Consider the following 55,570-nt stretch of genomic DNA (forward strand, 5'->3'; position numbering starts at 1 on the left):
ACACCGCGCGCGACGAGGTCTGTCCGGACCTCACGTTCGCCCTGCCGACCCCGCGCGCGAGCGCGCCCGCGGACCCGCCGGGCCCGGTCTGCGTCGGCGTGATGGACTTCCACGGCGGCAACGACGAGCGCGCCCGGGCCGAGGAGATCCACCGACGCTACCTCGACGGGACGACCCAGTTCGTCCGCGCGCTGGTCGAGGACGGCAGGCCGGTCCGGCTGCTCATCGGCGACGAGCTCGATGCGCCGGTGGCCGCCGCGATCCTCGACGCGGTGGGCTCGCCGCTCGTCACCGCCGCCGAGGCGACCTCGCTCGCCGACCTCATGAAGGAGGCGGCGGCTGCCGACGCCGTGGTGGCGACCCGCTACCACAACCTGGTCTGCGCGGTGAAGGTCGGCACGCCGACGCTCGCGCTCAGCTATTCGGCGAAGAGCGACGTGCTGATGGCGGAGATGGGCCTCGGCGCGTACTGCCACCCGGCCCGCGAGGTCGACGTCGACCAGCTGCTCGAGCAGTTCCGGGCGCTGGAGAAGCGATCGGCGGAGCTGCGGCGGGTCCTCGCCGAGCGGAACCTGGCCGCTGTCCGGCGCGTGGAACACCAGCTCACCGCCTTGACCGCGTCCCTGTTCCCGGCGACGGAGGCCTCATGAAGGCGACCGAAGTCCCTCAGATCGCCGGGGCGTATCTCTTCGAGCCGACCCCGTACGCCGACGAACGCGGCTTCTTCTGCCGCACCTTCGACGCCGACGTGGTCCGCTCGGTGGGCCTCGACCCGTGCGCCTTCGTCCAGGACAGCGTGTCCCGCTCGGTCCGGGGCGTACTGCGCGGGCTGCACCTGCGCTCCGGCACGGGCGAGGCCAAGCTGGTGCGGTGCTCGTACGGAAAGATCTTCGACGTGGTGGTGGATCTGAGGCCGGCCTCACCGACGTACCGGAACTGGACCTCCTTCGAACTGTCCGGCGAGACACAGGCGACGGTGTACATCCCGGCGGGATGCGCGCACGGCTTCCAGGCGCTGACCGAGACCGCCGACACCTCGTACCGGATCGACCGCCCGCACGACCCGGCCGAGGACGTGACGATCGCCTTCGACGATCCGGAGTTGGCGATCCCCTGGCCGCTGCCGGTCACCTCGATGTCCCAGCGGGACCGGGAGGCGCCGCGCCTCGCCGAGGTCCTGAAACACCAGGAAGGATGAAGTCGGCGTGGAAGAGCTCCTCCTCCCCAAGTCACAAGCGGCGAACGAGCAACTGCACACCCTGATCCCCGGAGGCGCTCACACCTACGCCAAGGGCGACGACCAGTACCCCGAGAACCTGGCCCCGGTCATCAGCCACGGCCGCGGTGCCCATGTGTGGGACATCGACGGCAACCGCTACATCGAGTACGGCTCCGGCCTGCGCTCGGTCAGCCTCGGCCACGCCCACCCGCGCGTGACCGAGGCGGTACGGCGCGAACTCGACCGCGGCAGCAACTTCGTGAGGCCGTCCATCCTGGAGGTCGAGGCCGCGGAACGCTTCCTGGCCACGGTGCCGACCGCCGAGATGGTGAAGTTCGCGAAGAACGGCTCCGACGTCACCACCGCCGCGGTCCGCCTCGCCCGCGCGGTCACCGGGCGCCCGCGGGTCGCCATCTGCGCCGACCACCCGTTCTTCTCCGTCGACGACTGGTTCATCGGCACCACGCCGATGTCCGCCGGCATCCCGGCGGCGACCACGGACCTCACCGTGGCGTTTCCGTACGGGGACCTGACCGCCACGGAGGAGCTGCTCACCCGGCACCGGGACGAGATCGCCTGCCTGATCCTCGAACCCGCCGGCCACACCGAGCCGCCGCCCGGCTACCTGGCCGGCCTGCGCGAACTGGCCGACCGGCACGGCTGCGTACTGATCTTCGACGAGATGATCACCGGCCTGCGCTGGTCCGAGGCGGGCGCTCAGGGCCTGTACGGCGTCGTCCCCGACCTCTCCACGTTCGGCAAGGCACTGGGCAACGGCTTCGCCGTCTCCGCGCTGGCCGGGCGCCGCGAGCTGATGGAGCGGGGCGGGCTGCGCCACTCCCACGACCGGGTGTTCCTGCTGTCCACCACGCACGGTGCGGAGACACACTCCCTGGCAGCCGCGATGGCCGTGCTCACCACGTACGTCGAGGAGGGCACGACCGCCCGACTGCACGCACTCGGCGAGCGGTTGGCCGACGGTGTCCGCGAGGCCGCGGCCGGCATGGGCGTCGGCGACTATGTCGTCGTCCGGGGCCGGGCCAGCAACCTGGTCTTCGCCACCCTCGACGAGAACGGCCGGCCGTCGCAGCCGTACCGCACCCTGTTCCTGCGCCGGCTCCTCGCGGGCGGGGTACTGGCCCCGTCGTTCGTGGTGAGCAGCGCGCTCAGCGAGGCCGACATCGACCGCACCGTCGAGGTGGTGGCCCAGGCATGCGCGGTGTACCGGAAGGCACTGGACGCCGCCGATCCCACGCCCTGGCTGGCGGGACGACCGGTGAAGCCGGTGTTCCGCCGCTTGGCATGACACTTGGCATGACATGACGTGCCGTGCCGTGCCGTGCCGTGCGTCAGGGACGCTCCCACCGACCGGCGTCGGCCAACCGGTCCACCACCCACGCGGTCGCCGGTACCACCGCCAGCGCGGTGCACCAGCCGCCGATGACGTCGGTCGGGTAGTGCGCCCCGAGGGCGACCTGCGCCCAGCCCATGGCGGCGCCGGCAACCAGCGCAGCGGCGAGCACGAGTGCGGCGCCGCCCGTCCTGCCGAGGCCGAACCGTCCCGCCGCGAGCAGCGCCACCACGAAGGCGAGCGCGGTGAGGAAGGCGGTGTGCCCGCTCGGATAGGACAGGTTGCCCTCGCCATGGATGGTGCGTCCCACCAGGGGCTTGAGCAGCGTCGTCGTCCCCACGGTCAGGCCGGCACCGGCGACCACGAGCACCGCCGCACGAGGACGCCGAAGCAGCAGACAGCCCGTCACGGCGGCCACGACCAGCATCGCCGCTCCGACGGGCTCCCCCAGGAAGTCCGTGGCCAGAGCGACGTCCCGCCACGGCGACCCCACACCGCCCACCGCCGCCTGGATCCACCCGTCCACCCTGCCGGGCTCGCCGCGCCCCGCGTACCGCACCCCGAGCCCGACGACAACCAGCGTGGCGAGGCCCGCGACCACCCCGAGCCACGCGCGCGGCGACGGGGGCAGTAGCCCTGAAATCGTCTTCCGCCGCCCCCAACTCCCCACCCACGAGCCCCCCGTCGTGTCCTGATGATCCGCGTGCCAACACTACGTGGAAGAGGGGCTGTGCCAGGGCTACGCCTGCTTCGAGCTGGCCGCCGTGGGTGTGACCGGAGAGCTGGAGGTCGACGCCGTGGCGGGGCCCTGGCTCTTTGTGCGGCTGACGGACGCCTATGACAGCGGGTCTTGGGCTTTCTGCCGTAGGCGTTCGTAGGGGGTCTGGCTGGCCAGGGCGCCGTGGGGGTGATGGTAGTTGTAGTAGTCCTCCCACTCCTCCGAGTCGATGCGGTGCGATCGTTCGACCTTGCCGTTCAGCCGCGGGGTCGAGGCTTGATGCGAACGTGCGCTATGCCCTTGTCGAGCAGGTGCCAGTGGAAGGCCTCAGGCGGGTGCAGTCGTCGATGGCGGTGTACTGGTAGAAGCGCTTCTTGCGGCCGCTCTGGCCGAGCGGCCTCGACCCGTGACGAGAGGACAACCAGTGCCCTGGGCGACGGTAGGACAGCCAGTACCAGGCACGACGACGGCCCGGCGGACACAATGACGGTGTGGACGAGACCCTGGGCACGGCACTGCACCGCCGGCGCGACCGCCTCTCCCCCGCCGACGTCGGACTGACCTCACGGCCCGGACGACGCGCGGTGGGGCTGCGCCGCGAGGAACTGGCCGAACTCGCCGGACTGTCGGTCGACTACGTGGTCCGCCTGGAACAGGGCCGCGCCAAAAGCCCTTCGGCACAGGTCGTCGCGAGCCTGACCAGGGCACTGCAACTGCAGCCCATGGAGCGCGATCACGCCTACCGGCTAGCCGGCCTCCTGCCTCCCCAGGAGGGAACGGTCTCCACCCATGTCCCGGCCGGGGTCCAACGGATGCTGGCCCGCCTCGGGGAGTTCCCCGCGGGCGTGTTCAGCGCCGACTGGACCCTGCTGTCCTGGACCCCCGCATGGTCGGTACTGATGGGCGACCCCGGCGCACGGACACACGCCGAGCGCAACCTGGCACGGGCGGTCTTCGCCACAGGGCCCAGCCGGCTCGCGGCCTGGCCCGTCCTGCCCGACGACGACGCCCTGAAACCCGCCCTCGTCGCCGACCTGCGCACAGCCCTCATCGACTACCCCCGCGACCGCGGCCTGACCGACCTCGTCGAGGAACTGCGCTCCACCAGCGCGCAGTTCGCCCGACTGTGGGACGAGGGCACGGTCGGCCCGCACGTCTCGGCCCGCAAGACCGTCGTACACCCCCAGGTCGGCGAGGTGAGGTGCGACTGCGACGTGCTCACCGTCCCGGGCTGCGACATCCGACTCGTCGTCTACACGGTGGCAGCAGGATCCACCGACGCGGAAAAGCTGGAGTTCCTACGGGTCACGGGCGGCACCCGCGCCGACAACTCCTCACCTCCAGGGCCCGGCCTGTTCTCCACACCGTGACCATCGGGACGGCCGGGTGTGCGGATGGGTGCGGTCGCCCCGGGGTACGGCAGGCGTTCGGTGATTGCGAACGCGCTCTCGCCGCTCGTGCCCAGGTCGTAGACCCAGCCGTTGACCGGATCACAGAGGCCGAAGGCCGCGAAGCCGTCGCGGTGGTTGTACGGCGTCGTGTTGGCCGCTTCGGCTGCGATCGAGGCGGAGAAGCCGGTCCTGCCGGCCTCGGGGGTGAACACCGGTCGACGGCGATCCGCTGTCAGCCGAGGCTGAGGCCGAGCCCGCCCCTTCGCGCCCGGGACGCGGGGCGCGTCGTAGGCGACGGCCTCCTCCTCGGTCAGGCCGTCGCCGGTCACGCTGAGAGCGCCGGCGACCGCCCGCGAACCACGCACAGCAGGCACTGCAACTATGCGCCGACCCACTCGGGCGAGAAACGCGTAGTTTCAGTCCCCCTCCAGGCGAACGACCACTTCCTCTGCTGGGCCCGGTGCGAGGCCGCGCCCGCTCTCCGCCGCATCACCGGCCCCGGCAAGTTCTGCAACCGAAACTCCGGCACCGCCGTGAATGGGAAAACTTGTCGGCTGGCCATGCGAGTGCCCAGCGGTCGACGCCCCCGAGGCTCGACTACTTGAGGCATGCGCCGGCAGGTCACGCCGCCTCAGGCAAGCACACCACCCGCTCGGCCTGTTGGATGGCGGGAAACAGGTCGAGCGACATGCCCGGACTGCAGATCCCCAGGTCAACGCCTGTTACTTCACCGGCTCCAAAATCGCCACACACTCCACATGATGCGTCATCGGAAAGGTGTCGACCTGGACAGCACATGGCAAAACCGCTGGTCAATCCGGGTTGTATGGCCCGATCAGCGGTCTCACAGGGGCCATGAGCGTCAAACGAGCGTCACGGCCGACGAAGACGACGCCCCCAGACACACGCCGTCGGCTTCAGCGGGGCAGGTCATCGGCGAGGCGCCACGCACCCGCCTTCGTGGAAGTGCGGCCAGTGATCTCCGCCTCGTGCCACACCCGCGTCGCGGCTCGCCCATCGTCACCCGCGCCGCTTCCCCGGACCGCCATAATGGACGTATGCCCTCCAGCCCGCAGCACGCCGCACCCGAGTCCGGCGACCTCTCGGTCCCGGTCGCCGAGGACCTCGCGTTGTACCGGGAAAAGTTCCGGCTGCGCCTGCCGGAGTCCCTGGACGACCTGCACGGCCCCGCCCAAGGAATCGTCGAGCTGCCGCTGCACATCGCCTGGTCCGGGATGACCTCGTACGACATGAGCAACCCGCGCCAGCGCATGGGCCTGTACCGCACCATCCTGCACGAGGGCCTGCGCGAGGACCTGCCCCGCTACCTCAACCACGACCTGCTCCTCCAACTGTGGCCGGTACTGCGCACACTCGTCGGCCGCACGGTACGCACCGTGTGGGAGGACGCCTTTCCCCAGCTCGCCTCCCGCGCCCGAGCCGCCGCATGACGGACATGCCGGAGCTGCACACTCGGCTCCTGGCGGACGTGATCTCGCTGGGTTCTCCGTATCCACTCGTCCTGACCGGCGGATACGCCGTCCGGGCGCACCACCTGGTGAGCCGGCCGAGCCAGGACCTCGATGTCGCCACTGAGAACCCGGCGCCTATGGCCGAGATCGCGGCCACGCTCCGCAGCGGTCTGGAATCCAGGGGCTGGCAGGTACAGGCACTTGAGACTGCCCCACTGTCCGCCCGCTTCACGGTGACCGATCCGGCGACCGGCCAGGAGTGCGAGGTCGACATCCTCAAAGAGATCTTCTGGCGGCCGGTCACCCAGAGCCCCTACGGACCCGTCCTCGCAGAAGAGGATGTGATCGGCACCAAAGTCCGCGCCCTGGCCGACCGCGGAGCGCCCCGCGACCTGATCGACGTGTTCGCGGCCTCCCGTCGATGGAGCAATGCCGAACTCGAGGAGTTCGGTCGCCGTCACGCCCGCGGCCGTTTCGAGCGAGAGGACCTGCAGGCCAACCTCACGGGCGCCGAGTGGACTGACGACGAAGCCTTCACCGCCTACGGGCTCGACTCCGCCACGATCACCGCTCTCCGCTCCTGGGCGGTGGAGTAGGCCGACGACCTCGCGGCTCGTCTCCTCGAAGAGGCCGATGATCCGGACCACGGCTGAACCACCTCGCCGGGGCCCTGCTAAACCGGCTGCCGTTGACCGGGAAAGCCTTCAGGCCAAGCGAGGGTTTCCTCGCCTCGCCGTCGACCTCGCGGGCGCCACGGACGTCATGGCAGACGGGTCAACACTGCTCTACTGCACCTGCGCCTCGCCCCGCATGGCCCACTACCGTTGCCCGATGGATTCATTCGGCCTCGGGCACCAGCACGCCGTAGAGAGCGACGCGCCTACGCCTTCCCGTTGGAGCCCCTCCGCCGACCAGCTTCCGTCGAGCCTGACCGTACTGACCGGACCCACCCACGGTCCCGTGGATCTGCCGTTGCACCTCGCCTGGTCCGGACTGCGCACCTTCGATCTGGACGACGACAAGCTGCTCCTGGGCATGTACCGCATCGTCCTGACCACGGGCCTGCGCGACGACTACATCCAATTCCTGGATGGCAACCTCCTGACCTCCCACTGGCCCCGGCTCCGGAAGATGGTCGGCCGCGACGTCCGCAAAGCCTGGGAGGGGACTTTCCCTCAGTTGCGCCTGTACACCGGCTGGGCTGCCGCGTGACTCATCGGGAGTGACCGGATCTACCCGAGTACCACCGCCGGCTCCTCATCGACACGCTCGACCTGGGTCGCCCCTACGGGCTCGCTCTCATGGGCGGCTACGCGATCTGGAGAGGCCGATGATCTGGACCTCGGCTGAACACTCCACCGAAGCTGCTGTCCATTACACCGGCTGCCGTTGGCGGTGGCCGAGATCGGCATGAGGCACTCGTACGAGCGACCCAGGACCTTCAGCCGCGGGCCCGCTCACTCTACGGTGGCCACCCGCCACACCGTCCAGTGGAGTCAACACCATGAAGTACGCCGTGTCCGCGCCTCAGGCCGACTTGCTCCGCGAGATCGCGGCGGCTTCCGAGGCTATGCGGATCCCGCCGGCTCGTTCGCAGACGGCTTGGGCGCTGGAGCAGCGCGGGCTGGTCAAGCGGACGTGGCGTGGCAGCGGACAGGTCGCGGTGGTGACGGCGGACGGCCGCTACTTCCTCAAGCACGGCAGGCATCCCCGGCAGGTGCGCGCAGAGAAGGAGCGGCTGCAGGGCGATGGCGCTCAAGCCGCGCTCGCCCCAGCCGGCGGGGCCGAACTGGTCTCCCGTCTGAAGTCGGCCTCAGGGAGAAAGATCACGGTCCCTGATCCCGCGCCGAAAACTCGGGGGCGATGGCGGGCCGCCTACTACGACGCACTCCACCACGGACACGTGCCGGACGGCCACAAGGTGCGGTGGAACGGCCGCCAGCGCGGTGACTGCGTCTTCACACTGGTCGACGAGGAGGCCGAGAAGGCCGCCCAGCCGCCACCGGTACCGACCGTCGACGTACCGGAGGTGCTGGATCGCCCTCACCCTCTTGTCCGTGCGACGCGGAAAGCCTTGGGCCGTTCGCAGGGTCCGGTCGACACTCGAGGCCGGGCAGAGATCATCCCGTTGCACGTGTCGCGGCCACTCGCCGACCGTGCCCTACGAGTCGCGCACGCACTCCTGACGGAAGCCGAGAGCCGCGGTCACGCAGTCGAGACGCAAACCGACCTGCAGGACGGTGAGGCTTTGCACACGCTGGCGATCACCATCCGGGGCCACGCCTTCCCCCTCGTCCTCACGGAGCGGACGACCAAAGTCCCGCACGAGCCGACCCCACAGGAACTCCGCCAGCAAGAACGCAACCCGTGGACCCGAGTGCCCAAGTATGACGAGGAGTTCAACGGCCGTCTCGCCATCGGCGCCCCCGCAAAGAGCTGGTACCAGCACTCGTACTCCTACAGCGACGGAGCACGCTGGACCTTGGAGTCCCGCCTGGGTCTTCTGCTGCAGGACCTAGAGCGCCTCGCTGCGGAGGCAGAACGACGGGAACAGGAGCAGGAACGTGCCGAAGCCGAGCGGCGGCGGCGTTGGTACGCGGCCCTCGCCCAGGCTCGAGAGCAGCAGATCGAGCAGCACCGCTCGAAGACCCTCATCGAGCAGGTCGAGAGCTGGCGGCAGGCCGCCGAGATCCGCGCATTCTGCCGGGCCGCCCGTGCCCGCGCCGACGGCACACCGGTTCCGGCCGAGGAGGCCGAGTGGCTGGAGTGGGCTGAAGCGTATGCGACTCAACTCGACCCGCTGCAGCACCAGCTGAAGACGCCGCCGGATCCCCCGGCCAAGCGGGAGGTTCTGCGGGAGCTGTCGAAGGTCGACACCTACGCCTACCCGTGGCCGTTCGACGCCGACGGCCGCTGGACGCTCCCTGAGGTTGAGTCGGCCGACGAGCTCCCCTGAACTGCGGTCGCCCCTCACACAAACGCCTTCGCCCTGTCCACGAAGGACAGGGCGAAGGAACGTTTATGCAGCGATGCTGAGCGGAGCCTCCATACGCTCCCAGGCGCCGAGCACAGCCTTGTGCGCGTCGGGCTGAAGGTGGGCGTAGCGCTGGGTGGTCTGGAAGCTCTCGTGGCCGAGGAGGTGCTGGACCTCGTAAAGCGAGACGCCCTTCTGGACCAGCCACGAGGCGCAGGTGTGGCGCATGGAGTGCGGCGGGTAGTGCGGGACGAGCTGCTGCTCGCCGTCATCGTCGAAGTAGTAGGAGCTGTCGACAGTCGGCCACCAGGTCTGCCGTCGCCAGTTGCCGTCGTTGAGGAGGCGGCCGGCCCGGCCCTTGGTGAGGGTGGTGAACACCACGGCGTCCCGGTCGAGCCGGTGGATATGGCGTTCGACCGCCTCTAGGACGTGAGGCGGGAGCGGCACCTCTCGGCGGCTCTTGGAGCTCTTCGGGTACTCCTTGATGCCGCTCTTGGTATTGACCTCCACGACGAACAGACGTGAGCGGCGCTGGTCGATGCGATGCCTGTGAAGGCCAGACAGCTCGCCCCACCGCAGCCCGGTGTAGAAGCCGAGCAGGCACATCGTCCGCCACACGGTGGGGAGTTCGTCCAGGATGCTCTGCGCCTGGTCGAGCGTGAACCACTGCGGTGGTTTGACAGCGATCTGGGGCAGGTCGATGCTGCGGCAGGGGCTCACCGCGATCACGTCGTCGTCGACGGCCGCGCGCATGATGGAGGACGTCAGGTTGTAGGACCGCTTGATGGCCGCGGCCCCCACCCCCTTCTCGATTAGGGAGCGGATCCAACTCTGCACATCCATGCGGGTGATGGCCCGCATCTCCCAGTCGGCCCAGTAGGGCATGACGTGGTTCTTGATGCTCGACGCGTCGCCCTGAAGGGTGTGGGGCTCGACGACGCGGGCGTTCCACCACCGGTCGTGCCAGTCGCGGAAGGACGTTTCGCCGACCCGCGGGTCGCGCAGGCCCCCGCGGGCGAACTGGGTCTCCATCTCGAGTCCCCAGGCGCGTGCCTGCGTCTTGAGGGGAAACGATTCGCTGAACCGGTCACCGAGCCGGTTGCGAACCGTCGCCTGCCAGTTGCCAGTCTTCAACTTGCGTAGGTACAGCCCAACTCCTCATGTCAGTACGGAAGGTCCTTCGCCGGGCCGGGGTCAGCGGCGCAGTCTCGGTGCGGCGACAGCGCGGCTGGAGATGAAGGCGTCGAGTCCGGCGGCGGGAACGCGGATACGCGAGCGGCTCGTGCCGGTGCGGAGATCGACGACTGGCAGGTCGCCTGCGGCGATGAAGCGGTAGACGGTGCGGCGGTCGACGTCCAGGGCAGCGGCGACGGCGGGAACGGACAACAGGCGCGCGGGCAAGGGTGACTCCTTGGCAGGGAGGGGGAAAGGGGCGCGGCGAGCAGGCAGCCGCGAGGCCGGTTCGCGGGGAAGGCCGACATGCCCTCTGTCAGGGACGGGGCGCGGCACGTCAGGAAGCGGCGGGACTCCTGTGAACAGGAGCCGGGTATGAGCACAGTCGATGGCAGACCGGAGAGCGTGCGGGAAGGCAATCGCGGGTGGCGGCGCTCCGCTGATCGGTCGGTGCGCCGGGGCTGGTTCACCGCGTAGTCGGCTCCGGAAGGAGAGTTACCTGGGAGGGGCGCCGCGTGTCGGTCTCGTCTGCTTCGAGGCGGAAGCAGTACGGGTAGCGGAGCACCAACCAGGCGGGGTCCACGCCGGCGAGCTCGGCCACGGTGGCGACGTCGAGGCCCAGCCGCAGCCAGCGCACCAGAGTGGAGTCCCGGAGGATGTCGACGGGCTCCCCCAACCGCCAGCTCAGCAGCTCGTCGTGCGGCAGTACGGCCTCCTGCGCCTGTTCCCACAGCCGCTCGTACGCGGCTATCGAGAGTCGCGCACCGCGCGTGCCGGGGAACAGCAGATCGCCCTTCTGGAGACCGGCCACGTCGATCCACTCGCGCAGGAAAGCGGCGAACTGCGGTCGCAGCGGCACCACTCGAGCCCGTCCTCGATGGCGAACTGTCAGCTCACCAGAACCACCTGAACGAAGGACAACATCGCGAACACGCAGAGCCCGGGCTTCACTCGGACGAAGTGCCCCCTCGGCCACGGCGGCGAGGAAGGGGTGCACCGAGCGACTTCCGCCCGTCTGCTGACGTATCCAATCCAGCAGCGAGAGGACTTGCCTCTCGGAAAGTATCCATTCCTCGTCCAATGCATCGATCAGCACAGTAGTGAACTCCTCAGGAAAATAGGGGATTCGTCGCACGAGGACCGCTTGACAAGGACAATGGTCCACACGATCCCCGGTTTCGGTAACCGGGGATCCCGTGCTACAAAGGCAGGGGCCCGCCCATCGGCCCGTGCGGGATTTTCTGTCGCATCATGACGATTTCACACCCGCGGCTAGCCCGCCTACACCTAGGTTCACTTGAAGCAGCCGAACTAATCCAGTCCGTTGCCGACCGAATACGTCTGCCGTCGGCGAACTGCTTCTGGGAGCAGAGTTCACTGCCAAAAATCGCTAAAATGGGGCAAATTCACCCCCAGAACGGACGGCCAGGGCAGGTGCCTTCTAAGCGCCTGCCCTGTCGGCGAACCCAAGCGCGTTGAGCACCTGGCCGAAGCGGTGGCCGAAGAAGCGAGAAGCGATGGGCAAACCAGCCCCCTTAGCCGCATGGAACATTTCTGGCGAGGGCGAGGAATTTCACTGCGAATGTCGCCCCCACTCCTCACGCCGTGCCTGGATGACGATTTTCGTACCGTCGGGAACTCGTCTGCGGGGCCTGGCTATTCGCGGGTGGAGGTCAGAACATTCAGTGCACACTTCCAGGATTCCGCTCCGGATCGGAACGGATCAACCGTTGCCAGAAGGACGACACACGCCACTCGCAGTGCCACTGAAGAATTCACACACACTGCCTGATCTCGAAATCCCAGTGCAAGATCTTGGCGACGCATACCTGGTGAAACTCCCTGCCCTTCTCGACAGGAAGGGTGGGTTCGATGCCCACTGGCGCGCTGTCAGTGGCTCTTCGTAGCCTGATGAGTATGGCGAACGGCGTATGGCACACCGGCTATCGCATAAAGATCGAACTGACGCATGCGGATCTCGGACACCCTGACCGCCCTGGCCTGTTGGACGAGATCACCATGCCGATCGAGAAGCGCGATCGTGAGCTGCTGCAGTGCTTGCAGCATCACGACACCGGCATCTGCCGGGCCGAGGAAAGAGACCGATCACCGTGGATGACCATCCGTCGACGCACCATCGACGGAACCACCACCCTTGTCGCCGCGCACTTGCCAGTGCGCACCAAGCCAACCGCCGTGGAGAGCGACAAGCACAAAGCTCTCAAGGCGCGTATCGTCCGCGCCGCACAACGCCACGGTCTGACGGCCGAAATCGAGGCGCGTAGCACGGACGGCAAAGTACGCAGCGACGTTCTGGTCACCGGTGGCGCTGAGCGCATCGGCTGGGAGGCGCAGTACTCGCCGATCACGGCATCGACCGTGCGGCGGCGCTCGGCCGCGTCTGTAGACCGAGGGATCATGCCGCTGTGGGTGACCAACGACGACCGGGCCGCACTGATCGACCGTGCGCCATGGGTGCGGGTGGATGACTGGACCTGGCGCGAGATTGCCTCCGAGCGCGCCATGCTCGTGCGGGGCGGGATCCGGCATCTTCAGGACTGGGCCTGCATTCCGGCAGCCCAGCGGCCCTGCCCCCTCAACGGCGGCTCATGCGGAGGCTTGCACGTGCAGTGGGATCTGCCTGCTCTGTGCTTGCCTCCCAAACCGCACACCCGCGTCGACGACCTCGTCACGGCCAGCGCCGAAGGCCAGTACGTTCCCATGAAGATCCCCGGCCAGCTCAACCCGCGGGTCTCGACTCGCCTGTGGGCTCCCGCGGCGGACCGGGACCGGTGGCGCGACATCATCGGCGAAGACGAAGCACTGCCCGAACCGGAAGTCCCTGCGGAAGCAAGTCTGACGTTCACTGAAGAGACGCTCGATTCCACCTGCCGCTACGGCGAGGACACCCGCGTCTTCGACGACCGACGTCCACGCCGCGACCACGCTGACGCATCCGGCCTGCACAGCTTCACAGAAGTACCCCGGCGGATCTTCCGGGTCCCTCACCAGCCCCAACGTCTCACCAGCAGCCCAGAGCAGCGGATCGCTGCCGCGCAACGCCACGGCTGCGCCGTCTGGCATATCGGCCCGTGCGCAGGTTGCGGCACCCCGATCCAGCGCTACGGCCCTGGCTCCGCACACGCCTGCGCCTCATGTCGCAGACGTGTGCGCTAGCTGAGCGGCGGACCTCATCGGACGCGTCTGGTCACACCAAGTTCTGTGCCACTTGGAATGACTTCACCGGCAAGGCACCACAGACCACTGGATGAGTCCAGCAACCACGCCGGGGTGCTGGTTCACCGACGGCACCACCGCACCGCTATCGGAACCGTACGCAGACCAAGGCGGCTGCGCGCCATGCGCCCAAGCAGCACAGGTCATGAGGCGCTGTAGCTCAGCGGACTTCAGTACGTCGGCAGACGGCGCATACGTCGTGCACCACGGGTGATCACCGGGGCTTCGCGGCGGCGGTGGCTGCGATGGCGGGCAGGATCGCCAGGGCGAGGATGCCGCCGGTGAGGGAGAGGAAGGCGTAGCCGGTGGCGGCGACGACCAGGCCGGAGGCGAGGCCGCCGGTGGCGCCCGCGATGGCGATGGAGACGTCGACCAGGCCCTGGGTCTTGGCGCGGGTGGCGAGCGGAACGGAGTCAGTGATGATCGCGGTGCCGGAGACCAGGCCGAGGTTCCAGCCGATGCCGAGCAGGGCGAGGGCCAGGGCGAGCAGGGCGACCGAGCCGGCGGGTGCGGTGGCGGCCAGGATGCCGGCGGCGAGGAGCGTGAGGCCGGAGGCGGCGGCGACCGGCAGGCGTCCGTAGCGGTCGACGAGGCGGCCGGTGAGCGGGGACGGCAGGTACATGGCGCCGACATGGATGCCGATGACGAGTCCTGAGGCCGCTGTGCCGTGACCGTGGGCGGCCATGTGGACCGGGGTCATCGTCATGATCGCGACCATCACCAGCTGGGTGAGGATCATGACGAGGGCGCCGAGGACCACGCCAGGTCTCCGTTTACCGGTCTCCTCCGGGGTGGTGGGGCTCGGGGCGGTGGCCGCCTGGGCGGCGTCGAGTTGGCGGGCGAGCAGCAGCGGGTCGGGGCGCAGTCGGAGTGCGAGGACGAGGGCGGCGAGCGCGTAGGCGGCGCCGGCCAGGAGGAAGGGTCCGGCCAGGGCGGGGATGCCGAGGGCGGTGGCCAGGTCTCCGGTCGGGGCGGCAAGGTTTGGGCCGAGGACGCCGCCGAGGGTGGTGGCGACCAGGACCGAGGAGACGGCTCGGGCCCGGCAGGCGGGGGCTGCGAGGTCGGCTCCGGCGTAGCGGGCCTGGAGGTTGGTCGCGGTGCCGGAACCGTAGACGAAGAGGGCCGCGAAGAGCAGGACCGGGCTGTCGACGACGGTGGCGGCGATGACCCCGGCCGCACCCACCGCGCCCGCCAGGTAACCGGCGGCAAGGCCGGGGCGGCGCCCGCGCGCCTGGGATATGCGCCCGACGAGCACGGCCGCCAGCGCGGAGCCCGCGGTGAACAGTGCGCTGGGCAGGCCCGCGAGACCGGTCGAGCCGAGCATCTGCTCGGCGAGCAGACCGCCGACGGTGATGCCGGCGGCGAGCCCGGCGCCGCTGAGGATCTGGGAGAGGAACAGGACGCGCAGGATGCGCCGTTGGGCCTCTGGCTGCGGGGATATGTGGCCAGGCGGGGCGGCGGCGGGTGTGTCGGACTCGGTGTGCGTCACAGGGTCTCTTTCAGTACGGGACGACGGCGGATGTGCGGCTTCGGGTGCACGCCCAGGTGGCGGGGGCGGGGGCAGGATGCCCTTGCGCGGATCGTGCGGCCGTCAGCCGAATTCAGGTGTCATGGCCGCGGCGGTCTTCAGATGGACGGCCGCCTCTTGCTCTCTGCCGAGGCGTTGGAGAGTTCGGCCCAGCATGAGCCGTGCGTACGAGTCGTCGGGTGTGTCCGCCACCAGCTGCCGCAGTACGTCGTGGGCTCGGGAGAGCTGAGCCGAGTGGAAGTAGGCGCGGGCGGCGAGTCCACGGACGTTCGGATCGTCGCCGTGCCGGTCGAGCAGAGGGCGGAGGAAGGTGAGGGCGCCCAGCGGGTCGCGTTGCCGCAGCAGGGATTCCGCCCAGCGCAGCCGCAGGACCTCTTCCGGCGTCTCCCGGGTGTGTACGTCCGCGGCGGCGGTGAGGAAGTCGATGATCGCCTCGGGTGGCTGGGCGCCGGCGAGCGCCCGGTCGCCGACCACCAGGGTGGGCGAGGTTGCGATACCGCGGGCTTTCCCGATGAGCAGGAGTTCACGCACCGCGTGCTCGGCCGCGTCGAGTTCCAGCGGCGCGGGGTTGCTGGGAAGTCCGGCCGTGTCGGCGATGGCCTGGAGCAGCTGCTGGTCGCTGATGTCGGCGCCCTCAAGGAAGTGCGCCTTCATCACCCGCTCGACGACGTCGCACTGCAGGCTGCTTCCGCCGTGCTCGTAGGCAAGGGCGGCGAGGCGGTGCGCGTCGTGGCTGCTTGCCCGCCATGCGGCTCCCCACCCCGGGCCGAGCCCTTCTTCCTCGGCGGCGATCTGCACCGGGTGCCCCGGCGCCGCGGTGTCCTCCGCCGGAACGGCCTGTGCGGGAGCGGTCGGGTCGATCCGGTACGGCCGCCACACCACCTGGGTGTCGAGCCCGGCCAGCGCCGGATCGGCCAGGGCCCGCTCCAGGCGCCGCTTGCCGATGTAGGCCCAGGGGCAGACCGTGTCCGCCCACACTTCGATACGCATGCGGTCCTTCTTGTCGTGTGTGCGGGGGCGTTACCGCCGGGCGTGGTGTCGGGTCAGGCGAGCGGGTTGAGGACGAGGTATCCGTCGAGGCGGGTGACCTGGTCGGTGTCCGGGTCGGTGGGGAGGTCGTGGCCGAGGTCGTTCGCACGAACTTCGCCGATCCACTGGTCGTGCTGGTACTCGTGGTTAATCAGTGCGATCAGGAGATGGCGCGCCACGATGGTGAGTTGGTCCGGGGCGCCCACGTGGCCGCCTGCGATGGCGTTCATGCGGGTGTGGATGCGTTCGGCGACGGTGTCGCGGAACGTGGCGAGGCGTTCGACGGTGGGCAGGGCGCCGCGGAACTTCTCCGGGTTCGCGGAGTCCATGAGCCCGTCCAGTTCGGGGTCGGGGCTGGGCTCGGCGGCGGTGAGGTTACGGACCATGAAGTGGGCGACGTGGGCCTGGTGGCCGAGGTGCCAGCCGATCGCGCTGGAGTCCTCGTGCGGGCGCCAGGTGACCTCGTCGGGGGTGAGGTCCTTCCACAGGGCGTCGGTGTAGGCGCGGGCACGGTCGTACTCGCGCAGGAGGGCTGTCACCTCGTGCATCGGGTCACCTCTGAGATCGGTTCGCAGGACGTTTCAGACGGCGGTGGAGTTCGCCGCCGCGGGCTCCGGATTCGGGTCGGGCAGGGCGTGGAGGATGGCGTGGGCGGCGCGTTCGCCACCTTGCAGGGCGCCTTCGATGTGGCCGGCGTAGCCGCGGGCGGTCTCGGTGGAGGCCCAGTGGAGGCGGCCGTCCAGGGCCGGTCGCTGGTAGAGGCGGTGGCTGAAGAAGGAGTAGTCGGTCAGCTGTGCCACCTGCGCGGGGGAGGTCCACTGCTCGGCGCTCCAGTCCTGGACATGCAGGGCGAGGGGCCGGGCTGCCTGCGGGCCGAAGAGCTGCGTCAGCTGCCCCGTGACGGCCGTAGGGAAGTCGGGGCCGGCGCCTCGGGCGGTGCTCGCGTGGGCGAAGCCGAACAGCGCGGCGGGCCATCCGTCGGGGCCGGACATGTCGTGGATCTCCTGCAGCGGTCCGCTGCGGCTGAAGGCGGCACCGGCCAGGCCGTCGCGGCGCCAGAACGCGTCGGCGTACTCGGCCACGACCTTCACTACGGCGCCCATCCACACCGGGGTCTGCTCGGCGACGCGTACGAGATCGGCGGGCAGTTGGCCGTCGAAGTCGATACGGGCCAGGGCGAGCGCGGGCGGTACGGCGAGGACGACGTGCTCGGCCTCGATGACGGAGTCGGGGGTGTGCACGGTCAGGCCGGAGCCCTCCGTCTCACCGGCCCGGATCGCGGTGACCGGGGTGTTGAGCCGGAGCGTGCCGGAGGGCAGCGAGGCGGCCAGAGTGTCGGTCAGGGCCGCCGCGCCGGTGGCGAAACGATGGGAACGGGCGTCGATCGGGTTCCCCGCGAGCCGCTGCACGCCGCCCGCGTCCTGGTAGACGGCGTCGCCGGTGGTGTGCTGAACGAAGCTGCCGAGCCCCGCGTCAGCGAGGAGCGCGCGGACGTGCCGTTCGTCGTCCCAGAACCAGGTGGCTCCGAGATCAAGGGAGCCCTCGGCGGCCGGGGCGCTCAGCAGGCGGCCTCCGATCCGGTCCCGTGCCTCCAGGACCACGACGTCGTGCCCGGCCTGGGTGAGGATGCTCGCCGCGGTGAGGCCGGACGCGCCCGCGCCGATCACGACGACGGAGCGATGGGTGCTGTGCGACATGCGCGGACGCCTTTCTTGTCAGGGCCGGTGGGGTCGGCCCGGTACTGCTCGGGGTGGGGGGAGCGGGGTGGTCAGTCGCCCGTGGTGAGGACCATGCGGAAGCGGGCCTGTCCGGCCTGCTGGGTCTTGAGTGCCTCGGCGGCCTGCTCCAGCGGCGCGGTCTGCACCCGCGGGCGCACGCCGCTGGCCAGCGCGAAGCGCATGGCCTGCTCGGTGTCGACGGGACTGCCGGTGACATGTCCGGTGACATGCCGGGCGTGCATCACCAGCTTGTCCAGCGGGAGTTGGAGAGGTGTGCCGTCGAAGCCGACGACGGTGAGCCGGCCGTGCGGGGTGAGTCCGTCGATGAGCCCGGCCAGGGGCTTGCTGCTGGAGGCCGTGGACAGGATCAGCCGGGCCCCGCCCATGGCGCGCAGCGCCTCGCCGGCGTCCTCTGCCTGGCCGTCGATGTAGTGGTGGGCGCCGAGGTCGAGGGCGGTGTGCCGCTTGTCCTCGCCGCGTCCGATGGCGACCGTCTCGTATCCCATGGCGGCGGCGAACTGCACGGCGAGGTGCCCAAGGCCGCCGATGCCGAGGACGGCGACCCGGTCTCCGGGTTCGGCGCCGCCGTGCCGCAGCGCGTTGAAGGTGGTCACCCCCGCGCAGCCGAACGGCGCGGCCTCCTCGTACGAGAGCCCGTCGGGAATCCGGATGAGTGCGGTGGCGGGGACGGTGACGGTGGTGGCCCAGCCGCCCGCGTAACTGAGGCCGGGGATCTGCCTGTTGGCGCAGTGGACCACGTCGCCCGAGCGGCAGGCCGTGCAGTGCCCGCACGAGCCGCCGAACCAGCCGACCCCGGCTCGCTCCCCGACCTCCCAGCCCGCGACGCCCGCACCGACCTGGGTGACGACTCCGGCGACCTCGTGCCCGGGCACGATCGGAAACCCGTACGCGGGCTTCGGATTCGCGGCCATCCCGGCGTCGGCCCCGCAGATACCGGACGCCTTCACGTCCAGGCGCACCTCGCCCGGCCCCGGCTCGCGCGGCTGGACGGGGGCGACGTGCACCGGCCCGCCGGATTCGGTCACCTGGGCGGCCCGGTGCGCGGGGCGGTGGTCCTGGGACACGGTCATCACTCCTGACGGGAAAGAAGGGGCGGATTCCGTACGCGGAATTCCCCGGTACTGTGAAACAGTCGAGAAAGGACGCAGCCGGATTATTTCCTGCCGCTCCGCCCATCCGACGGAGCATGCTTGCCCACGGTAGAGCCAATGCCGGACATCCGGTAGACGATGATCATGAATACAGCTATAGCCTGAGGTTGTGGCTGAGAGGGGTTGAGGATGAACATCGAAGGGCTGCGGTACGCGCAGGCCGTGTCCCGGACCAAGTCGTTCAGCGCCGCGGCGCGCGACTACGGGGTGACGCAGCCCGCGTTGTCGAACGGGGTGGCCCGCCTGGAGGAGGAGCTCGGCGTCAAGCTGTTCGACCGCTCGCCGCGCGGCGTGAAGCCCACTGCCCACGGCGCCCGCGTGCTCCCGATGATCGACCGAGCCCTTGAGGCGCTGGACTCGGTCACGGCCGAGGCGCGGCGGCTCACCAGCCCCGCCGAGGGCGCGATCCGCATGGGCGTCTCACCCCTGATCGGGGCGGATCTGGTGGCCTGCGCCTTCAGCGCCGCCCGCACCCTGACCCGCCCGCGTGACCTGGTGCTGCGCGAGGCCGACCTGGACCTGCTGCGCACCGCCCTGCAGCACGGCGAGCTGGACGTCCTCCTGGTGCCCGAAGTGGAGGCCATGCCCGCCTTCCGGCACCGCACGATCTTCACCGAGCCGGTCGTCGTCATCGACCCGGACGTCGCCCCCGGCACCGACGGCCCGGTGGAGCTGACCGACGCCGCGGGCGCCGACTTCATCCTCGTCCCCGACACCTGCGGCCTGACCACCTTCACCACCCAGCTGTTCCGGGACAACGACCTTGCGCTGCGCACCTATCCGGGCGAGGCCGCCAGCTACCGGGTCCTGGACGAGTGGGCCCGCCTCGGTGTCGGTGCCGCACTGCTGCCGAGGTCCAAGGTGACGGCGGACCACGCCAGCTGCCGCCCGCTGGTGCGCGGCGGCGCTCCGGTGGAGATGTCGTACGAGGCGGTCTGGGGGCGTGACAACCCGCTCGGTGCCGACCTGGAGGAGTTCGTCGACTTCCTCGCCGACTCGGCCGGCTGCCGGGTACCCAGCGGTGAACCGGGCGGCGGCCCCTCCTCGGACGAGGCGACAGGCCCTGCCGCGGCGGCTCAGTAGCGAGTAATGCGATGCAGTTATAGCCGCATCACAGAAGATCCTCTACCGGACACCGACGCGCCGACCTACCTTTGACGCATCCGAAACCGCTCGCGGAAATACCTGCGAGAAATTCAACGGGAAAGGGTGCGTCATGGCCTATCTGGAAATCACGCTCAAGGTGGCGAAAGAGAATCGAGTCGCTGCGGCCGGTGTGTACGAGAAGTACAAGCAGCCGTTCCTCGACACCGTCCCGGGCGCCGAGTCCAAGGAACTCCTCGTACGGGATGAGGACGTGCAGGTGCTGCACGGCTTCACGACCGTGGGCGAGGCCCGCGCCTACCTCGACAGCGCCCTGTTCCAACAGGACGTCGTCGGCGGCCTGGCCCCGCTGCTGGCCGCCGACCCCGAGGTCCGCGTCTACGACGTCGCCTGACCGCCCCGAACGGGCGCGTCTCCCGCACGGTGGCCCGCCCGTCCCTCGCACCTCCCCCTTCTTCTGACCAGGAGTACGGCATGTCCCGCACCACCATCGACCTCACCGGCAAGAAGGCCGTCATCATCGGCGGCACCAGCGGCATGGGCCTGTCCATCGCCCGGAACATCCTGGACGCGGGCGGCAGCGTCGTCGTCACCGGCCGCTCCGAGTCCAGCGCGGCGAAGGCCGTGGCCGAACTCGCCGACGAGAAGGCGACCGGTCTGGCCGCCGACCTGAACGACCCCGCGGCCGTCGAGCGCCTGCGCGCCGAGCTGGCCCGCGACCACGCGGACGCGACGCTCCTGGTCAACGCGGCCGGCGTGTTCGCGCCGAAGCCGTTCCTTGAGCACACGCCCGAGGACTACGACCGGTACCAGGCCATCAACCGGGCCTTCTTCCTCATCACCCAGACCGTCGCCTCCAGCATGGTCGAGCGCGGCGCCAAGGGTGCCATCGTCAACGTCGGCTCCATGTGGGCCCACCAGGCCGTCGCCGCCACGCCCTCCTCCGCGTACTCGATGGCCAAGGCCGGCCTGCACTCGCTGACCCAGCACCTGGGCATGGAGCTCGCGCCGTACGGCATCCGCGTCAACGCCGTCGCCCCGGCGGTCGTGCGCACCCCGATCTACGAGGAGTTCATCCCCAAGGCCGAGATGGACAGCGCGCTCGACGGCTTCAACGCCTTCCACCCGCTGGGCCGCACCGGCACCCCCGACGACGTCGCCGCCACCGTGGTGTTCCTGCTCTCCGACCACACCGACTGGGTCACCGGCGCGGTCTGGGACGTCGACGGCGGCGTCATGGCCGGACGCAACTGACCCATCCGGGTCCGCACCAAAGGCCGTCGGCGTCAGCGGTGCAGCCCGCGCAGACCGGAGTCGACGGTGCCCGTGACGTGTGAACGCAGCGCCTCCACGAAGCCCTCGGTCTCCTCGTCGCGCAGCCGCGCGACGAGGGCTTCGTGCTCGTCGATGATCGTCTGGCAGCGGGCCAGGAGGCTGTCGCCGAGCGCGAAGAGCAGGAAGCGCTGCCGGTCGGCGAGCCGGTCGCTCAGTTCGAGCATGACCTGGTTGCCGCCAACCTCGACGAAGGACCGGTGGAAAGCGAGCGTCAGCTCGATGAACCGGCTCAGATCGTCGGCGCCCAGCGCGCTCCTCTGCAGATCGAGCTCGCTCGCCAGCCGATCCGCGAGTTCCGTACGACACTGCGGTGTGGCGCGCTGTACCGCAGCCGACTCGAGGACGAACCGGGTGTCGGCCAGCTCGCGGGCGTCCTTCTCGCTCAGCCCGCGCACCAGGGCACCGCGCTTCGGGTAGACGGTGATCCAGCCCTCGTCCTGAAGCCGGACCAGCGCGGCCCTGACCGGCGTGCGGCTCACCCCCAGCTCGGCGGCGAGCCCGACTTCACCGAGCATCGCGCCGGGCGCGCGTTCCCCGCTGAGGATGCTGTCGCGGATGGCCGCGTACGCCTGCTCCGAAGCGCTCTGACTACTGATCGACATGGGATCTATCCTCCCGGACAGGCGTCTGGGATACAAGTTGAATCCCATTGGAATACATCGCGCGGGCGGTCGCGTTGAAGCCCCACAGAAGGTCCGCGGAAGCCAGTGGACCGACCGGAGAAAGGACCGTGTCGTGCGGCAGCTCATCGTCATCGGATCCGGCCCCGCCGGATACACCGCGGCCCTCTACGCCGCGCGCGCCAACCTGCGCCCACTCCTGATCGCCTCCTCCGTCGAGGCGGGCGGCGACCTGATGAACACCACCGAGGTCGAGAACTTCCCGGGCTTCCCCGAGGGCGTCATGGGCCCCGACCTGATGGACAAGATGCAGCGGCAGGCCGAGAAGTTCGGCACGGAGGTCCTCTTCGACGACGTCACATCCGTCGATCTGACCGGCGACATCAAGACCGTCACCCTCAGCTCCGGCGAGCGGCACCAGGCCCTGGCCGTCGTCTTCGCGACCGGCTCCGCCTACCGCAAGCTCGGCCTGGCCGACGAGGACCGGCTCTCCGGACGCGGCGTGTCCTGGTGCGCGACCTGCGACGGCTTCTTCTTCCGCGACCGTACCGTCGCGGTCGTGGGCGGCGGCGACTCCGCCCTGGAGGAGGCGACCTTCCTCACCCGCTTCGCCAGCAAGGTGTATGTCATCCACCGCCGCGACAGCCTGCGCGCCTCCCAGGCGATGCAGGACCGCGCCCGCGCCAACGACAAGATCGAGTTCCTGTGGAACGCGGAAGTCACCGCGATCCACAGCGCCGACAGCGTCACCGGCGTCACCCTCACCGACACCACCACCGGCGAGGCGAGCGAACTGCCCGTCGAGGGCCTGTTCGTCGCCATCGGCGCCGACCCCCGCGTCCACCTCGTCCACGGCCAGCTCGACCTCACCGCGGACGGGACGATCGCCGTCGACGGCCGCAGCTCCCGTACGAACCTGCCCGGCGTGTTCGCCGCCGGCGACGTCATCGACCCCACCTACCGCCAGGCCGTCACCGCCGCCGCATCCGGCACGGTCGCCGCCCTCGACGCCGAGCACTTCCTCACCACGCTCCCCGACGAACTCCTGCGGCGCACGACCTCGGACCGGACCGGCGACCTCGCCGCGGCCTGACCACAAGCCCGCCTGCCCCAGCGAAGAACCGCAGAAAGAGAGACATAACGCCATGTCAGCAGCCCGCCCCGTCACGGACGCCTCCTTCGCCGACGACGTCCTGCTCAGCGACAAGCCCGTCCTGGTCGACTTCTGGGCCACCTGGTGCCCGCCGTGCCGCGCCGTCTCCCCGATCCTCGACAAGCTCGCGGCCGACCACGCCGACACCCTGAAGGTCGTCAAGCTCGACGTCGACCAGAACCCGGTCACGGCCCGCCAGTACGGGATCACCTCGATCCCCACGATGAAGGTCTTCCAGGGCGGCAGGCCCGTGAAGACCCTCGTCGGCGCCCTGCCCCAGGCTGCCCTGGAAGCCGAGCTGGCGCCCTACCTGCGCAGTGCGGCATGAGTGGCGTACGAGTCACCCCGTGGCAAGACGACAGTTTCCCCTCCCCGCCCGCCCAGTTGCTCGCCGCCATGCAGGGCCGCCGGCCCAACGGTGAACTGATCGGCATCGACCGGGTCCTGCTGCGGAGCTTCCCGCTCGCCACCGGCTGGAACGAACTCCTCGGCCGGGTCCGCGCCGACTTCAGCCTGGAACTGGAGTACCGCGAACTGATCATGCTGCGCGTGGCCGTGCTCAACCGCGCCGATTTCGAATGGAACGTGCACCACCCGGCCTACCTGCAGGCAGGCGGCACCGAGGACAAGTGCCTCGCCCTCAAGAAGCCCGACGCAGCGGACGGCATCTTCGACGCGAAGGAGCGCGCCCTGATCGCGCTCACCGACCAGTCCACCAGGCAGGTCGAGGTCGACCCCGAACTCATCGAGGAACTCAAGGAGTCGTTCGGCGAGACCAAGACGGTCGAAGCGGTGGCCACGGTCGCCGCCTACAACATGGTCTCCCGCTTCCTGGTCGCGCTGGCGATCTGAAGCAATCAGCCCCAGCCCTGGAGCCGACGCTTCCCCCCTTCGCCGGGCCGCTATTGACCTGCACCCCCGCACACAGCCGCCCCCGCACCCCGGTGCCTCCTCGGAGGCCCGGCGGTCGCGCCGCCGCCCGCCGCCCGCCGCCCGCCGCCCGCCGCAGCATCCCTGTCCCCGCCTTCTCAGCGGCCTTCACCCACTACGACACCCTGCGCACCGGCCACCCCGGCACCTTCCACACCCACTGGTCCCACCCGGACCGCCCCGAGTCGACAACCTGACACGCCACTCCTCAGCACCCGCACCCCACCTCAGCGAAGGACTCAGCACCCATGACCGTGATCAATGACATCGACGTCCAGGCCCTCAAGGACACCACCGCCGCCGTCGAGGCCGACCCCCGCCTCGGCCGGGCCACCTTCTCCGTCGACGGCACCTGGCAGGGCGGCTGCCGCCTCACCGCCCGGACCGGCGCCCTCGCCCAGGGCGGCGAGCAGGACGAGACACGCATCGCCAAGTACACAATGAGCAGCGACGAACCCACCGTACTCCTGGGCACCGACACCGCCGTCTCACCTGCCGAGTACGTACTGCACGCCCTCGCCGGCTGCTACACGGTCACCCTCTCCGCCCTCGCAGCAGCTCAGGGCATCGCGCTCAAGGGCTTCCGCCTCGAACTCGAAGCCGACATCGACCTGCGAGGCTTCCTCGACATCGACGCCACAGTCCGTCCGGGCCTGCAGCAGATACGCGTACGCCTCCACGTCGACGCCCCGGACACCCCTCGCGAGCAGATCGAGGAACTCGTCGCCCTCGTCGAGAACCGCTCGCCGATCCGCGACACCCTGGTCAGCCCTGTCGACGTCGTCACCACACTCGCCTGACCAGCTGCCTACCTTCGTCCACCGCGTTCGCATTTAACGACCGCGGTGGACGAAGCACAGGCCCTTCCGTTCGCTGCGCCCGCGTGCCCGGCAGCGTCGCCGAGCGTCACGCACGCCTCGACTGCCTGCCGGACTCCCACACTCAGCGTGTCTTCTCACCAGCGGCATATGCGACCTGACGCCCCATCAGAACGAGCGTCAAATGAGCGTCACGAGCGTCATTTCAGCGTCAAGATATCGCCCGTAACGCCCACACCGCACATAACGCGCACAGGCAAAACCGCAGGTCAGGAGCCCTTCGCGACCGGCTCAAGGATCGCCACGCACTCCACATGATGAGTCATCGGAAACAGATCGAACGCCCTGAGCGTCCGCACCCGATACCCCCCATCCCGGAAGTACCCCAAGTCCCGGGCCAACGCCGCCGGATCGCATGCCACATACGCGATCCGCCGGGCCCCGAGCGACGCCAGATGCTCCACCGTCTTCCGCCCCGCGCCGGCCCGCGGCGGATCCAGCACCACGAGGTCGACCTCGGTGATCCCGGTACGCGGCAGCACCGTCTCGACCTTGCCCTGCTCGATCCGTACCCGGTCGAAGTCGGCGAGATTGTGCCGGGCGTCCTCCACGGCGCGCTTGCCGGACTCGATGCCGAGGACCGCGCCCTTCTCGCCGAGCCGGTCGGCGAGGGCGCCCGCGAACAAGCCCACGCCGCAGTACAGGTCGAGCGCCATCTCGCCCTTGCGGGGCAACAGGCCCTGCATGACGGCCGTCACCAGGGTGTCCGCGGCCTTCGGATGGACCTGCCAGAAGCCGCCGTTGCCCACCCGGTAGGTACGGCCGTCGGCGCGTTCGCGGACGAAGGGGCGGCCGTGGACGCGATGGGTGCCGCCGTCCTTCTCGCCGATGCGCATCACCGACACCGGCTTGTCCAGCTCGACGATCGGCAGGCGGGCGCCCGGCCGGGGCGTGAGGATCACCTGGCGGTCCTGCGAACCCGTCGCCGCGATCGCCTCCACCGACGCCATGCCGGTCCAGTCGCGCTTCTCGATGCCCAGCTCGCTGACACCCTCGGCGGCGATCATGCAGTGGTCGATCGGTTCCACCTCGTGGGAGCGGTGCCGGCGCAGCCCCGCATGGCCGTCGGCGTCGACCGCGTACTGCACGCGCGTGCGCCACTGCGGCACCTGTCCGGCGGGCAGCTTGTCGCCCTCGGCCGGCATGACCGTGCCGTCCCAGCCGACGTCCTCCGGGGTCAGTCCCGCGAGCCGCTGGAGCTGTTCGGCGATGACCTCGCCCTTCATCCGGCGCTGCGCCCCGGGCTTGGCGTGCTGCCAGTCGCAGCCGCCGCAGCGGCCGGGGCCGGCGAAGGGGCAGGGGGCTTCGATGCGGTCCTTGGAGGCGGACCGGATCTCCACCGCGTCGGCGCGCAGGAAGCGGTCGCCCTCCTCGCCCTCGGTCACGCGGGCCACGACCCGCTCGCCGGGCAGCGTGTGCCGGACGAACAGCACCTGGCCGGCGTCGGTGCGGGCGATGCAGTGCCCGCCGTGGGCGACGGGGCCGATCTCGACCTCGTACTCCTCCCCCACCAGCGACCCCACCTGAGATTTCTTCGGTTCTGCCTGCATGGTGGGGTGACTCCAGATCGAGAAGGGGTACGGCCCGCGACCAGCCATCTCCGGGGGCCCGACAACAGCCCACCAGTCTACGTGCTCCCCGCCTACCCGCTCCCCGTTACCCGCTCCCCGTCCACCCGCTCCCCGCCCGCGTCAGCGCTGGGCGTCCGTCTCCTTGGGCCGCTCCTGGGCCGGCCCGCGCCGCACCGAACCCGGCGCGTTCCACTCCTGCTGCTTGCGGGCCCGCTTGCGCGCCACCTCGGAGGACTGGAGCTGGTACGGCACCGAGGTCACCATGATGCCCGGCGTGAAGAGGAGCCGGCCCTTCAGGCGGAGCGCGCTCTGGTTGTGCAGCAGTTGCTCGTACCAGTGGCCCACGACGTACTCGGGGATGATGACCGACACGGCGTCGCGCGGGGACTCCTTGCGCAGGCTCTTCACGTACTCGATGACCGGCCGTGTGATCTCGCGGTACGGCGAGTCGAGCACCTTCAGCGGTACGTCGATGCCGCGCCGCTCCCACTCCGCGCGCAGCGCCTTCGTCTCCGCCGGGTCGACGTTGACGCTGAGCGCCTCCAGGGTGTCCGAGCGCATCAGCTTGGCGTAGGCGAGGGCGCGCAGGGTGGGGCGGTGGATCTTGGAGACCAGGACGACGGAGTGCACCCGGGAGGGGCGCAGGGTGTCGTCGCTGGGGCCCTCGGGCGCGGCGATCTCCTCGGAGACGCGGTCGTAGTGCTTCCGGACCGCGGTCATGACGGCGTAGAAGATCACCATGCCGACCAGGGACACCCAGGCGCCGTGCTCGAACTTGGTGATCAGTACGACGACCAGCACCAGGCCGGTGAAGAAGGCGCCGAAGGCGTTGATCGCCCGGGAGCGGATCATGCGGCGGCGGGTGGCCGGGTCCCGCTCCGTGGCCAGGTGGCGGTTCCAGTGGCGGACCATGCCGGTCTGGCTGAGCGTGAAGGACACGAACACGCCGACGATGTAGAGCTGGATCAGCCGCGTCGAGTCGGCGCCGTAGATCCACACCAGGAGGATGGCGGCGCCCGCCAGCAGCACGATGCCGTTGGAGAAGGCGAGCCGGTCGCCGCGGGTGTGCAGCTGGCGCGGCAGATAGCGGTCCTGGGCGAGGATCGAGCCGAGCACCGGGAAGCCGTTGTAGGCGGTGTTGGCGGCGAGGAAGAGGACCAGCGCGGTGGCGGCGGCCAGCAGGACGAAGAAGAAGGTTCCGTCGCCGAACACGGCGGCGGCCACCTGGGAGATCACCGGGTTCTGGACGTAGTCGGCGCCGACCGGGACGCCGTCGCGGAGCAGGTCCTTGGCCGGGTTCTCGGCCATGTGGACGTCGGTGGCGAGGGCCAGCCCGATGATGCCGCAGAACATGGACACCGCGAACACGCCCATGAGGGCGAGCGTCGTCGCCGCGTTCTTCGACTTCGGCTTGCGGAAGGCGGGCACACCGTTGCTGATCGCCTCGACGCCGGTGAGCGCGGCACAGCCGGAGGAGAAGGTGCGCAGCAGCAGGAAGACGAGGGCGAAGCCGGCGATGCCCTGGTGCTCGGGTTCGATGTGCAGATCGGAGGTGGGTGCCTTCATGCTGTCGCCCAGCACCAGTCCGCGGAACGCGCCCCAGGCGATCAGCAGGAAGACGCTGGAGACGAAGACGTAGGTCGGGATCGCGAAGAGCTTGCCGGACTCCTTGACGCCGCGCAGGTTCATCAGCGTCAGCAGCACGATGATGCCGACGGCGCACAGCACCTTGTTCTCGACGATGAACGGAATCGCCGAGCCCAGGTTCTCCACACCCGACGAGATCGAGACGGCCACCGTCAGGACGTAGTCGACCAGCAGGGCGCTGGCGACGGTGAGCCCGGCCTTCGGTCCGAGGTTGGTGGTGGCGACCTCGTAGTCGCCGCCGCCGCTCGGATAGGCGTGCACGTTCTGCCGGTACGACGCCACCACGGTGAACATCAGGACGACGACCGCGACCGCGATCCACGGGGCGAAGTGGTAGGCCGACACGCCCGCGATGGACAGGACCAGCAGGACCTCGCCGGGCGCGTACGCCACGGAGGACAGCGGGTCGGAGGCGAAGACGGGCAGTGCGATGCGCTTCGGCAGGAGCGTTTCCGCGAGCCGGTCGCTGCGCAGCGCGCGCCCGATCAGAATCCGCTTGGGCACGTCGGTCAGTTTGGACACAACAGAGAATCGTATGCCCCCTGCCTGGGGCGGAGCACATCCGGGTGAAATCGTGCGCGGCGCGGGGGTGAATTCCGTGCCCCGTTCGCGCCGGGCGCGGGTCCGGCAGGCCGCTGCGTGCCTCCATGACCTGCGTCCGTACGCTCATCACATCCGGGAGACCTCATGTCGCACGCGACCGCTCAGCTCGTCGGTGCTCTCGTCGCGATCGCCGGACTCGCCGCCCTCGCGCTGGCCAGCGTGCGCAGCTTCAACCGCCGCTGACCGGCGTCCGGCAGCGCTCCTGGAGGCCCTGGTCGGGCTGTCGGACCCTGGCGTTACGGTGGACCGTGGCGCAGGCGAGCGGCGATCGTCCGGACCGCGAGGGATCATCGGCCGGATTCCCCGGCATGATGTTGCCCAGCGGTCCGCGACCGGCCCGCGCCTGTTGCCCGGCGAACCGAGAGAAGGTTATGAGCACCACGTTCACGCAAGTCAGACGCCTCACGAGGAGTGCGGGGTAAGCGCCGTGCACATCGTCATCATGGGTTGCGGAAGGGTGGGCTCCGCTCTGGCCCAGACCCTGGAGCAACAAGGGCACACGGTCGCCGTGATCGACCAGGACCCCACCGCGTTCCGCCGGCTGGGCCCCGGGTTCGGCGGCCGCCGGGTCACCGGTGTCGGCTTCGACCAGGACACCCTGCGCGAGGCGGGCATCGAGGAGGCGGGCGCGTTCGCCGCCGTCTCCAGCGGTGACAACTCCAACATCATCTCCGCGCGCGTGGCCCGCGAGATGTTCGGCGTGGAGAACGTGGCGGCGCGTATCTACGACCCCCGCCGCGCCGAGGTCTACCAGCGCCTGGGCATCCCGACCGTGGCCACGGTCCGCTGGACGGCGGACCAGATGCTGCGCCGGCTGCTGCCCTCGGGCGCCGAGCCGCTGTGGCGGGACCCCACCGGCGGTGTCCAGCTCGCCGAGGTGCACGCGTCCACCGCCTGGGTGGGCCACAAGATCAGCAAGTTGCAGGAGGAGACCGGCGTGCGCGTCGCGTTCCTCACCCGGCTCGGCGAGGCGATCCTGCCCAGCTCGCAGACGGTCCTGCAGGAGGGCGACCTGGTGCACGTGATGATGCGCTCCGACGAGGTCGACAAGGTCGAGGCGTCCTTCGCCAAGGGTCCCGAAGAGGAGGGCGGTCACTGATGAGGGTCGCCATTGCCGGTGCCGGTGCGGTGGGCCGCTCCATCGCGGGCGAACTGCTGGAGAACGGCCACGAGGTCCTCCTGATCGACAAGGCGCCGACCGCCATCTCGGTCGAGCGGGTCCCGCAGGCGGAGTGGCTGCTGGCCGACGCCTGCGAGATCACGTCCCTGGACGAGGCGGCGCTGCAGCGCTGCAACGTGGTGATCGCCGCGACGGGCGACGACAAGGTGAACCTGGTCGTGTCCCTGCTGGCGAAGACGGAGTACGGCGTCCCGCGCGTCGTCGCCCGCGTGAACAACCCCAAGAACGAGTGGCTGTTCAACGAGGCCTGGGGTGTGGACGTGGCCGTCTCCACCCCGCGGCTGATGTCGGCCCTGGTCGAGGAGGCGGTGAGCGTCGGCGACCTGGTCCGCCTGCTCCGCTTCAGCCACGGCGACGCGAACCTGGTGGAGCTGACCCTGCCGGAGGAGTCGGCCCTGGCCGGCACCCAGGTCGGCGACGTCGAGTGGCCCCAGGACACGTCCCTGGTCACCATCATCCGCGGCACCCGTGTTCTGACGCCGTCCCGCGAGGATTCCCTGGAGGCGGGCGACGAACTCCTCTTCGTGGCCGCGCAGGCCCGCGAGGAGCAGTTGGAGGACCTGCTGTCGGTCCGCCGCGAGGACACCGCGAGCTGAGCCCCCCCGGGGGGTACGACGGCGGACCTGCGACTCGCAGGGCGCCCTCCGCCGTCGTACGCAGCTCTACGCCTCTCGGCGGTGTCGCCCGCCCGCGGTCTCCCCGTCCTCCGCGGCCAGCGCCGCCTTGCGCTCCTCCTCGGCCTTCTCGGCCGCCTCCATCTCCGCGAACACGTCGATCGGCGCCGGAGCCTTGGCGAGGAACACCCAGGTCAGCCACACGGCCAGCAGGAACGGCGGGATCTTCAGCGCTACGAGCACCCATCCGAGCTGGGTGGTGTCGGCCCACCAGTACAGCGGGAACAGGATCGCGCACTTGGCGAGCAGGATCAGGCCCCAGGCGTAACTGGCCTTCGCATACGCCTTCTTGCGGCCGGGGTTGCGGGTGCGCCAGGAGAGGTTCTCCTTGAACACCGGGCCGAGGATGAGGCCGATCAGCGGCACACCGCTCAGGGTCGTGATGATGTACGCGAGGCCCAGCCCCAGCGTGTAGAGCATGCCCGGCAGATAGAAGTCCTTCGCGTTGCCGGTCATCATCGCGAACACGACACCGAAGGCGACACCGAAGACACCGCTGAAGGCGTGCTTGATGGTGTCCCGCATCACCAGGCGCACCACGACGAGCAGCAGGGACACCGCCAGCGCGGCGATCGCCGACTGGTGCAGGTCCTTGTTGATCGTGTAGATGGTGACGAACAGCAGGCCGGGCAGGACCGTCTCGATCATGCCGCGCACGCCGCCGAAGGCTTCGAACAGCGCGGCCTCGGTCACCGCCCGGGAGTCCTGCTCGGCGTCTGCGGTGGTGTCTTCGGTCGGCTTGTCGAGCGACGTCACCGGCTACTCCCGTCCAAGGGGTCTCAGTTCGTATTTCGGGTTGAACAGCACCCGGCGGCCCCGGCTCATGGAGATCCGGCCCGATGCGATCAGCCGGCGCCCCGGCTCTATGCCGACTATGGAGCGTCTGCCGAGCCACACCACGTCCAGGGCGGCGGAGCCGTCGAACAGCTCGGCCTCCAGGGCCGGAACGCCCGCACGCGGCCGCAGGGTGACCGTGCGCAAGGTACCAGTAACCGTCACGACCTGCCGGTCATGACAGTCGCCGATCTTGGTGCAACCGGCGGTCTCGGCGTCCTCCCGCAGCTCCTCGGACTCCAGGTCCTCCTGCGACGAGGAGAGCCGGTCGAGCATGCGCCGGAACCGGCCCACCGACTTTTCGGAACGAGGAACAGCACTCATGCTTGAAGCGTACCGGGCCTCACTTGTCGAACCGATAGCCCATCCCGGGCTCCGTGACGAAGTGCCTGGGGTGGGACGGGTCCGCCTCCAGTTTTCTGCGCAGTTGGGCCATGTAGACCCGCAGATAGTTGGTCTCCGTCCCGTACGAGGGCCCCCACACCTCCTGCAGCAGCTGCTTCTGGCTGACCAGGCGCCCCGTGTTGCGGACCAGCACCTCCAGCAGATGCCATTCGGTGGGCGTGAGCCGTACGTCCTTCCCGCCCCGGTTGACCTTCTTCGCGGCGAGGTCGACGGTGAACGACTCGGTCTCCACCATCACGTCGTCCTCGCCGCCCCCGTTGGGTTCGGCGCGGCGGACGGCGGCCCGCAGCCGGGCCAGCAGCTCGTCCATGCCGAAGGGCTTGGTGACGTAGTCGTCGGCGCCGGCGTCCAGCGCCTCGACCTTCTCGTCGGAGGAGTGCCGGGCGGACAGCACCAGGATCGGCACCCGGGTCCAGCCGCGCAGCCCCCGGATCACCTCGACGCCGTCCATGTCGGGCAGACCGAGGTCGAGGACGACCACGTCGGGGTGGCGGGTGGCGGCGAGTTCGAGGGCGGTGGCCCCGTCGTGGGCCGCGTCGACCTCGTACTTGCGGGCCTTGAGGTTGATCACGAGGGCGCGCACGATCTGCGGCTCGTCGTCGATCACCAGAACCCGGGTCATAGGGTCTGCCTTTCTGCTTCCACGGGGCGCCTCACCGGCACGCCCCCTTCTTCTACAGGCTCCGCGCGCGATTGTGCCGCCCGCAGGGTGAGCACCATGGTGAGGCCTCCGCCGGGGGTGTCCTCGGCGTTGAGGGTGCCGCCCATGGCCTCGGCGAAGCCGCGGGCGACGGCCAGGCCGAGCCCGACTCCCGCGCCGCGCGGGGCGTCGCCGTAGCGCTGGAAGGGCGCGAAGATGCGCTCCTTGGCCTCGTCCGGGACGCCGGGCCCGCGGTCGACCACCCGGACCTCCACCCGCTCGGCGATGGCGCTGGCGGACACCAGGACCCGGCTGTCGTCCGGGCTGTACTTGACGGCGTTCTCGACCAGGTTGGCCACCGACCGCTCCAGCAGCCCGGGGTCCACGGCGACCATGGGCAGCGTCTCCGGAATGTCCAGTTCCACGCTGTCCTCGGGCACCCCGCCCAGCGCCATCGGCACCACCTCGTCGAGGTCGATCTCCCTGATCAGCGGGGTGACCGTGCCGGTCTGGAGGCGGGACATGTCCAGCAGGTTCCCGACCAGGTGGTCCAGCCGGTCCGCGCCCTCCTCGATGCCCTCCAGCAGTTCGGCCTCGTCCTCCTCGGACCACGCCACGTCATCGGAGCGCAGCGAGGAGACGGACGCCTTGATGCTCGCGAGCGGAGTACGCAGGTCATGGCTGACGGCGGCGAGCAGCGCCGTGCGGATGCGGTTGCCCTCGGCCAGTTCCTTGGCCTGGTCGGCCTCGCGCTGGAGGCGCTGGCGGTCCAGGACGACGGCGGCCTGGGCGGCGAAGGCGGCGAGCACCCGGCGGTCCTCGGCGGGCAGCACCCGGCCGGTCAGGGCGAGTGCCATGTGGTCGCCGACCGGTACGTCGACGTCCGCGTCCTCGGGCCGTGCCGGTGCCGCTCCCCCGCCCACGCTGCCCGCGCAGGTCCACGGGTCGATGTCGCCCGCCCGCTCCAGCAGGGCCGCCGACTCCATGCCGAAGGTCTCACGGACCCGCTCCAGCAGTTCCTCCAGGCCGGTCTCGCCGCGCAGCACGTTCCCGGCGAGGAAGGACAGGATCTCGGACTCGGCGCGCAGCCGGGCCGCCTGGTGGGTGCGGCGGGCGGCGAGGTCGACCACGGAGGCGACGGCCACCGCCACGAAGACGAAGATGACGAGCGCGAGCAGGTTCTTGGGGTCGGCGATCGTGACGCGGTGCAGCGGCGGGGTGAAGAACCAGTTCAGCAGCATCGAGCCGACCGCCGCCGAGGCCAGCGCGGGGAGGAGCCCGCCGAGCAGGGCCGCCGCCACGGTCAGGGTCAGGAACAGCAGCATGTCGTTCGCCAGCCCGAGGTCGGCGTCGACGTGGGTCAGCAGCAGCGTGAGCAGCGTCGGTCCGCCGACGCCGACGAGCCAGCCCGCGAGGATCCGGGGCCGGCCGAGGCGCGCTCCGCGGGCCACGGGCAGTCCACGCCCCTTGGCGGCCTCCTCGTGGGTGACGATGTGCACGTCGAGGTCGGGGCCGGACTCGCGGGCCACCGTGGCGCCGACGCCGGGTCCGAAGACGTACTGCCAGCTCCGGCGGCGCGAGGAGCCGAGCACTATCTGGGTGGCGTTCGCCCCGCGCGCGAAGGCCAGCAGCGCGGCCGGGATGTCGTCGCCGACGACGTGGTGGAAGGTGCCGCCGAGGTCCTCGACGAGCGTGCGCTGGACGGCGAGTTCCTTCGGCGAGGCGGACGTCAGCCCGTCGCTGCGGGCGATGTAGACGGCGAGCACCTCGCCGCCGGCGCCCTTCTCCGCGAGCCGCGCGGCCCGGCGGATCAGCGTGCGCCCCTCGGGACCGCCGGTCAGCCCGACCACGATCCGCTCCCGTGAGCCCCAGATCTTCGAGACCCGGTGATCGCTGCGGTACTGCTGGAGGTACTCGCCGACCCGGTCCGCCACCCACAGCAGCGCCAGCTCGCGCAGGGCGGTCAGGTTCCCGGGGCGGAAGTAGTTCGACAGGGCCGCGTCGACCTTGTCCGGCTGGTAGATGTTGCCGTGCGCCATGCGGCGGCGCAGCGCCTGCGGCGACATGTCGACAAGCTCGACCTGATCGGCGCGCCGCACCACCTCGTCCGGCACGGTCTCCTGCTGCCGTACGCCGGTGATGGACTCCACGACATCGCCCAGCGACTCCAGATGCTGGATGTTGACGGTCGAGATGACGTCGATCCCGGCCGCCAGCAGTTCCTCCACGTCCTGCCAGCGCTTGGCGTTGCGGGAGCCGGGGACGTTGGTGTGGGCGAGTTCGTCGACGAGGGCGACCTGTGGGCGCCGTGCCAGGACGGCGTCGACGTCCATCTCGGTGAAGGCGCTTCCGCGGTACTCCAGCCGTCTGCGCCGTATCTGCTCCAGGCCGTGCAGCATCACCTCGGTGCGCGGCCGGTCGTGGTGCTCCACGAACGCGACGACGCAGTCGGTGCCCCGCTCGATCCGCCGGTGCGCCTCGGACAGCATCGCGTACGTCTTGCCGACGCCCGGTGCCGCACCGAGATGGATCCGAAGCCTGCCGCGTCCCATGGTCCCCATTGTGTTCCGGTCACTGCTGCCTACTCAGCGTCGACCCTACGGCCAATATTCGCGACAAATGGGGCCGGGCGGGGTGGCGGGGGCGTCTTTGACGCGACTCTGACGCTCCCCGCCGTCATGTCGTGCGGGCTCGTCAGCCGGGGTTGTCGCCGTGCGTGAGGGTCTCCCAGGCCACGAAGAGGTTGTTGCTGCCGGCCGGGCGGCCCCGCTCGGTCAGTGCCCGGGTGTTGGTCATCGGGATGCCGAGGCGGTTGCGCAGGGCGTTGTGGCTGACCTCGGTGACCGGGCCGAGGCCGAGCTTGAGCGAGCCGCCGCACAGCCAGCTCGGGGCGGCCGTGCCGAGCTGGTACTTCGCCTGGAACCCGAGCGCGTGCCGCAGCCGCTCGCCGATGTCGGTGCCGTACAGGTCCTGGCCCTGGATGCGGCTGGTCTCGGCGACGTGCGAGATCGCGGAGATGCCGTAGCCGGTGTGGGTGAAGTCGCGGCAGGTCTCCTGGGTGAGGCCGGTGACGAAGGTGCCCTGTCCCTGCCAGTAGTTGACGATCTTCTCGCGGGTGTCGAGGTTCTGGCTCGGCACCGTCCTGGGCAGGTCGCCGTCGGAGGACAGATAGACGTAGGCGGCGGCGCGGGTGCGGAACTTTGCCATGGCCTTGTCGTACGACGCCTTGTCCTCCAGCAAGACCGAGATGCCGACGGCGGCCTCCATCATCGACAGCTCCCAGTTGCCGTTGGAGTTCGAGCCGTTGATGATCTCGGACAGATAGACGGTGCGCAGCATGGTGGCGAACCGGCCGGAGTTGGCCCAGCTCCCGCTGTACGTGTACTTGATGATCTCGGCGGCCTTGGGCCAGGAGGAGCCGGCCCAGCCCGTCTGGAGGGGCGCGTTGCTGTTGGTGTGGTCCCTGATCACCGCGGACCAGGCGTCCATCAGCGCGATGGCCTTCTTCGCGTGCCGCTCGTCGCGGGTGATGTACCAGGCCAGGGCCTGGGTGTAGGCGGCCATCGCATCCTCGCGCTCGTCGGTGCAGCCGTAGTTGGGGTTCGAGTAGGAGCCGCACTCGACGACCGCACGGGGCTTGGGGGTGCGGTTCAGATCGGCGTACTTGCTCCCCATCATCTGGTCGAAGGCGCCTTTCCAGGGCTGGGCGCCGGCGTTGACCTTGGCGCGGGTGAAGTCCAACTGCCCCTTGGAGACGGTGACTCCGGGGTGGGTGAAGGTGCCGGGCGCGGCGCCGGCGGGCCAGGCGACGACACCGGCGACGAGGGCGGCCGTGGCTGCGAGGAGTGCGGTTCTGCGCATGTGTGGGGGGCCTTCCGTTCTCGTATGTGAACGTGAAGCGCCTTTATGAACAGACGCGTTGGCCGGAGACGGTAGGTACAGACCAATACGCCGTCAAGAGTCCACGCACGAGAAAGGGCCGCACCCCTGAGGGGTACGGCCCTGGTGTCTCCGCGGTGCTCAGCGCACCTCAGTGATCTCCGGTCCGCGCTGGAGCTGGCCCATGCCGCCGGAGAAGCGCGATCCGGCCTCCTCCTGCTGGACGCCCTCCGGAACCATCTGGGCGTCGTTCGGCAGCTTCAGGACGATCGGGTCGCGCGGGGCCATCGGCCCCTCGCCACGGACCACGACCGTGTCCCGGAAGATCTGCTCGAGCAGACCGGCCGCCTGCGGCTGCACGGCGCCCTGGCCCGAGATCACACCGCGCAGGAACCAGCGGGGCCCGTCCACTCCGACGAACCGCACGACCTGGAAACCGCCCGTGCCGTCCGGGAGTTGCACCGGCACCTGGGCCCTCAGCTCCCAGCCGAGCGGGCCCTCGACCTCGTCGATGATGCCGCCCTGCTGGGTGATCCCGGAGCCGATCTCCTCGCGTACCTCGCTCCAGATGCCCTCGCGCTTGGGCGCGGCGAAGGCCTGGAGCTGGATGGCGCTGTCGCGCAGCACGACGGTCGCCGCGACGATCGCGTCGCCCGCGACCTCCACGCGCAGCTCCATGCCGTCGACGCCGGGCACGAGCATGCCTCCCAGGTCCACCCGGCCCTCGCCGGGCTCACGGACCTCGGAGCTGTCCCACGGGCCGTCGGGCCGCGGTTCCGGCTCCAGCCGTACGCGCTCATGCGTGCCGTCGTCGTCCGCCTCAGAGTCGATGTCGACGACCTGCTCGGGCTCGCCGGCCGCGTCCTCGGCGGCACCCTTCTTCTTGCGACGTCCGAACACGTCACTGTCCTTCCCGGTCGGATACGACCGAAGCGTATCGATTCCCACCCGCCCGGCCGCCGTCGGCGGCCTGACCGTCTGTATCGCTTGTGCCGTCCACCGCGGCATGCCCGCCGGTGGACCCGAAGCCCCCCTCGGCCCGTGCCGAATCGGGAAGCTCCGCGACCTCCTGGAAGCGAACCCTCTCGACCTGCTGGACGACCAGTTGGGCAATCCGGTCGAAGCGCTCGAACCGCACGCTCTCACGCGGGTCGAGATTCACCACGATCACCTTGATCTCCCCACGGTACCCGGCATCAACCGTCCCCGGGGCATTCACGAGGGCGACACCGAGACGGGCGGCGAGACCGGAACGCGGGTGCACGAAGGCCGCGTACCCCTCCGGGAGGGCGATCGACACCCCGGTGGGCAGGACGGCCCGCTCCCCCGGCTTCAGTTCGTGGCCCCGAGTGGTGCGCAGATCGGCTCCCGCGTCGCCGGGTTGCGCGTACGTCGGAAGCGGTACGTCCGGATCGACACGCCGGATCAGCACGTTCAGGGGATCACGGCTCACGGGTTCACCTCGAAGGCTCGGGCACGCCGCACCTGGTCCGGGTCGCTCATGGCGGCCCGGATCTCCTGCGGGCGGCCGTTGTCGATGAAGTGGTCGACCTTGACCTCGATGAAGAGGGCGTCGGCACGGACCGCGACGGGCCCCTCGGGGCCGCCGATCCGCCCGGTGGCCCGGGAGAAGATCTTGCGCCCCGCCACCGCCGTCACCTCCGCCTCGAGGTGCAGGACCGTGCCCACCGGAACCGGCCGCACGAAGTCGGTCTCCAGCCGCCCGGTCACCGCGATGGTGCGCAGCAGCCAGTTGAGCGAGCCGAGGGTCTCGTCGAGGGCGGTCGCGAGCACACCCCCGTGCGCCAGCCCGGGCGCGCCCTGGTGGGCGGGCTGCACGGTGAACTCGGCGGTGATGCTCACACCGTCCCCCGCCCGCGCCTCCAGGTGCAGCCCGTGGGGCTGCTCGCCGCCACAGCCGAAACACTCGCCGTAGTGCGCCCCTAGCACCTCACCGGGCGCGGGAGCATCCGGATGCCGCACCGGTTTCACGGCGTCGGCCGGAGGCTGAAGAGCTGCTGAAGTACCTCTCACAGCCGCAGACCTTACCCGCGCGTCGGGGCAGTCCGGACACCGTGCCAAGCTTGGCTCCATGCAGCTCTCCGCCGCCCCGTTCGAAGAACGCCTCACGGCCCCCCGCTCCTGGTGGCTGATCTCGTTCCTGGTCGGGCTCTCCCTGGCCCTGATCCTCCTGCCGTTCGGCACGCTGCCCATGCTCGCGGGCCTGGCCGGCGGCACCGCGGCGGCGGCCGTCATGGCCAGTTCGTACGGCTCCGTCCGCATTCGCGTGGTGGGCGACTCGCTGATCGCGGGCGACGCGAAGGTCCCGGTGCGGGCGCTGGGCGAGGCGCATGTCCTGGACCCGGAGGAGGCCCGCGCCTGGCGCACCCACAAGGCCGACACCCGGGCCTTCCTGCTGCTGCGCGCCTACATCCCCACGGCCCTGCGCGTGGAGGTCACGGACCCCGAGGACCCGACGCCGTACCTGTATCTGTCGACCCGTGAGCCGGAGCGCCTGGCGGAGGCGATCAGGGCCGCCAAGGCCTCGGCCTAGCACACAAGATCGGGCCGTCACCGGCCCGTGCCGGGCGACTCAGCCGCCCCCGAGCTCCTTGCGCCAGTGGCTGCGCGCGGCGTCGTCCATCGGCAGCGGCTCGGCCGGGCGCTCCAGCGGCGGAAGCTGCGCCAACTCCTCCCACGGCACCTGGATCCTGCGCAGGTCGGCGCGGATCCGCGCGGCGAGTCTCTTGGTGTCCCGCCGGTTCATGGCCGCGCCCACGGCGGCGCCCACCAGGAAGGGCATCAGGTTCGGCAGGTTGCGCACCATGCGCTTCATGATCTGCTGACGCAGCTCACGCTTCATCTGCCCGCCGAGAGCGGCGTTGACCGTCACGGGCTTCAGGGGGTCGATGCCGCGCTCCTCGGTCCACGAGGACAGATACGCGGTGCTGCGGGCACGCAGATTGCCGGGCGGGCGTACGCCGTAGACCTCGTGCAGTTCGGCGATCAGCTTCATCTCGATCGCCGCCACGCCGGTGATCTCGGCGGCCAGTTCGGTCGGCATCGCGGGCGGCACCGGCAGCATCGCCGCGGCGCCCACTCCGGCGCCCACCGTGGAACTCGCGTTCGCCGCGCCCGCGACGAGTTTGTCCGCGAGCTGTTCGGGCCCGAGGCCCGGGAACTGTCGGCGAAGGGTCGCGAGGTCGCGTACGGGGATACGCGGGGCGTTCTCGATGATCCGGTCGGCCAGGTACCCGAGACCCGCCCTGGCGGCGCTGCCGCCCTTACGGACGCCTTCTCTGGCCCTGTGCCGGATCACCGCGACCCTGCGCCTGGCCACGGGCGCGGGAACCTCGGCCGACGCCGGGAGGTCAGCTCCGGACATCGGTTCGAGCGAGGCTCCCTCACCGGATGAGCCCCGCTCGTCGTCACGCGCGCCGTACGGGCCGTCGGACGGCCCCTGGTCCGCTGTCCGCCCGCGGCGGAAGCGGCGCTTCCGAGGAGGGGTCGAGCCAGTCATGCCCGACCCGACCTCAGTCGCAGTCGCGGCAGATCGGCTGACCGTTCTTCTCCCGGGCCAGCTGGCTGCGGTGGTGCACCAGGAAGCAGCTCATGCAGGTGAACTCGTCCTGCTGCTTCGGCAGCACCCGGACGGCCAGCTCCTCATTGGAGAGGTCGGCGCCGGGCAGTTCCAGGCCCTCGGCGGCCTCGAACTCGTCGACGTCCACAGCGGACGTCGACTTGTCGTTCCGCCGGGCCTTCAGTTCTTCAAGGCTGTCCGAGTCGACGTCGTCGTCGGTCTTGCGTGGGGTGTCGTAATCCGTTGCCATGTCGCTCTCCCCCTCTGGGTGTCTGCGGTGTCTCCAGCGCACGTAACGCGTGAGAGGCCGGACTTGTGCCCGACCCGAGGCGGAGATTTTGCCTCACATCAAGGTCTGTTACTCAATCGACACCCAAGCGAACTCCTCAAGAGTGATCGGCTTGGATGGCGAACGGGACCGTACACGGTCCTAATGCCGCAGTTCAAAGGCGTCTCACCGTGTACTTCCCGTGATCAAGACCCTCGAAAACCCGGATTTTCCCGGCTTTCCGACCGGCCTCATGATCACGGAGAGTAGATGGCCGGAAATTCGCCCCTGTGATCGATCACACACGGGAACACGCACGGCGCGTGGAGAAAATTCCGCTCAAAGCGAACATCCCCGTGCGGCGGCGGGTGTCGGCGCACATGATCTCAGACCGGGAAGGTGACTCGCATCACGAGCCCACCTCCCTCGCGCGGCTCCGCCGAGATGTGCCCGCCGTGCGCCCGCACCACGGACCGCACGATGGACAGCCCGAGGCCGACGCCCTTGTCGCTGCCGGTTCGCTCCGTACGCAGCCGTCTGAACGGCTCGAAGAGGTTGTCGATCTCGTACGCCGGCACCACCGGCCCGGTGTTCGAGACGACCAGGACCGCCTGGCCGTGCTGGACATCGGTGATGACCTCGACCCAACCGTCCTCCGGAACGTTGTACCGGACGGCGTTCTGCACCAGGTTCAGGGCGATGCGCTCCAGCAGGACGCCGTTGCCCTGGACCACCGCGGGCTTCTGCTCGCCGCGGATCACCACGCCCTTGGCCTCCGCCTCGGCGTGCACCTGGTCGACGGCCTGCTCGGCGACCTCGGCGAGGTCGACCGGTTTGCGCTCGACGATCTGGTTGTCGCTGCGGGCGAGCAGCAGCAGGCCCTCCACGAGCTGCTCGCTGCGCTCGTTGGTGGCCAGCAGCGTCTTGCCCAGCTGCTGGAGCTCCACCGGCGCCGTCGGGTCGGAGAGGTGCACCTCGAGGAGGGTGCGGTTGATCGCCAGCGGTGTTCGCAACTCGTGCGAGGCGTTGCCGACGAAGCGCTGCTGGGCGGTGAAGGCGCGCTGCAGCCGCTCCAGCATCTCGTCGAAGGTGTCGGCCAGTTCCTTCAGCTCGTCGTCCGGGCCGTCCAGCTCGATCCGGCGGGACAGGTCCGAGCCCGCCACCGCGCGTGCGGTGCGGGTGATCCGGCCCAGCGGCGACAGCACCCGGCCGGCCATGGCGTAGCCGAAGGCGAAGGCGATGATCGCGAGGCCGAGCAGGGCGAGCAGGGAGCGGCTGAGGAGATCATCCAGCGCGACCCGGCGCTGGCTGTCGATGCAGGCGCTGATCGCCTCATTGAACTCGGAGATCGTGAGGCCCGGCTTGATCCCGGGGCAGTTGTCGCTGCTGACCTGGAGTTCCCTGAAGCTCACGATCTTGAACAGGGGCTCGTTGCCCGTGTTGATCGCCTGCGCGGCCAGCAGATAGATGATCGACAGCAGCAGGATCCCGGCGATCAGGAACATGCCGCCGTACAGCAGCGTGAGCCTTATGCGGATGGTCGGGCGCAGCCACGGGAAGGGCGGCTCCGCTCTCCGGGGGTCCCACGTGGGCTTGGGGGGCGCCTGGGGAGGCGCGGGGGTTGCGGCCATGGTCGATCAGATCCGGTAGCCGGAGCCGGGCACGGTGACGATCACCGGCGGTTCGCCCAGCTTGCGGCGCAGCGTCATGACGGTCACCCGCACCACGTTGGTGAACGGGTCGGTGTTCTCGTCCCAGGCCTTCTCCAGGAGCTGCTCGGCGGAGACGACCGCGCCCTCGCTGCGCATCAGCACCTCCAGGACGGCGAACTCCTTCGGCGCGAGCTGCACCTCCTTGCCGTCCCGGAAGACCTCGCGGCGGTTGGGGTCGAGCTTGATGCCGGCGCGCTCCAGGACGGGCGGCAGCGGCACGCTGGTACGGCGGCCCAGGGCACGCACGCGGGCCGTCAGCTCGCTGAAGGCGAAGGGCTTGGGGAGGTAGTCGTCGGCGCCGATCTCCAGTCCCTCGACCCGGTCGCTGACGTCGCCGGAGGCCGTGAGCATCAGCACGCGCGTGGGCATGCCGAGCTCGACGATCTTGCGGCAGACGTCGTCGCCGTGCACCAGCGGGAGGTCGCGGTCGAGGACGACCACGTCGTAGTCGTTGACGCCGATGCGCTCCAGGGCGGCCGCACCGTCGTACACGACGTCGACGGCCATGGCCTCCCGGCGCAGTCCGGTGGCCACCGCATCGGCGAGCAGTTGCTCGTCCTCGACGACGAGTACGCGCACGTCGCTTGTCCTTCCATCTGTCCACCCGCGTAGCGCTCGAGTCGCGCGCGGGCAGGGGTCTCTGTTGGGTGTCTTGGCCTCCATCCTGCCCTTTTCGGCCATAAGTCGGCGGTAAGACGGGTGAGGGGGCCCTGAAGGACGGGTGTGAAGCCCGGGAATGCGAGATTTTCTCGTGGGGTTGAGGTTTCCGTCGGAAGGAGCGGGGGGAGGACGGCATGTACACCCCGCGATCACGCTCTGCTTGTACCGCACCACCATGCGGTACGAGGCGATCCGCTTTCCGCAGAGCGGGTGTGGGTGTCCGGCACCGTCGCCGCCCGGCACGGGCAGCGCTGGGCACCTACTGGAGACGTGATCGCCCCTTCCGAACGGCACACCCCCGTGCCACCGACCCACGACCCAGGACGAGGGGGCGCAGCATGGACGCATTCACCGCAGGACTTCTGCAGCGCATAAAGGCGACCGAGTCCGACCTTACGCGGGCTCGTGACGAGGGCGACGACTTCCTCGTCGAGGTGGAGCAGGGCGAGCTCGACGACCTGCGCCGTCTCGCCGCCGAGCATGGTGTGGAAGTCGGCGCGACCAGCGTCTGACCGGCTTGCAGCAACGACAGCGGGCCCCCGGCGAATCCAGCGCCGGGGGCCCGCTGCCGTCCGCGTCAGTCGTGCCCCCGTCAGTCGTGCCAGGCGCCGAAGTCCTCCAGGAGCTGCTGGAGGGGCTCGAAGACGCCCGGTGTCGCCGCCACCGTCAGGTCACGTGACGGCCGCTGCCCGGGCCGCCCACCGGTCAGCGCGCCCGCCTCCCGGGCGATCAGGTCCCCCGCGGCGAAGTCCCAGGCGTTGAGCCCTCGCTCGTAGTAGCCGTCCAGGCGCCCCGCGGCCAGGTCGCACAGGTCGATCGCGGCCGAGCCGCCGCGCCGGATGTCGCGCAGGAGCGGGATCAGCCGCCGGGCGACGTCGGCCTGGTGGGTGCGGACCTCGGTGACGTAGTTGAACCCGGTCGAGACCAGGGACTGCTCGAGCGGGGCCGTCGGGCGGCAGGTGAGCCTGCGCTCGCCGTCCCAGGACCCGGTCGCCCGGGCGCCCGCGCCGCGGACCGCGTGGAACGTCTCGCCGCGCATGGGGACCGCCACCACCCCCACCACCGTCTCGCCGTCCTGCTCGGCGGCGATGGAGACGGACCAGGTCGGCAGCCCGTAGAGGTAGTTGACCGTGCCGTCCAGGGGGTCGATCACCCAGCGGACGCCGCTCGTGCCCTCGGTGGCGGCGCCCTCCTCGCCGAGGAAGCCGTCCTCGGGGCGGTGCTCGGAGATCAGGTTCGTGATCAGCTTCTCCGCCGCGATGTCCATCTCGGTGACCACGTCGATCGGGCTCGACTTGGTCGCCGCGACGGCCAGGTCGGCCGGGCGGCCGTCGCGCAGGAGCTCGCCCGCGCGACGGGCCGCCTCGCGGGCCAGGGTGAGCAGTTCCGTGTGCGGGGCGTCGGTCACGGGGCTCCTCATGCGTAGGGGCTGTCGGCGCCCGCCGCGGCGGGCCTGGGCGCGCGGGCGGGACAGCAGCCCACCGGGCAGAGGTCGTGGCTCGCGCCGAGCGCGCCGAGGGCGCACGGCGTGACCTCCTGCGCGCGCTCCACGGCGGCGCGCTCCAGGACGAGCTCGCGGATCGCGGCGGCGAAGCGCGGGTCGTCCCCGACGGTGGCCGAGCGCCGCATCGGCAGACCCAGCTCCTCCGCCTTGGCCTTGGCCTCCGTGTCGAGGTCGTAGAGGACCTCCATGTGGTCGGAGACGAAGCCGATGGGGGCGATCACGACCGCCGGGGCGCCGGCCTCGTGCCGCTCCTGAAGGTGGTCGCAGATGTCGGGCTCCAGCCACGGGATGTGCGGGGCGCCGGAGCGGGACTGGTAGACGAGCTGCCAGGGGTGGTCCACGCCGGTGCGCTCGCGGACGGCGTCGGCGATCAGCCGGGCGACGTCCAGGTGCTGGGCGACGTACGCGCCGCCGTCGCCATGGCCCTCGACGGGGCCGGAGGTGTCGGCGGAGGCGTTCGGGATCGAGTGGGTCGAGAACGCGATGTGGGCGCCGCCCCGGACGTCCTCGGGCAGGTCGGCGAGGGACTGGAGCACCCCGTCGATCATGGGTTCCAGGAAGCCGGGGTGGTTGAAGTAGTGCCGCAGCTTGTCGATCTTCAGCAGCTGAAGGCCCTCGGCCTCCAGGGCGGCCAGCGAGTCGGCGAGGTTCTCGCGGTACTGGCGGCAGCCCGAGTAGGAGGCGTAGGCGCTGGTGGCGAGGACGAGGATGCGGCGGTGGCCGTCGGCGACCATCTCGCGCAGCGTGTCCGTCAGGTACGGCGCCCAGTTGCGGTTGCCCCAGTAGATCGGCAGATCCAGGCCGTGGTCGGCGAAGTCCTTGCGCAGGGCGTCGAGCAGGGCGCGGTTCTGGTCGTTGATGGGGCTGACGCCGCCGAACAGGAAGTAGTGCTCGCCGACTTCCTTCAGGCGCTCGGTGGGGATGCCCCGCCCGCGGGTGACGTTCTCCAGGAACGGGATCACGTCGTCCGGGCCCTCGGGGCCGCCGAAGGAGAGCAGGAGCAGGGCGTCGTAGGGGTGGGCATCGCGCGCGTCTGGCATGGGTCGATCCTGTCATCCGGTACTGACAGCCGGGAAACGGTGGGGTGACCACCCGGGTTCCCGGTGCGTCCGGGTACCGGGTTCCGGTGCGTCCGGGCACCGGGTTCCGGTGCGTCCGGGCGGGTGCGTTAGGGTCACCTAACTCGTAAGCTGTATCGGCCCTTCACACGCCTTACGGCAACGCCCCGCGCCCTTACCGGCCCCGCTGCTTCCGCCCGACCGGAGTCCCCCGTGCCCAGCCCCTACCGCGCCCTGTTCGCCGCCCCCGGCGCCAAGGCCTTCTCCGCCGCCGGCTTCCTCGGCCGGATGCCGCTGTCGATGATGGGCATCGGCGTGGTGACCATGGTCTCCCAGCTCACCGGGAGGTACGGCCTCGCCGGTGCCCTGTCGGCCACCATCGCGCTGTCCGCCGCGGTGGCGGGGCCCCAGGTCTCGCGGCTGGTCGACCGGTACGGGCAGCGGCGGGTGCTGCGGCCGGCGACGCTGATCTCGCTCACGGCGGGGGCCCTGCTGCTGTTCGCCGCGCACTACCGGTGGCCGGACTGGGTGCTGTTCGTGGCCTGCGTCGGCATCGGGTGCGTGCCGAGCGTCGGGGCGATGATCCGGGCCCGCTGGGCCGCGCTGTACCGGGGGACGCCCCGGCTGCACACCGCGTACTCCTTCGAGTCCGTGATCGACGAGGTGTGCTTCATCTTCGGGCCGATCATCTCCATCGGCCTGTCCACGGCCTGGTTCCCGGAGGCCGGGCCGCTGCTCGCCGGCTGCTTCCTGGCGGTCGGTGTCTTCTGGCTGACCGCGCAGCGGGCCACCGAGCCCGCGCCGCATCCGCGTGAGCAGCACGGCGGCGGCTCGGCCCTGCGCTCCGCCGGACTCCAGGTCCTGGTGGCCACGTTCGTGGCGACCGGAGCGATCTTCGGCGCCGTCGACGTGGTCACCGTGGCCTTCGCCGACGAGCAGGGTCACAAGGGCGCCGCGAGCGTGGTCCTCGCCCTGTACGCGGCGGGCTCCTGCGCGGCGGGGGCGGTGTTCGGGCTGTTGCGCTTCAGCGGGGCGCCCGAACGCCGTTGGCTGCTGGGCGTATGCGCGATGGCCGTGAGTATGATCCCCCTCCTACTGGTCGGAAACTTGCCGTTTCTGGCCGTGGCGCTGTTCGTTTCGGGCATGGCCGTCGCTCCCACGATGATCACCACCATGTCCCTGATCGAAGAGCACGTACCACGCGCGCAACTGACCGAGGGCATGACCTGGGTGAGCACCGGACTCGCGGTCGGGGTCGCGCTCGGCTCCTCCATGGCCGGCTGGGTGATCGACGCGGCCGGCGCGGACGCCGGGTACGGGGTTCCGGCGGTGTCCGGGGCCGTCGCGGTCGCGGTCGGTTTCCTGGGGTACCGCCGGCTCAGCAGGCCGGCTCCGCGTCGGGGAGGCACCGTTGAGCAGCACAGCGAGCGGCAGGAACGGCACGTGGCGTAACTGGGGCGGCAATGTCGCCGCGCGCCCCGCGCGGGAGGTCACGCCGGCCTCCGTCGAGGAGCTGTCGGCGGCGATAGGCCGGGCCGCCGAGGACGGCCTGAAGGTGAAGGCGGTCGGCAGCGGGCACTCCTTCACGTCCATAGCCGCCACCGACGGTGTGTTGATCCGCCCTCAACTGTTGACCGGCATCCGCGACATCGACCGTGACGCCATGACCGTCACGGTCGAGGCCGGCACCCCGCTCAAGCGGCTCAACCTGGCCCTGGCGCGCGAGGGCCTGTCGCTCACGAACATGGGCGACATCATGGAGCAGACGGTCTCCGGCGCCGCCAGCACCGGCACCCACGGCACCGGCCGCGACTCGGGCTCGATCGCCGCCCAGATCAAGGGACTGGAGCTGGTCACCGCCGACGGCTCGGTGCTCGCCTGCTCCGAGAAGGAGAACCCGGAGGTCTTCGCGGCCGCCCGCATCGGCCTCGGGGCCCTGGGCGTCGTCACCGCGGTCACCTTCGCCGTGGAGCCCGTCTTCCTGCTCACCGCGCGCGAGGAGCCGATGCCGTTCGCTCGGGTCCTGGCGGAGTTCGACGAACTGTGGGCCGAGAACGAGCACTTCGAGTTCTACTGGTTCCCGCACACCGGCAGCACCAACACCAAGCGCAACAACCGCAGCGCGGGCCCGGAGAAGCCGGTGGGGCGGCTCGCGGGCTGGGTCGAGGACGAGTTGCTCTCCAACGGCGTCTTCCAGGTGGCCCAGTGGGTCGGCCGCGCGGCGCCGGCCACGATCCCCACCATCGCCCGGATCTCCAGCAGGGCCCTGTCCGCGCGGACCTACACCGACATCCCCTACAAGGTCTTCACATCACCGCGTCGGGTGCGCTTCGTGGAGATGGAGTACGCCGTCGCGCGCGAGGCCGTCGTCGACGTGCTGCGCGAGCTGAAGACCATGGTCGACCGCTCCGGCCTGCGGGTCAGCTTCCCCATCGAGGTGCGCACCGCTCCCGCCGACGACATCACGCTGTCCACCGCCTCGGGCCGCGACAGCGCCTACATCGCCGTTCACATGGCCAAGGGCACTCCGTACCAGCGCTACTTCACCGCCGCCGAGCGCATTTTCACGGCGCACGAGGGGCGCCCACACTGGGGCAAGGTGCACACGCGCGACGCCGAGTACTTCGCGCACGTCTATCCGCGCTTCGGCGAGTTCACCGCGCTGCGCGACCGTCTCGACCCAGACCGCCTGTTCCAGAACGACTACCTGCGCAGGGTGTTGGGGGCGTAGCCTCCGACCGGCTCGAACCAACTCCCGGCACGGGGTCCGTTTCTGACGTTTGCGTGAAGTACGCCACGTTTCCAGGACCCAAACCGCCCGGGAGAAGGCCGAGTCAGGCCCCTTGCCGGAAGTTGGACGGCGTGCCAATCCACGCACGTGGCCCAAATGGAGTACTGTGGCGAGCCCTGGGTCCGGTCTCCCGCCTGGGCATCCGTGGCCTTCAAGGACCGCCGGGAGGGGGCTAGTTGCACAGGGTGACGGAGTTGGTCACTTAGCGTTGCGAATAGGTAACCGTGCCATAACGGCGATCCAGGGCCCGCGCCCGACACGCCGGGCAACTCGGCAAGGTTGTGGCAGGCTGCACCCGGGCAGGCCACACTCGACTAGCGGAAGCAGCGACGCACGTGACGTCGGCAGGCACCACCCGGGAGGTCCCCATGCCCGAACTGCGTGTCGTGGCCGTCTCGAATGACGGCACACGGCTGGTGCTCAAGGCTGCCGACGCAACGGAGTACACCCTTCCCATCGACGAACGCCTGCGCGCAGCCGTGCGCGGCGACCGGCCCCGACTCGGCCAGATCGAGATCGAGGTGGAGAGCCATCTCCGCCCCCGTGACATCCAGGCGCGTATACGCGCTGGTGCGACCGCGGAAGAGGTCGCCCAGCTCGCCGGCATCCCCGTCGACCGCGTACGCCGCTTCGAGGGCCCCGTCCTCGCCGAGCGCGCGTTCATGGCCGAGCGGGCCCGCAAGACCCCCGTCCGCCGGCCCGGCGAGAACGCGGCGGGTCCCCAGCTCGGCGAGGCCGTGCAGGAGCGACTCCTGCTGCGCGGCGCCGACAAGGACACCGTGCAGTGGGACTCCTGGCGCCGCGACGACGGCACCTGGGAGGTGCTGCTGGTCTACATGGTGGCGGGCGAACCGCACTCGGCGAGCTGGACGTACGACCCGCCCCGGCGGCTCGTCCAGGCAGTCGACGAGGAGGCGCGCTCGCTGATCGGCGAGTCCGAGGACCTCGCCGCGCCGGAGCCCAGCTTCCCGTTCGTGCCGCGCATCGCCCGGCTTCCGCGCGAGCGTTCGATGGACCGCGCCCTCGACCGCGAGCGGCCGAGCCTGCCCGCGCAGGCCTCCGAACCGGCCGAGGAGACCTCGGAGGAGCGGGACTCGCTGACCAGTCTGCTGGAGGCGGTGCCGAGCTTCCGCGGCGACCTGGTGGTCCCGGAGCGCCCCTCGGAGCCAGAGGAGGAGGAGCCGCCGCCCGCCGAACCGGCCGCGGAGGAGCCTCCCGCGCCCGCCGCCTCGGCCGGCTCCGCCTACGCGGACGTCCTCATGCCCCGCTCGGTCACCAGCCACCGTGACCGCCTCATCGGCGCCACCGACCGACAGGCCGAGGCGGACGGCGTCCGTCCGGGCCGCCGCGCCGCCGTCCCCAGCTGGGACGAGATCGTGTTCGGCACCCGCCGGAAGAAGCAGGAGTAGTCGGCCGTACGGCTGCGGACACGGCCGTACGAGGACGAGGGCCGCGCTGGTTGCAGCGCGGCCCTCGTGCTGCGGGGCGAAAGGGACGCCCGCACGTCCGCTGGCCTGGGCCCGGGCCTGGGCTTGGGCCTGGTCCCCCAACCCCGTACGCCCTACTGCGGATCCGGCCCCACGGCCACCGGCCGGGACGGGTCCGACGACCACTCCGACCACGAGCCGACGTACAGGTCCGCCGGAATGCCGGCCACCGCCAGGGCCAGCACCTCGTGGGCGGCGGAGACACCCGAGCCGCAGTACACGCCGACCCGGGTGTCCTCGGCGGCACCCAGGGACTTGAAGCGGGCGGCGAGTTCCTCGGCGGGCAGGAAGCGGCCGTCCTCGGCCACGTTGTCGTTGGTGGGGGCGGACAGCGCGCCGGGGATGTGGCCGGCGACCGGATCGATGGGCTCGACCTCGCCGCGGTACCGCTCCCCCGCTCGCGCGTCCAGCAGTACGCCCGACCGGGCGAGCGCCGCGGCACCGTCGGCGTCGAGCAGGCCCACCGCGCCCGGCGCCGGCTCGAAGTCGCCCTCCGCCGGAGCCGGTACCGAGGTCTCCAGCGGGCCCTGCCAGGCCGCCAGACCGCCATCCAGGACGCGTACGTCGGGGTGCCCCGTCCAGCGCAGCAGCCACCACGCGCGGGCCGCCGCCCAGCCCTGCCCGCCGTCGTACACGACCACCGGCGTCCCGGACGACACCCCCGCGCGCCGCATCGCCGTACCGAATTCGGCCACGTCGGGCAGCGGGTGGCGGCCGTGCGCACCGGGCGCGGAGGCCAGTTCGCGGTCCAGATCGACGTAGGCCGCGCCGGGGATGTGCCCGGCCTCGTACGCGGCCCGGCCGTCGAACGGGGGCCCGCCGGGGGCGCTCAGCTGCCAGCGGACGTCGAGCAGGACCGGAGAGTTGGCGCCCGCCCGCGCGGCGGCGAGTTCGGATGCGGAGATGATGGCGTTCATGACCCCCATCCTCGCGCACGGGGTGGCCGCGGCGGTCGGCTCCGGATACTCTCCCGCCGTACAGGCCCGATCACGAGGCGTACGGGATCGGGCACATGCTGTACAGCCGATCGACATCCGTCGGCAATCGCACGGAAACGGGCGGTGAATCGCACACCGGGCATCCTCCGGTCACCGGCCGTCGTGCGGCGGCGCGCCCGAAGCGCGCGTGGCCACGGGTGGTGCGAGCATCGGCACGGGGGTCCGGACTGCGGAAGCTACGCGGCCACCGCGAGGGGCCGAGGAGAGAGTGACGATGACCGAGGCACGGGGGTCGGCCGGCCAGAACGGCGCGACGCACGCTCGGCACGCGCCCGGCACGCCCTGCTGGGTGAGCCTGATGGTGCACGGGCCGGCCGCGACCCAGGAGTTCTACGGAGCGCTGTTCGGCTGGGAGTTCCAGCCCGGCCCCCAGCAGCTCGGCCCTTACGTGCGGGCCCTGCTCGACGGCCGTGAGGTGGCCGGCATCGGCCAGCTGCCGCCCGACCGCCACCTCCCGATCGCCTGGACGCCCTACCTCGCCTCGAACGACGTGGACCTGACCGCCGAGACGGTACGACTGTGCGGAGGCACCGTCGGGGTCGGCCCGCTGGACGCCGCCGAGGCCGGTCGGCTGGCGATCTGCTCCGACCCCTCCGGCGCCGTCTTCGGCCTCTGGCAGGCGGCGAGACACCTCGGCACGGCCATCACGGGCGTGCCGGGCACCCCGGCCTGGAACGAGCTGCTGACCTTCGAGTCCGTGAACGTCGCCAAGTTCTACGAGACGGTGTTCGGCTACGAGGAGGAGGCGGTGGTCTCCGCCGACCTCGACTACGTCACCCTGAACATCGACGGCCGCCCCGTCGCCGGCGTCCACGGCATCGGCAACGCACTGCCGCGCGACCGGGGTCCGCACTGGATGACGTACTTCGAAGTCGCCGACACGGACGAGGCGGTGGCCCACGTCGTCGACCTCGGCGGCCATGTGCTGCGACCGGCCCACGACAGCGCCCACGGCCGGGTGGCGACGGTGGCGGACCCGGAGGGGGCCCGGTTCTCCCTGATCCAGGATGCGTGCTGACGGCGGCCCGGGGCGGGGCGGGGCCGTGGCTCAGAACCTCGACCTGGAGCACCTCGACCCGGTCGGCGAGTTCCACGCGCGCGAGTTGGTCCGCCACCGCCGCGTCGGCGCCACCGACAGCTGGTCCACGTCCGTGACGTGCGTGGACGCGCTGGGCCTGATCCGCGATCGGTTGGATGGGAAGCGTTTGCCGCTTCAGGCCTCGGAGCTGTCTCCCGGCCCGCTCGGAAGCTTCGGCCTCTTTCTCCCCTACGGAGCTACTTCGTACTGAACTTCAGTACGGCGCCATCCTTGTTGACCACGGTGGCATCGACGGTCGTCTTCTTGCCGCCCGCTGTCGAGAACGCGGCTTCCCCGCCGTCGCCGAAGCTCACATAGCCCAGGAATCCCGAGGAATCGAAGCGCATGAGGGTGACTGTGGAGTACTTGACGGTGACGTGCAGATACCCGTCGCCGATCACGACGTCCACCGGCTCGGTGACGACGATTTCGCAGTTCCCGTCCTTGCAGGCTCCGGTGTCCTTGCCGTCCTTGGCCTCGGGCAGCGGGCCGGTCGGGGAGGGGCTCGGGGACGCGGGCTCAGCGGACTCAGCCGGCTCGGCGGGCTTCGAGGGCTCTGAGGGCCTTGAGGGCTTTGAGGCGCTGGGTGACGGCTTGGCCTCGGATGTATCCGTGTCCTTGTCCGACGAACAACCGCCGACGGCCAGTACGCCCACGACCACCACCGCCGCGACGCGCTTCACTCGTGCAGGCATGCCCATACCCTCACTTCTCACAATCCCTTGCGGCCGTCGGCCTCATACTCACGCGCCTTGCCCGGGAGCCCTCCCAGGACGGCCGTCCCCCCTGCGCACCTTGTACGCCTTCACCGGGACCGCGATCTTGTGGACGGTCACGTTCACAATGTCGGCCAACGGGGTGCATGGGCAGTGACGGCCGAGTTCGGTGGGGATATGACTCAAGTCGTGGCTAGGACGGGTCGCTTCGATCAGCGGTGCCGGAGATCGCCGGGACGGCGTCTTGGCGCACCGACCGCCGTTCCACGCCCCAGCGCCGCCAGGCGAGGGCAAAGCCGACTCCGGCCATCAGCGCGGGAACGGCCAACTCCACAGCCAGTGATGCCATCCAGTCGGGATTCATCTGCCGCGTCAAGCCGCTGGTGTACTGGCAGGTCGCCTGGGGCGGGAAGAAGCTGTACTCCAGCGTCCTGGGCGCGTTGGTCGTCCAGTCCGCTCCCGTCGAGCAGGCCGACGACGGTCCCGCGAACAGCTTCCATCCGGCCAGTGTGTAGAACATGAGGAACACGGAGCCGGTCACAAAGAACGCGGCCCCCGTGCGGCGGAGTTTCTCGGCCCTGGTCATCGGCACAACCAGATCGCTACCGAGTCGCGGATCGAAACACTCCGCGATCAGGGCGGTGAACAGGCAGATGACCATGACCAGCAGGCTGCCCCACAGCAGCACTTCAAGTACTCCCTGGCCTCCGATGGAGGAGACCTCTCCGTGCTGGAACTCGCAGATGGTGGCAGGTGGAAACGCCTGATCCCGCACCCGCAGGAGCCGGCCGGGCCCCTGCGTCAACCCCTGCATGCACCGCTCGTCGAACTCGAGCATGCCGAACAGGGCGAGCGCCGAGCCGACCACCACGGCACCGAACGAGATTCCCGCCGCGGCCCATAGGCCGCCCGTCCGATAGCCGCCATGCGTACGCGCGTTTGACATTCGCGCACAGTAGCCGACCGCAGCCCTCCTCCTGACGGGATCGGCCCCGCGCCCGACGGGTCTGCCGGGGCCGCGGAAGGAGGACGACGGAGCCCTCAACGCCCCTGAGCGCTTGGGCGGCAGGCATGTTGACGAAGCCGAGACCGAATGGCCTGTCAGTCGCCGGTTGCGGTGGTCAGCGCGTCGATCAGCTGCTTGGCGCGTGTCTGCTCCCTCAGCAGGATCTCGACCAGGGGACCCGTGCCCGGATCGGCCACCGTTCCGCTGCTTGAATCGGCCGACCCCACCGCGCTCGGGCCCGCGGCCTCATCGATGTACTGCTCCACGGCTCGGGCGTCGGCCGTCAGACGGACGCGGTCGCCGGTCAGAGCGCCGTGAACCGAGGCGTAGTCGATGCCCAGGCCGGCCAGCCGCTCACCGCCCGCGTACCGGGTGCCGGGCGCGGGGGCGCTCTCCGCTGCGAGATGCGGGTACTGGAGCGCGACCTCGTGGGTGGCCAGGATCGCCAGCAGGACATGCTCGGTGCCCACCGCGCCGTGGCCGAGACGACGTGCCTGTTCATACGTCTCCATGCGGACCCACCAGGCCGGTGTGGACGCCCAGTTGACCCCGCCGAGCTTGAGCAGCCACCGCTGCCAGAAGGGCATCCGGCGATAGTGGCTACGGCCGAGAAGAACGTCGCGGGTGGCGTGCAGCAGGGGGGAAAGGCCGTCCTCCCGGCTGCCCCCGGTGCCGCCGTCGAGGCGGACGCGTACGGCCTGTGGTGAGACGCCGCACGCGCCCAGGAGTTCCACCGCGCGGTTGTCCTCCTCCAGCAAGCTCCGCAGCAGATGAGCCGCGCCGAACTTCGCCGCGCCCTCCCGCCGCGCCTGCTCCATCGCCGCGGTCAGCGCCCTGGCCGCGGCGCCCGTGAAGCAGCTGTCCCGGTCGCCGTCGTCCCCCAGCACGTCCTTCGCGGCAACGCTTGCCTCGACGTCGTCGGCACCGCTCCACGCACCGTCCCGGTCCATCCGGTCTCGCAGCACCGCCAACAGCGCGGTCTTGGTCGCCCCTTCGTCTGCGAGTGCCTCGCGCGCAGCACCCTTGGCAGTGGTAATGCCAGCCAGTAGATGCTCGGTGCCGATGGCTCCGCCCTTGTCGGCCCCCTGGGCGCCGCGGGCGGCCCCCAGGATTCCCACGACGGCCCAGTCGGGCTCCTTGATCGCGTCCATGCGGCCTTCCTGTACTCGCTGATCCTGGCGTGCAGCCTCCCTGCCCGGGGGTGGACACCGCATCGCCCCAGAGGCGGATCTCCTCCAGCCCTCTAGGCGTACGTGACTCGACTGAGGCTGTATTGGTCATCGGACAGCCTTCCGAAGATGTGCGGACATAGTCACGACGCGCCCCTCCCGAACCCACGGCCCAGAGCCTCCCGCTCCCCCATGGCCGGCGCGGCCAACAAGTGAGTCGACGCACTTCTCACCGGCCAGAGGTCAGGCCGGGTCCTTTCCGAGGGTGCGCCCGCGCGGCCCGCGCGCTTCGGTGACTCGGGCTCGGGCCGCCGGTACGGGCTGAGCTCGTCCTCGGTTGCCGCTGAGTGCCCACCCCAGAGCCATGGTCCTCGAGCGCCCGGGCCGCTCCCGCCGTTGCGCTGCAACCCTCGCTCGGGACGCGCCCAGAGGTCAGGTGGCGGTGACCGGCAGCACGTCCGGCGACAGCGCCGCCGCCCGCGCCGTGGCGCTCGTCATCCGCCGGCGGTGATGACGTCGGCAGAGCACCTCGTACCCGACTTCCGCCGCCGACTGAGCCACGTCGCCCACGACGACCTGCTCCCCCTCGACGACCATCTCCCCACCCACGGTGCGGGCATTGTGCGTGGCCCGCGCACCGCACCAGCACATCGCCTCGACCTGCAGGGTCTCCAGGCGATCGGCAAGTTCGATCAGACGCTGGGAGCCAGGAAAAAGCCTCGTCCGGAAGTCGGTGGTGATGCCGAACGCGAAGACGTCCAGCTCCAAGTCATCCACGATCCGGGCCAGTTGGTCGATCTGCCCGGACAGCAGGAACTGGGCCTCGTCCACGATCACGTAGTCGACCCGGCCACCCCGAGACAACTCCTCCACCACGTACCCGTACAGATCCAGCCCCGGCCCAGCCTCCACCGCGTCGGTCACCAGCCCCAGACGCGACGACAACTTGCCCTCACCCGCACGGTCATCACGCGTGAAGATCAGGCCCTGGAGACCACGCGCGGTTCGATTATGTTCGATCTGTAGCGCCAAGGTTGACTTCCCGCAGTCCATCGTGCCTGAGAAGAACACCAGCTCGGGCATGTCGAGTTGAGCACCTTTCGGCGAC

Annotated in this window: 58 protein-coding genes and 1 pseudogene (1 of these 59 running past the window's edge); 26 read left to right on the forward strand and 33 right to left on the reverse strand. The window is 70.3% G+C overall.

All coding sequences use genetic code 11. The annotated features are described in order from the left end of the window. The 3 genes in view from IM697_RS33620 to IM697_RS33630 are tightly spaced (at most 7 nt apart) and all read left to right on the forward strand, a layout consistent with a single transcriptional unit that may run on beyond the window. On the forward strand, nt 1–650 hold the 3' portion of the coding sequence (locus tag IM697_RS33620) for a polysaccharide pyruvyl transferase family protein (protein ID WP_194039850.1). Its footprint begins 550 nt before the window's first position; the window shows 650 of its 1,200 coding nt (coding positions 551–1,200); its start codon lies off the left edge, out of view; the stop codon is at nt 648–650. After that, nucleotides 647–1,198, forward strand: coding sequence for a dTDP-4-dehydrorhamnose 3,5-epimerase (gene rfbC, locus IM697_RS33625; RefSeq protein ID WP_194039851.1), 552 nt, complete (start codon nt 647–649; stop codon nt 1,196–1,198). The genes IM697_RS33620 and rfbC overlap by 4 nt, the downstream gene beginning before the upstream one ends. Nucleotides 1,199–1,205: 7 nt before the next feature. Beyond that, nucleotides 1,206–2,525: a glutamate-1-semialdehyde 2,1-aminomutase gene (locus IM697_RS33630; RefSeq protein ID WP_194039852.1), complete on the forward strand. Its 1,320-nt coding sequence runs from the start codon at nt 1,206–1,208 to the stop codon at nt 2,523–2,525. A 43-nt stretch (nt 2,526–2,568) separates the two neighbouring features. Here IM697_RS33630 and IM697_RS33635 read toward each other — a convergent pair whose 3' ends face one another. Next, a complete protein-coding gene (locus tag IM697_RS33635; protein WP_322734536.1) occupies nt 2,569–3,171 on the reverse strand; it encodes a phosphatase PAP2 family protein in 603 nt (200 codons plus the stop codon). 234 nt (nt 3,172–3,405) lie between these two features. Further along, nucleotides 3,406–3,611, reverse strand: a pseudogene (locus tag IM697_RS45160) (IS481 family transposase); the annotation flags it as partial. A 168-nt stretch (nt 3,612–3,779) separates the two neighbouring features. On the opposite strand from IM697_RS45160, the gene IM697_RS33640 reads away from it, so the two are divergent. After that, nucleotides 3,780–4,658, forward strand: coding sequence for a helix-turn-helix transcriptional regulator (locus tag IM697_RS33640; RefSeq protein ID WP_194039854.1), 879 nt, complete (start codon nt 3,780–3,782; stop codon nt 4,656–4,658). Here IM697_RS33640 and IM697_RS46035 read toward each other — a convergent pair. Beyond that, nucleotides 4,541–5,074, reverse strand: coding sequence for a DUF6081 family protein (locus IM697_RS46035; protein WP_407699565.1), 534 nt, complete (start codon nt 5,072–5,074; stop codon nt 4,541–4,543). The genes IM697_RS33640 and IM697_RS46035 overlap by 118 nt on opposite strands. 663 nt (nt 5,075–5,737) lie before the next feature. Between IM697_RS46035 and IM697_RS33645 the strand changes: the two genes are divergently transcribed. From IM697_RS33645 to IM697_RS33660, 4 genes are all read left to right on the forward strand, one after another. Beyond that, nucleotides 5,738–6,130 (forward strand): hypothetical protein, encoded by a 393-nt coding sequence (locus IM697_RS33645; protein ID WP_194039855.1) that lies wholly within the window; start codon nt 5,738–5,740, stop codon nt 6,128–6,130. After that, nucleotides 6,127–6,747: a nucleotidyl transferase AbiEii/AbiGii toxin family protein gene (locus IM697_RS33650; protein WP_194039856.1), complete on the forward strand. Its 621-nt coding sequence runs from the start codon at nt 6,127–6,129 to the stop codon at nt 6,745–6,747. The genes IM697_RS33645 and IM697_RS33650 overlap by 4 nt, the downstream gene beginning before the upstream one ends. Nucleotides 6,748–6,982: 235 nt before the next feature. Continuing rightward, nucleotides 6,983–7,363: a hypothetical protein gene (locus IM697_RS33655; RefSeq protein ID WP_228044283.1), complete on the forward strand. Its 381-nt coding sequence runs from the start codon at nt 6,983–6,985 to the stop codon at nt 7,361–7,363. 292 nt (nt 7,364–7,655) lie between these two features. After that, on the forward strand, nt 7,656–9,107 hold the full coding sequence (locus tag IM697_RS33660) for a hypothetical protein (protein ID WP_228044284.1): 1,452 nt from the start codon (nt 7,656–7,658) through the stop codon (nt 9,105–9,107). Nucleotides 9,108–9,170: 63 nt separating this feature from the next. On the opposite strand, the gene IM697_RS33665 is transcribed toward IM697_RS33660, so the two are convergent. From IM697_RS33665 to IM697_RS33675, 3 genes are all read right to left on the reverse strand, one after another. Then, nucleotides 9,171–10,259: a tyrosine-type recombinase/integrase gene (locus IM697_RS33665; RefSeq protein ID WP_194039857.1), complete on the reverse strand. Its 1,089-nt coding sequence runs from the start codon at nt 10,257–10,259 to the stop codon at nt 9,171–9,173. A 60-nt stretch (nt 10,260–10,319) separates the two neighbouring features. Next, entirely contained in the window at nt 10,320–10,526 is a 207-nt protein-coding gene (locus IM697_RS33670) for a helix-turn-helix domain-containing protein (RefSeq protein ID WP_194039858.1), read from the reverse strand. A gap of 238 nt (nt 10,527–10,764) precedes the next feature. Beyond that, entirely contained in the window at nt 10,765–11,463 is a 699-nt protein-coding gene (locus tag IM697_RS33675; RefSeq protein ID WP_322734537.1) for a tyrosine-type recombinase/integrase, read from the reverse strand. Between the two features lie 752 nt (nt 11,464–12,215). Here IM697_RS33675 and IM697_RS33680 point away from each other — a divergent pair. Then, nucleotides 12,216–13,475, forward strand: coding sequence for a competence protein CoiA family protein (locus IM697_RS33680; RefSeq protein WP_194039860.1), 1,260 nt, complete (start codon nt 12,216–12,218; stop codon nt 13,473–13,475). 274 nt (nt 13,476–13,749) lie between these two features. Here the strand turns inward: IM697_RS33680 and IM697_RS33685 are convergent, their stop codons facing one another. The 5 genes from IM697_RS33685 to IM697_RS33705 form a co-directional block, all read right to left on the reverse strand. Beyond that, the gene (locus IM697_RS33685; protein ID WP_194039861.1) at nt 13,750–15,024 is read right to left on the reverse strand and encodes an MFS transporter; all 1,275 of its coding nucleotides are present in this window, start codon (nt 15,022–15,024) and stop codon (nt 13,750–13,752) included. A gap of 102 nt (nt 15,025–15,126) precedes the next feature. Next, entirely contained in the window at nt 15,127–16,053 is a 927-nt protein-coding gene (locus tag IM697_RS33690; protein ID WP_194039862.1) for a DsbA family protein, read from the reverse strand. Nucleotides 16,054–16,106: 53 nt separating this feature from the next. Then, entirely contained in the window at nt 16,107–16,640 is a 534-nt protein-coding gene (locus IM697_RS33695; protein ID WP_194039863.1) for a DinB family protein, read from the reverse strand. Nucleotides 16,641–16,673: 33 nt separating this feature from the next. After that, nucleotides 16,674–17,789 carry a flavin monoamine oxidase family protein gene (locus IM697_RS33700; protein ID WP_194039864.1) on the reverse strand — a complete coding sequence of 372 codons (1,116 nt, stop codon included), beginning with the start codon at nt 17,787–17,789 and terminating at the stop codon, nt 16,674–16,676. A 71-nt stretch (nt 17,790–17,860) separates the two neighbouring features. Beyond that, complete coding sequence (locus tag IM697_RS33705) at nt 17,861–18,901, reverse strand: alcohol dehydrogenase catalytic domain-containing protein (protein ID WP_194039865.1); 1,041 nt, start codon at nt 18,899–18,901, stop codon at nt 17,861–17,863. A gap of 210 nt (nt 18,902–19,111) precedes the next feature. Between IM697_RS33705 and IM697_RS33710 the strand changes: the two genes are divergently transcribed. The 3 genes from IM697_RS33710 (at nt 19,112) to IM697_RS33720 (ending at nt 21,340) form a co-directional block, all read left to right on the forward strand. Continuing rightward, nucleotides 19,112–20,065, forward strand: coding sequence for a LysR family transcriptional regulator (locus IM697_RS33710; RefSeq protein ID WP_194039866.1), 954 nt, complete (start codon nt 19,112–19,114; stop codon nt 20,063–20,065). A 133-nt stretch (nt 20,066–20,198) separates the two neighbouring features. Continuing rightward, entirely contained in the window at nt 20,199–20,480 is a 282-nt protein-coding gene (locus tag IM697_RS33715) for a hypothetical protein (protein WP_194039867.1), read from the forward strand. Between the two features lie 80 nt (nt 20,481–20,560). Then, complete coding sequence (locus IM697_RS33720) at nt 20,561–21,340, forward strand: SDR family NAD(P)-dependent oxidoreductase (RefSeq protein ID WP_194039868.1); 780 nt, start codon at nt 20,561–20,563, stop codon at nt 21,338–21,340. 32 nt (nt 21,341–21,372) lie between these two features. Here IM697_RS33720 and IM697_RS33725 read toward each other — a convergent pair whose 3' ends face one another. After that, entirely contained in the window at nt 21,373–22,023 is a 651-nt protein-coding gene (locus tag IM697_RS33725) for a GntR family transcriptional regulator (RefSeq protein ID WP_194039869.1), read from the reverse strand. Between the two features lie 133 nt (nt 22,024–22,156). On the opposite strand from IM697_RS33725, the gene trxB reads away from it, so the two are divergent. The 5 genes from trxB to IM697_RS33750 all read left to right on the forward strand — a co-directional run bounded on the left by trxB (nt 22,157) and on the right by IM697_RS33750 (nt 24,924). Then, nucleotides 22,157–23,134 carry a thioredoxin-disulfide reductase gene (gene trxB, locus IM697_RS33730; RefSeq protein WP_194039870.1) on the forward strand — a complete coding sequence of 326 codons (978 nt, stop codon included), beginning with the start codon at nt 22,157–22,159 and terminating at the stop codon, nt 23,132–23,134. Between the two features lie 52 nt (nt 23,135–23,186). Continuing rightward, nucleotides 23,187–23,522 carry a thioredoxin gene (gene trxA, locus IM697_RS33735; protein WP_194039871.1) on the forward strand — a complete coding sequence of 112 codons (336 nt, stop codon included), beginning with the start codon at nt 23,187–23,189 and terminating at the stop codon, nt 23,520–23,522. After that, a complete protein-coding gene (locus tag IM697_RS33740) occupies nt 23,519–24,046 on the forward strand; it encodes a carboxymuconolactone decarboxylase family protein (protein WP_194039872.1) in 528 nt (175 codons plus the stop codon). The genes trxA and IM697_RS33740 overlap by 4 nt, the downstream gene beginning before the upstream one ends. A gap of 92 nt (nt 24,047–24,138) precedes the next feature. Then, entirely contained in the window at nt 24,139–24,321 is a 183-nt protein-coding gene (locus tag IM697_RS33745; RefSeq protein ID WP_194050153.1) for a hypothetical protein, read from the forward strand. Between the two features lie 51 nt (nt 24,322–24,372). Then, nucleotides 24,373–24,924, forward strand: a complete 552-nt coding sequence (locus IM697_RS33750; protein ID WP_194039873.1) for an OsmC family protein — start codon at nt 24,373–24,375, stop codon at nt 24,922–24,924. Between the two features lie 287 nt (nt 24,925–25,211). Here the strand turns inward: IM697_RS33750 and IM697_RS33755 are convergent, their stop codons facing one another. Both IM697_RS33755 and IM697_RS33760 read right to left on the reverse strand, forming a co-directional pair. Next, nucleotides 25,212–26,552, reverse strand: a complete 1,341-nt coding sequence (locus IM697_RS33755; RefSeq protein WP_194039874.1) for a class I SAM-dependent RNA methyltransferase — start codon at nt 26,550–26,552, stop codon at nt 25,212–25,214. Nucleotides 26,553–26,693: 141 nt separating this feature from the next. After that, nucleotides 26,694–28,742, reverse strand: a complete 2,049-nt coding sequence (locus tag IM697_RS33760; protein ID WP_194039875.1) for an APC family permease — start codon at nt 28,740–28,742, stop codon at nt 26,694–26,696. 508 nt (nt 28,743–29,250) lie between these two features. Between IM697_RS33760 and IM697_RS33765 the strand changes: the two genes are divergently transcribed. Both IM697_RS33765 and IM697_RS33770 read left to right on the forward strand, forming a co-directional pair. Continuing rightward, nucleotides 29,251–29,922 carry a potassium channel family protein gene (locus IM697_RS33765; protein ID WP_194039876.1) on the forward strand — a complete coding sequence of 224 codons (672 nt, stop codon included), beginning with the start codon at nt 29,251–29,253 and terminating at the stop codon, nt 29,920–29,922. Continuing rightward, nucleotides 29,922–30,599, forward strand: a complete 678-nt coding sequence (locus IM697_RS33770) for a potassium channel family protein (protein WP_194039877.1) — start codon at nt 29,922–29,924, stop codon at nt 30,597–30,599. The genes IM697_RS33765 and IM697_RS33770 overlap by 1 nt, the downstream gene beginning before the upstream one ends. 66 nt (nt 30,600–30,665) lie before the next feature. Here the strand turns inward: IM697_RS33770 and IM697_RS33775 are convergent, their stop codons facing one another. From IM697_RS33775 to IM697_RS33810, 8 genes are all read right to left on the reverse strand, one after another. Continuing rightward, the gene (locus IM697_RS33775) at nt 30,666–31,433 is read right to left on the reverse strand and encodes a DUF3159 domain-containing protein (RefSeq protein WP_194039878.1); all 768 of its coding nucleotides are present in this window, start codon (nt 31,431–31,433) and stop codon (nt 30,666–30,668) included. 3 nt (nt 31,434–31,436) lie between these two features. Continuing rightward, on the reverse strand, nt 31,437–31,835 hold the full coding sequence (locus IM697_RS33780) for an OB-fold nucleic acid binding domain-containing protein (RefSeq protein WP_194039879.1): 399 nt from the start codon (nt 31,833–31,835) through the stop codon (nt 31,437–31,439). 19 nt (nt 31,836–31,854) lie between these two features. Continuing rightward, nucleotides 31,855–32,538 (reverse strand): response regulator, encoded by a 684-nt coding sequence (locus IM697_RS33785; protein WP_194039880.1) that lies wholly within the window; start codon nt 32,536–32,538, stop codon nt 31,855–31,857. Further along, complete coding sequence (locus tag IM697_RS33790; RefSeq protein WP_194039881.1) at nt 32,535–35,108, reverse strand: sensor histidine kinase; 2,574 nt, start codon at nt 35,106–35,108, stop codon at nt 32,535–32,537. The genes IM697_RS33785 and IM697_RS33790 overlap by 4 nt, the downstream gene beginning before the upstream one ends. 142 nt (nt 35,109–35,250) lie before the next feature. Continuing rightward, nucleotides 35,251–36,417: an alginate lyase family protein gene (locus IM697_RS33795; RefSeq protein ID WP_194039882.1), complete on the reverse strand. Its 1,167-nt coding sequence runs from the start codon at nt 36,415–36,417 to the stop codon at nt 35,251–35,253. 159 nt (nt 36,418–36,576) lie between these two features. Further along, complete coding sequence (locus tag IM697_RS33800; protein ID WP_194039883.1) at nt 36,577–37,335, reverse strand: DUF3710 domain-containing protein; 759 nt, start codon at nt 37,333–37,335, stop codon at nt 36,577–36,579. Nucleotide 37,336: 1 nt separating this feature from the next. Beyond that, nucleotides 37,337–37,888 (reverse strand): dUTP diphosphatase, encoded by a 552-nt coding sequence (gene dut, locus IM697_RS33805; RefSeq protein ID WP_194039884.1) that lies wholly within the window; start codon nt 37,886–37,888, stop codon nt 37,337–37,339. Then, nucleotides 37,885–38,469: a PaaI family thioesterase gene (locus IM697_RS33810; protein ID WP_194039885.1), complete on the reverse strand. Its 585-nt coding sequence runs from the start codon at nt 38,467–38,469 to the stop codon at nt 37,885–37,887. Before IM697_RS33810 ends, dut begins: the two co-directional genes overlap by 4 nt. 58 nt (nt 38,470–38,527) lie before the next feature. Here IM697_RS33810 and IM697_RS33815 point away from each other — a divergent pair, with 58 nt between their 5' ends. After that, nucleotides 38,528–38,989 (forward strand): DUF3093 domain-containing protein, encoded by a 462-nt coding sequence (locus tag IM697_RS33815; protein WP_194039886.1) that lies wholly within the window; start codon nt 38,528–38,530, stop codon nt 38,987–38,989. A 39-nt stretch (nt 38,990–39,028) separates the two neighbouring features. Here the strand turns inward: IM697_RS33815 and IM697_RS33820 are convergent, their stop codons facing one another. From IM697_RS33820 to IM697_RS33835, 4 genes are all read right to left on the reverse strand, one after another. After that, nucleotides 39,029–39,955: a hypothetical protein gene (locus IM697_RS33820; RefSeq protein ID WP_194039887.1), complete on the reverse strand. Its 927-nt coding sequence runs from the start codon at nt 39,953–39,955 to the stop codon at nt 39,029–39,031. A 13-nt stretch (nt 39,956–39,968) separates the two neighbouring features. Next, nucleotides 39,969–40,265 carry a DUF4193 domain-containing protein gene (locus IM697_RS33825; RefSeq protein ID WP_005481602.1) on the reverse strand — a complete coding sequence of 99 codons (297 nt, stop codon included), beginning with the start codon at nt 40,263–40,265 and terminating at the stop codon, nt 39,969–39,971. 404 nt (nt 40,266–40,669) lie between these two features. After that, a complete protein-coding gene (locus IM697_RS33830; protein ID WP_194039888.1) occupies nt 40,670–41,914 on the reverse strand; it encodes a sensor histidine kinase in 1,245 nt (414 codons plus the stop codon). A 6-nt stretch (nt 41,915–41,920) separates the two neighbouring features. After that, nucleotides 41,921–42,574, reverse strand: coding sequence for a response regulator transcription factor (locus IM697_RS33835; protein WP_007385219.1), 654 nt, complete (start codon nt 42,572–42,574; stop codon nt 41,921–41,923). Between the two features lie 419 nt (nt 42,575–42,993). Here IM697_RS33835 and IM697_RS33840 point away from each other — a divergent pair, with 419 nt between their 5' ends. Beyond that, nucleotides 42,994–43,167 (forward strand): hypothetical protein, encoded by a 174-nt coding sequence (locus IM697_RS33840; RefSeq protein WP_194039889.1) that lies wholly within the window; start codon nt 42,994–42,996, stop codon nt 43,165–43,167. An 80-nt stretch (nt 43,168–43,247) separates the two neighbouring features. Here the strand turns inward: IM697_RS33840 and IM697_RS33845 are convergent, their stop codons facing one another. After that, nucleotides 43,248–44,063: an inositol monophosphatase family protein gene (locus IM697_RS33845; protein WP_194039890.1), complete on the reverse strand. Its 816-nt coding sequence runs from the start codon at nt 44,061–44,063 to the stop codon at nt 43,248–43,250. 8 nt (nt 44,064–44,071) lie between these two features. Continuing rightward, a complete protein-coding gene (locus IM697_RS33850; RefSeq protein WP_194039891.1) occupies nt 44,072–45,199 on the reverse strand; it encodes a ferrochelatase in 1,128 nt (375 codons plus the stop codon). Between the two features lie 231 nt (nt 45,200–45,430). On the opposite strand from IM697_RS33850, the gene IM697_RS33855 reads away from it, so the two are divergent. The 3 genes from IM697_RS33855 (at nt 45,431) to sepH (ending at nt 49,417) form a co-directional block, all read left to right on the forward strand. Continuing rightward, the gene (locus IM697_RS33855) at nt 45,431–46,669 is read left to right on the forward strand and encodes an MFS transporter (protein ID WP_194039892.1); all 1,239 of its coding nucleotides are present in this window, start codon (nt 45,431–45,433) and stop codon (nt 46,667–46,669) included. Then, nucleotides 46,629–47,948, forward strand: a complete 1,320-nt coding sequence (locus IM697_RS33860) for a D-arabinono-1,4-lactone oxidase (protein WP_194039893.1) — start codon at nt 46,629–46,631, stop codon at nt 47,946–47,948. The genes IM697_RS33855 and IM697_RS33860 overlap by 41 nt, the downstream gene beginning before the upstream one ends. Before the next feature lie 428 nt (nt 47,949–48,376). After that, entirely contained in the window at nt 48,377–49,417 is a 1,041-nt protein-coding gene (sepH, locus tag IM697_RS33865) for a septation protein SepH (protein WP_194039894.1), read from the forward strand. 152 nt (nt 49,418–49,569) lie between these two features. On the opposite strand, the gene IM697_RS33870 is transcribed toward sepH, so the two are convergent. Beyond that, nucleotides 49,570–50,412 carry a sulfurtransferase gene (locus IM697_RS33870; RefSeq protein WP_194039895.1) on the reverse strand — a complete coding sequence of 281 codons (843 nt, stop codon included), beginning with the start codon at nt 50,410–50,412 and terminating at the stop codon, nt 49,570–49,572. Between the two features lie 295 nt (nt 50,413–50,707). Here IM697_RS33870 and IM697_RS33875 point away from each other — a divergent pair, with 295 nt between their 5' ends. Then, a complete protein-coding gene (locus IM697_RS33875) occupies nt 50,708–51,511 on the forward strand; it encodes a VOC family protein (RefSeq protein ID WP_194039896.1) in 804 nt (267 codons plus the stop codon). Between the two features lie 25 nt (nt 51,512–51,536). Then, nucleotides 51,537–51,782, forward strand: coding sequence for a hypothetical protein (locus tag IM697_RS33880; RefSeq protein WP_194039897.1), 246 nt, complete (start codon nt 51,537–51,539; stop codon nt 51,780–51,782). Here the strand turns inward: IM697_RS33880 and IM697_RS33885 are convergent. From IM697_RS33885 to IM697_RS33900, 4 genes are all read right to left on the reverse strand, one after another. After that, the gene (locus tag IM697_RS33885; RefSeq protein ID WP_194039898.1) at nt 51,769–52,266 is read right to left on the reverse strand and encodes a hypothetical protein; all 498 of its coding nucleotides are present in this window, start codon (nt 52,264–52,266) and stop codon (nt 51,769–51,771) included. The genes IM697_RS33880 and IM697_RS33885 overlap by 14 nt on opposite strands. A 214-nt stretch (nt 52,267–52,480) precedes the next feature. Beyond that, nucleotides 52,481–53,158 carry a hypothetical protein gene (locus IM697_RS33890; RefSeq protein ID WP_228044285.1) on the reverse strand — a complete coding sequence of 226 codons (678 nt, stop codon included), beginning with the start codon at nt 53,156–53,158 and terminating at the stop codon, nt 52,481–52,483. Between the two features lie 230 nt (nt 53,159–53,388). Continuing rightward, a complete protein-coding gene (locus IM697_RS33895; RefSeq protein ID WP_194039900.1) occupies nt 53,389–54,444 on the reverse strand; it encodes a Clp protease N-terminal domain-containing protein in 1,056 nt (351 codons plus the stop codon). Between the two features lie 450 nt (nt 54,445–54,894). Next, the gene (locus IM697_RS33900) at nt 54,895–55,545 is read right to left on the reverse strand and encodes a thymidine kinase (protein WP_194039901.1); all 651 of its coding nucleotides are present in this window, start codon (nt 55,543–55,545) and stop codon (nt 54,895–54,897) included. Between the last annotated feature and the right edge of the window lie 25 nt (nt 55,546–55,570).

Source organism: Streptomyces ferrugineus (genome assembly GCF_015160855.1).
Taxonomy (GTDB): domain Bacteria; phylum Actinomycetota; class Actinomycetes; order Streptomycetales; family Streptomycetaceae; genus Streptomyces; species Streptomyces ferrugineus.

Bases quoted from the DNA above. Each gene is read 5' to 3' on its own strand.
- rfbC (WP_194039851.1), top strand. From the start codon at position 647: ATGAAGGCGACCGAAGTCCCTCAGATCGCCGGGGCGTATCTCTTCGAG.
- IM697_RS33645 (WP_194039855.1), top strand. From the start codon at position 5,738: ATGCCCTCCAGCCCGCAGCACGCCGCACCCGAGTCCGGCGACCTCTCG.
- IM697_RS33650 (WP_194039856.1), top strand. From the start codon at position 6,127: ATGACGGACATGCCGGAGCTGCACACTCGGCTCCTGGCGGACGTGATC.
- IM697_RS33655 (WP_228044283.1), top strand. From the start codon at position 6,983: ATGGATTCATTCGGCCTCGGGCACCAGCACGCCGTAGAGAGCGACGCG.
- IM697_RS33660 (WP_228044284.1), top strand. From the start codon at position 7,656: ATGAAGTACGCCGTGTCCGCGCCTCAGGCCGACTTGCTCCGCGAGATC.
- IM697_RS33680 (WP_194039860.1), top strand. From the start codon at position 12,216: ATGGCGAACGGCGTATGGCACACCGGCTATCGCATAAAGATCGAACTG.
- IM697_RS33690 (WP_194039862.1), bottom strand. From the start codon at position 16,053: ATGCGTATCGAAGTGTGGGCGGACACGGTCTGCCCCTGGGCCTACATC.
- IM697_RS33695 (WP_194039863.1), bottom strand. From the start codon at position 16,640: ATGCACGAGGTGACAGCCCTCCTGCGCGAGTACGACCGTGCCCGCGCC.
- IM697_RS33700 (WP_194039864.1), bottom strand. From the start codon at position 17,789: ATGTCGCACAGCACCCATCGCTCCGTCGTCGTGATCGGCGCGGGCGCG.
- IM697_RS33705 (WP_194039865.1), bottom strand. From the start codon at position 18,901: ATGACCGTGTCCCAGGACCACCGCCCCGCGCACCGGGCCGCCCAGGTG.
- IM697_RS33710 (WP_194039866.1), top strand. From the start codon at position 19,112: ATGAACATCGAAGGGCTGCGGTACGCGCAGGCCGTGTCCCGGACCAAG.
- IM697_RS33715 (WP_194039867.1), top strand. From the start codon at position 20,199: ATGGCCTATCTGGAAATCACGCTCAAGGTGGCGAAAGAGAATCGAGTC.
- IM697_RS33720 (WP_194039868.1), top strand. From the start codon at position 20,561: ATGTCCCGCACCACCATCGACCTCACCGGCAAGAAGGCCGTCATCATC.
- IM697_RS33725 (WP_194039869.1), bottom strand. From the start codon at position 22,023: ATGTCGATCAGTAGTCAGAGCGCTTCGGAGCAGGCGTACGCGGCCATC.
- trxA (WP_194039871.1), top strand. From the start codon at position 23,187: ATGTCAGCAGCCCGCCCCGTCACGGACGCCTCCTTCGCCGACGACGTC.
- IM697_RS33740 (WP_194039872.1), top strand. From the start codon at position 23,519: ATGAGTGGCGTACGAGTCACCCCGTGGCAAGACGACAGTTTCCCCTCC.
- IM697_RS33750 (WP_194039873.1), top strand. From the start codon at position 24,373: ATGACCGTGATCAATGACATCGACGTCCAGGCCCTCAAGGACACCACC.
- IM697_RS33755 (WP_194039874.1), bottom strand. From the start codon at position 26,552: ATGCAGGCAGAACCGAAGAAATCTCAGGTGGGGTCGCTGGTGGGGGAG.
- IM697_RS33770 (WP_194039877.1), top strand. From the start codon at position 29,922: ATGAGGGTCGCCATTGCCGGTGCCGGTGCGGTGGGCCGCTCCATCGCG.
- IM697_RS33780 (WP_194039879.1), bottom strand. From the start codon at position 31,835: ATGAGTGCTGTTCCTCGTTCCGAAAAGTCGGTGGGCCGGTTCCGGCGC.
- IM697_RS33785 (WP_194039880.1), bottom strand. From the start codon at position 32,538: ATGACCCGGGTTCTGGTGATCGACGACGAGCCGCAGATCGTGCGCGCC.
- IM697_RS33790 (WP_194039881.1), bottom strand. From the start codon at position 35,108: ATGGGACGCGGCAGGCTTCGGATCCATCTCGGTGCGGCACCGGGCGTC.
- IM697_RS33795 (WP_194039882.1), bottom strand. From the start codon at position 36,417: ATGCGCAGAACCGCACTCCTCGCAGCCACGGCCGCCCTCGTCGCCGGT.
- IM697_RS33815 (WP_194039886.1), top strand. From the start codon at position 38,528: ATGCAGCTCTCCGCCGCCCCGTTCGAAGAACGCCTCACGGCCCCCCGC.
- IM697_RS33820 (WP_194039887.1), bottom strand. From the start codon at position 39,955: ATGACTGGCTCGACCCCTCCTCGGAAGCGCCGCTTCCGCCGCGGGCGG.
- IM697_RS33825 (WP_005481602.1), bottom strand. From the start codon at position 40,265: ATGGCAACGGATTACGACACCCCACGCAAGACCGACGACGACGTCGAC.
- IM697_RS33830 (WP_194039888.1), bottom strand. From the start codon at position 41,914: ATGGCCGCAACCCCCGCGCCTCCCCAGGCGCCCCCCAAGCCCACGTGG.
- IM697_RS33840 (WP_194039889.1), top strand. From the start codon at position 42,994: ATGGACGCATTCACCGCAGGACTTCTGCAGCGCATAAAGGCGACCGAG.
- IM697_RS33850 (WP_194039891.1), bottom strand. From the start codon at position 45,199: ATGCCAGACGCGCGCGATGCCCACCCCTACGACGCCCTGCTCCTGCTC.
- sepH (WP_194039894.1), top strand. From the start codon at position 48,377: ATGCCCGAACTGCGTGTCGTGGCCGTCTCGAATGACGGCACACGGCTG.
- IM697_RS33870 (WP_194039895.1), bottom strand. From the start codon at position 50,412: ATGAACGCCATCATCTCCGCATCCGAACTCGCCGCCGCGCGGGCGGGC.
- IM697_RS33875 (WP_194039896.1), top strand. From the start codon at position 50,708: ATGACCGAGGCACGGGGGTCGGCCGGCCAGAACGGCGCGACGCACGCT.
- IM697_RS33885 (WP_194039898.1), bottom strand. From the start codon at position 52,266: ATGCCTGCACGAGTGAAGCGCGTCGCGGCGGTGGTGGTCGTGGGCGTA.
- IM697_RS33895 (WP_194039900.1), bottom strand. From the start codon at position 54,444: ATGGACGCGATCAAGGAGCCCGACTGGGCCGTCGTGGGAATCCTGGGG.
- IM697_RS33900 (WP_194039901.1), bottom strand. From the start codon at position 55,545: ATGCCCGAGCTGGTGTTCTTCTCAGGCACGATGGACTGCGGGAAGTCA.